Annotated in this window: 52 protein-coding genes and 2 pseudogenes (2 of these 54 only partly in view); 24 read left to right on the forward strand and 30 right to left on the reverse strand. The window is 70.7% G+C overall.

Annotation, left to right across the window (positions count from 1 at the left end; translation table 11 throughout):
- Positions 1 to 361: the end of a methionine synthase II (cobalamin-independent)-like protein gene (locus ACGFZQ_RS14230; protein ID WP_393840589.1), read on the forward strand. Its footprint begins 644 nt before the window's first position; only the last 361 of its 1005 coding nucleotides appear in the window; the start codon falls outside the window, past its left edge; the stop codon is at positions 359 to 361.
- A 125-nt stretch (positions 362 to 486) separates the two neighbouring features.
- Here the strand turns inward: ACGFZQ_RS14230 and ACGFZQ_RS14235 are convergent, their stop codons facing one another.
- Entirely contained in the window at positions 487 to 774 is a 288-nt protein-coding gene (locus ACGFZQ_RS14235; RefSeq protein ID WP_351736947.1) for a putative quinol monooxygenase, read from the reverse strand.
- 180 nt (positions 775 to 954) lie between these two features.
- Between ACGFZQ_RS14235 and ACGFZQ_RS14240 the strand changes: the two genes are divergently transcribed.
- From ACGFZQ_RS14240 to ACGFZQ_RS14260, 5 genes are all read left to right on the forward strand, one after another.
- Positions 955 to 2397: an aldehyde dehydrogenase family protein gene (locus ACGFZQ_RS14240; protein WP_393840590.1), complete on the forward strand. Its 1443-nt coding sequence runs from the start codon at positions 955 to 957 to the stop codon at positions 2395 to 2397.
- A 26-nt stretch (positions 2398 to 2423) separates the two neighbouring features.
- A complete protein-coding gene (gene lhgO, locus ACGFZQ_RS14245) occupies positions 2424 to 3623 on the forward strand; it encodes an L-2-hydroxyglutarate oxidase (RefSeq protein ID WP_393840591.1) in 1200 nt (399 codons plus the stop codon).
- A gap of 151 nt (positions 3624 to 3774) precedes the next feature.
- Positions 3775 to 4635, forward strand: a complete 861-nt coding sequence (locus ACGFZQ_RS14250; protein WP_351736941.1) for an amidohydrolase family protein — start codon at positions 3775 to 3777, stop codon at positions 4633 to 4635.
- 13 nt (positions 4636 to 4648) lie between these two features.
- Positions 4649 to 6349: a thiamine pyrophosphate-dependent enzyme gene (locus ACGFZQ_RS14255; protein WP_393840592.1), complete on the forward strand. Its 1701-nt coding sequence runs from the start codon at positions 4649 to 4651 to the stop codon at positions 6347 to 6349.
- A gap of 132 nt (positions 6350 to 6481) precedes the next feature.
- Positions 6482 to 7525, forward strand: a complete 1044-nt coding sequence (locus tag ACGFZQ_RS14260) for an Ldh family oxidoreductase (RefSeq protein ID WP_393840593.1) — start codon at positions 6482 to 6484, stop codon at positions 7523 to 7525.
- A gap of 39 nt (positions 7526 to 7564) precedes the next feature.
- Here the strand turns inward: ACGFZQ_RS14260 and ACGFZQ_RS14265 are convergent, their stop codons facing one another.
- The gene (locus ACGFZQ_RS14265) at positions 7565 to 8524 is read right to left on the reverse strand and encodes an alpha/beta hydrolase fold domain-containing protein (RefSeq protein ID WP_393840594.1); all 960 of its coding nucleotides are present in this window, start codon (positions 8522 to 8524) and stop codon (positions 7565 to 7567) included.
- Positions 8525 to 8615: 91 nt separating this feature from the next.
- Between ACGFZQ_RS14265 and ACGFZQ_RS14270 the strand changes: the two genes are divergently transcribed.
- The 4 genes from ACGFZQ_RS14270 to ACGFZQ_RS14285 all read left to right on the forward strand — a co-directional run bounded on the left by ACGFZQ_RS14270 (position 8616) and on the right by ACGFZQ_RS14285 (position 12493).
- On the forward strand, positions 8616 to 9137 hold the full coding sequence (locus ACGFZQ_RS14270) for a MarR family winged helix-turn-helix transcriptional regulator (RefSeq protein ID WP_393840595.1): 522 nt from the start codon (positions 8616 to 8618) through the stop codon (positions 9135 to 9137).
- 83 nt (positions 9138 to 9220) lie between these two features.
- Positions 9221 to 9610: a DoxX family protein gene (locus ACGFZQ_RS14275; protein WP_393840596.1), complete on the forward strand. Its 390-nt coding sequence runs from the start codon at positions 9221 to 9223 to the stop codon at positions 9608 to 9610.
- Entirely contained in the window at positions 9611 to 10078 is a 468-nt protein-coding gene (locus ACGFZQ_RS14280; protein ID WP_393840597.1) for a peroxiredoxin, read from the forward strand.
- 54 nt (positions 10079 to 10132) lie between these two features.
- Positions 10133 to 12493, forward strand: coding sequence for a SpoIIE family protein phosphatase (locus ACGFZQ_RS14285; protein ID WP_393840598.1), 2361 nt, complete (start codon positions 10133 to 10135; stop codon positions 12491 to 12493).
- Positions 12494 to 12506: 13 nt separating this feature from the next.
- On the opposite strand, the gene ACGFZQ_RS14290 is transcribed toward ACGFZQ_RS14285, so the two are convergent.
- The 3 genes from ACGFZQ_RS14290 to ACGFZQ_RS14300 form a co-directional block, all read right to left on the reverse strand.
- Positions 12507 to 12941, reverse strand: a complete 435-nt coding sequence (locus tag ACGFZQ_RS14290) for a cupin domain-containing protein (RefSeq protein ID WP_393840599.1) — start codon at positions 12939 to 12941, stop codon at positions 12507 to 12509.
- A gap of 227 nt (positions 12942 to 13168) precedes the next feature.
- Entirely contained in the window at positions 13169 to 13777 is a 609-nt protein-coding gene (locus ACGFZQ_RS14295; RefSeq protein WP_393840600.1) for a DNA polymerase ligase N-terminal domain-containing protein, read from the reverse strand.
- 206 nt (positions 13778 to 13983) lie between these two features.
- Positions 13984 to 14814, reverse strand: a complete 831-nt coding sequence (locus ACGFZQ_RS14300) for an aldo/keto reductase (protein WP_393840601.1) — start codon at positions 14812 to 14814, stop codon at positions 13984 to 13986.
- A gap of 309 nt (positions 14815 to 15123) precedes the next feature.
- Between ACGFZQ_RS14300 and ACGFZQ_RS14305 the strand changes: the two genes are divergently transcribed.
- Positions 15124 to 15747 carry a lasso peptide biosynthesis B2 protein gene (locus ACGFZQ_RS14305; RefSeq protein WP_393840602.1) on the forward strand — a complete coding sequence of 208 codons (624 nt, stop codon included), beginning with the start codon at positions 15124 to 15126 and terminating at the stop codon, positions 15745 to 15747.
- Position 15748: 1 nt separating this feature from the next.
- A complete protein-coding gene (locus ACGFZQ_RS14310; RefSeq protein WP_393840603.1) occupies positions 15749 to 17569 on the forward strand; it encodes an asparagine synthase-related protein in 1821 nt (606 codons plus the stop codon).
- Here the strand turns inward: ACGFZQ_RS14310 and ACGFZQ_RS14315 are convergent.
- The 4 genes from ACGFZQ_RS14315 to ACGFZQ_RS14330 form a co-directional block, all read right to left on the reverse strand.
- Complete coding sequence (locus ACGFZQ_RS14315) at positions 17553 to 18839, reverse strand: tripartite tricarboxylate transporter TctB family protein (protein WP_393840604.1); 1287 nt, start codon at positions 18837 to 18839, stop codon at positions 17553 to 17555. The genes ACGFZQ_RS14310 and ACGFZQ_RS14315 overlap by 17 nt on opposite strands.
- Positions 18836 to 19021: a hypothetical protein gene (locus tag ACGFZQ_RS14320; protein ID WP_393840605.1), complete on the reverse strand. Its 186-nt coding sequence runs from the start codon at positions 19019 to 19021 to the stop codon at positions 18836 to 18838. The genes ACGFZQ_RS14315 and ACGFZQ_RS14320 overlap by 4 nt, the downstream gene beginning before the upstream one ends.
- 192 nt (positions 19022 to 19213) lie before the next feature.
- A complete protein-coding gene (locus tag ACGFZQ_RS14325; protein ID WP_393840606.1) occupies positions 19214 to 20101 on the reverse strand; it encodes a recombinase family protein in 888 nt (295 codons plus the stop codon).
- Positions 20102 to 20226: 125 nt separating this feature from the next.
- Positions 20227 to 21432: an MFS transporter gene (locus tag ACGFZQ_RS14330; protein ID WP_393840607.1), complete on the reverse strand. Its 1206-nt coding sequence runs from the start codon at positions 21430 to 21432 to the stop codon at positions 20227 to 20229.
- A 75-nt stretch (positions 21433 to 21507) separates the two neighbouring features.
- Between ACGFZQ_RS14330 and ACGFZQ_RS14335 the strand changes: the two genes are divergently transcribed.
- The 3 genes from ACGFZQ_RS14335 (at position 21508) to ACGFZQ_RS14345 (ending at position 24282) form a co-directional block, all read left to right on the forward strand.
- Positions 21508 to 21897 carry a MerR family transcriptional regulator gene (locus tag ACGFZQ_RS14335; RefSeq protein WP_393840608.1) on the forward strand — a complete coding sequence of 130 codons (390 nt, stop codon included), beginning with the start codon at positions 21508 to 21510 and terminating at the stop codon, positions 21895 to 21897.
- Between the two features lie 196 nt (positions 21898 to 22093).
- Entirely contained in the window at positions 22094 to 22972 is an 879-nt protein-coding gene (locus tag ACGFZQ_RS14340) for an aldo/keto reductase (protein ID WP_393840609.1), read from the forward strand.
- A 479-nt stretch (positions 22973 to 23451) separates the two neighbouring features.
- Positions 23452 to 24282: an enoyl-CoA hydratase/isomerase family protein gene (locus ACGFZQ_RS14345; protein ID WP_393840610.1), complete on the forward strand. Its 831-nt coding sequence runs from the start codon at positions 23452 to 23454 to the stop codon at positions 24280 to 24282.
- A gap of 278 nt (positions 24283 to 24560) precedes the next feature.
- On the opposite strand, the gene ACGFZQ_RS14350 is transcribed toward ACGFZQ_RS14345, so the two are convergent.
- The 5 genes and pseudogenes from ACGFZQ_RS14350 to ACGFZQ_RS14370 form a co-directional block, all read right to left on the reverse strand.
- Positions 24561 to 24725 (reverse strand): hypothetical protein, encoded by a 165-nt coding sequence (locus tag ACGFZQ_RS14350; protein ID WP_393840611.1) that lies wholly within the window; start codon positions 24723 to 24725, stop codon positions 24561 to 24563.
- Between the two features lie 12 nt (positions 24726 to 24737).
- Positions 24738 to 26011: pseudogene (locus tag ACGFZQ_RS14355) on the reverse strand (transposase).
- Positions 26012 to 26356: 345 nt separating this feature from the next.
- Positions 26357 to 26788: a hypothetical protein gene (locus ACGFZQ_RS14360; protein ID WP_393840612.1), complete on the reverse strand. Its 432-nt coding sequence runs from the start codon at positions 26786 to 26788 to the stop codon at positions 26357 to 26359.
- 14 nt (positions 26789 to 26802) lie between these two features.
- The gene (locus ACGFZQ_RS14365) at positions 26803 to 27531 is read right to left on the reverse strand and encodes a DUF4158 domain-containing protein (RefSeq protein ID WP_393840613.1); all 729 of its coding nucleotides are present in this window, start codon (positions 27529 to 27531) and stop codon (positions 26803 to 26805) included.
- Positions 27486 to 27697, reverse strand: a pseudogene (locus ACGFZQ_RS14370) (hypothetical protein); the annotation flags it as partial. The pseudogene ACGFZQ_RS14370 and the gene ACGFZQ_RS14365, both read right to left, overlap by 46 nt.
- 318 nt (positions 27698 to 28015) lie before the next feature.
- Between ACGFZQ_RS14370 and ACGFZQ_RS14375 the strand changes: the two are divergent.
- From ACGFZQ_RS14375 to ACGFZQ_RS14385, 3 genes are all read left to right on the forward strand, one after another.
- On the forward strand, positions 28016 to 30535 hold the full coding sequence (locus ACGFZQ_RS14375; RefSeq protein ID WP_393840614.1) for a PAS domain S-box protein: 2520 nt from the start codon (positions 28016 to 28018) through the stop codon (positions 30533 to 30535).
- A gap of 140 nt (positions 30536 to 30675) precedes the next feature.
- Positions 30676 to 31848 carry an ISAs1 family transposase gene (locus ACGFZQ_RS14380; RefSeq protein ID WP_393840615.1) on the forward strand — a complete coding sequence of 391 codons (1173 nt, stop codon included), beginning with the start codon at positions 30676 to 30678 and terminating at the stop codon, positions 31846 to 31848.
- Between the two features lie 121 nt (positions 31849 to 31969).
- On the forward strand, positions 31970 to 32929 hold the full coding sequence (locus ACGFZQ_RS14385) for a TauD/TfdA dioxygenase family protein (protein WP_393840616.1): 960 nt from the start codon (positions 31970 to 31972) through the stop codon (positions 32927 to 32929).
- Position 32930: 1 nt separating this feature from the next.
- Here ACGFZQ_RS14385 and ACGFZQ_RS14390 read toward each other — a convergent pair whose 3' ends face one another.
- The 4 genes from ACGFZQ_RS14390 to ACGFZQ_RS14405 form a co-directional block, all read right to left on the reverse strand.
- Positions 32931 to 33962, reverse strand: coding sequence for an LLM class flavin-dependent oxidoreductase (locus ACGFZQ_RS14390; protein WP_393840617.1), 1032 nt, complete (start codon positions 33960 to 33962; stop codon positions 32931 to 32933).
- A gap of 77 nt (positions 33963 to 34039) precedes the next feature.
- Positions 34040 to 35542, reverse strand: coding sequence for a metallophosphoesterase family protein (locus ACGFZQ_RS14395; RefSeq protein WP_393840618.1), 1503 nt, complete (start codon positions 35540 to 35542; stop codon positions 34040 to 34042).
- Between the two features lie 63 nt (positions 35543 to 35605).
- Complete coding sequence (locus ACGFZQ_RS14400; protein ID WP_393840619.1) at positions 35606 to 36604, reverse strand: MHYT domain-containing protein; 999 nt, start codon at positions 36602 to 36604, stop codon at positions 35606 to 35608.
- Between the two features lie 158 nt (positions 36605 to 36762).
- Entirely contained in the window at positions 36763 to 37413 is a 651-nt protein-coding gene (locus ACGFZQ_RS14405) for an NAD(P)-binding domain-containing protein (protein ID WP_351736911.1), read from the reverse strand.
- Positions 37414 to 37585: 172 nt separating this feature from the next.
- Here ACGFZQ_RS14405 and ACGFZQ_RS14410 point away from each other — a divergent pair, with 172 nt between their 5' ends.
- Both ACGFZQ_RS14410 and ACGFZQ_RS14415 read left to right on the forward strand, forming a co-directional pair.
- Positions 37586 to 38029, forward strand: a complete 444-nt coding sequence (locus ACGFZQ_RS14410) for a GNAT family N-acetyltransferase (RefSeq protein ID WP_393840620.1) — start codon at positions 37586 to 37588, stop codon at positions 38027 to 38029.
- 258 nt (positions 38030 to 38287) lie between these two features.
- Positions 38288 to 40690, forward strand: coding sequence for a M4 family metallopeptidase (locus ACGFZQ_RS14415; protein ID WP_393840621.1), 2403 nt, complete (start codon positions 38288 to 38290; stop codon positions 40688 to 40690).
- A gap of 58 nt (positions 40691 to 40748) precedes the next feature.
- On the opposite strand, the gene ACGFZQ_RS14420 is transcribed toward ACGFZQ_RS14415, so the two are convergent.
- From ACGFZQ_RS14420 to ACGFZQ_RS14430, 3 genes are all read right to left on the reverse strand, one after another.
- Entirely contained in the window at positions 40749 to 41948 is a 1200-nt protein-coding gene (locus tag ACGFZQ_RS14420) for a glycoside hydrolase family 64 protein (RefSeq protein WP_393840622.1), read from the reverse strand.
- Positions 41949 to 42106: 158 nt separating this feature from the next.
- Positions 42107 to 42862, reverse strand: coding sequence for a dienelactone hydrolase family protein (locus tag ACGFZQ_RS14425; protein WP_393840623.1), 756 nt, complete (start codon positions 42860 to 42862; stop codon positions 42107 to 42109).
- 112 nt (positions 42863 to 42974) lie between these two features.
- Complete coding sequence (locus tag ACGFZQ_RS14430; protein WP_393840624.1) at positions 42975 to 43595, reverse strand: L-threonylcarbamoyladenylate synthase; 621 nt, start codon at positions 43593 to 43595, stop codon at positions 42975 to 42977.
- A gap of 379 nt (positions 43596 to 43974) precedes the next feature.
- Here ACGFZQ_RS14430 and ACGFZQ_RS14435 point away from each other — a divergent pair, with 379 nt between their 5' ends.
- Positions 43975 to 45489 carry a helix-turn-helix domain-containing protein gene (locus ACGFZQ_RS14435; protein ID WP_393840625.1) on the forward strand — a complete coding sequence of 505 codons (1515 nt, stop codon included), beginning with the start codon at positions 43975 to 43977 and terminating at the stop codon, positions 45487 to 45489.
- 159 nt (positions 45490 to 45648) lie between these two features.
- On the opposite strand, the gene ACGFZQ_RS14440 is transcribed toward ACGFZQ_RS14435, so the two are convergent.
- The 7 genes from ACGFZQ_RS14440 to ACGFZQ_RS14470 form a co-directional block, all read right to left on the reverse strand.
- A complete protein-coding gene (locus ACGFZQ_RS14440; RefSeq protein ID WP_393840626.1) occupies positions 45649 to 46881 on the reverse strand; it encodes a cytochrome P450 in 1233 nt (410 codons plus the stop codon).
- Positions 46878 to 48104 (reverse strand): cytochrome P450, encoded by a 1227-nt coding sequence (locus ACGFZQ_RS14445; protein WP_351736897.1) that lies wholly within the window; start codon positions 48102 to 48104, stop codon positions 46878 to 46880. The genes ACGFZQ_RS14440 and ACGFZQ_RS14445 overlap by 4 nt, the downstream gene beginning before the upstream one ends.
- Positions 48101 to 48724, reverse strand: coding sequence for an ATP/GTP-binding protein (locus tag ACGFZQ_RS14450; RefSeq protein ID WP_393840627.1), 624 nt, complete (start codon positions 48722 to 48724; stop codon positions 48101 to 48103). The genes ACGFZQ_RS14445 and ACGFZQ_RS14450 overlap by 4 nt, the downstream gene beginning before the upstream one ends.
- Positions 48696 to 49058 carry a DUF742 domain-containing protein gene (locus tag ACGFZQ_RS14455; RefSeq protein ID WP_393840628.1) on the reverse strand — a complete coding sequence of 121 codons (363 nt, stop codon included), beginning with the start codon at positions 49056 to 49058 and terminating at the stop codon, positions 48696 to 48698. The genes ACGFZQ_RS14450 and ACGFZQ_RS14455 overlap by 29 nt, the downstream gene beginning before the upstream one ends.
- Positions 49055 to 49477, reverse strand: coding sequence for a roadblock/LC7 domain-containing protein (locus ACGFZQ_RS14460; RefSeq protein ID WP_351711146.1), 423 nt, complete (start codon positions 49475 to 49477; stop codon positions 49055 to 49057). The genes ACGFZQ_RS14455 and ACGFZQ_RS14460 overlap by 4 nt, the downstream gene beginning before the upstream one ends.
- Positions 49474 to 50940 carry an ATP-binding protein gene (locus ACGFZQ_RS14465; protein WP_393840629.1) on the reverse strand — a complete coding sequence of 489 codons (1467 nt, stop codon included), beginning with the start codon at positions 50938 to 50940 and terminating at the stop codon, positions 49474 to 49476. The genes ACGFZQ_RS14460 and ACGFZQ_RS14465 overlap by 4 nt, the downstream gene beginning before the upstream one ends.
- A 217-nt stretch (positions 50941 to 51157) precedes the next feature.
- On the reverse strand, positions 51158 to 52405 hold the full coding sequence (locus ACGFZQ_RS14470; protein ID WP_393840630.1) for a serine hydrolase domain-containing protein: 1248 nt from the start codon (positions 52403 to 52405) through the stop codon (positions 51158 to 51160).
- Between the two features lie 222 nt (positions 52406 to 52627).
- On the opposite strand from ACGFZQ_RS14470, the gene ACGFZQ_RS14475 reads away from it, so the two are divergent.
- Positions 52628 to 52801: a hypothetical protein gene (locus tag ACGFZQ_RS14475; protein WP_351736887.1), complete on the forward strand. Its 174-nt coding sequence runs from the start codon at positions 52628 to 52630 to the stop codon at positions 52799 to 52801.
- A gap of 5 nt (positions 52802 to 52806) precedes the next feature.
- Here ACGFZQ_RS14475 and ACGFZQ_RS14480 read toward each other — a convergent pair whose 3' ends face one another.
- Positions 52807 to 53274 carry a hypothetical protein gene (locus tag ACGFZQ_RS14480; protein ID WP_351711138.1) on the reverse strand — a complete coding sequence of 156 codons (468 nt, stop codon included), beginning with the start codon at positions 53272 to 53274 and terminating at the stop codon, positions 52807 to 52809.
- A gap of 334 nt (positions 53275 to 53608) precedes the next feature.
- On the opposite strand from ACGFZQ_RS14480, the gene ACGFZQ_RS14485 reads away from it, so the two are divergent.
- Both ACGFZQ_RS14485 and ACGFZQ_RS14490 read left to right on the forward strand, forming a co-directional pair.
- Entirely contained in the window at positions 53609 to 54958 is a 1350-nt protein-coding gene (locus ACGFZQ_RS14485; RefSeq protein ID WP_393840631.1) for a transaminase, read from the forward strand.
- Positions 54959 to 54997: 39 nt separating this feature from the next.
- Positions 54998 to 55438: an Lrp/AsnC family transcriptional regulator gene (locus ACGFZQ_RS14490; RefSeq protein WP_351736883.1), complete on the forward strand. Its 441-nt coding sequence runs from the start codon at positions 54998 to 55000 to the stop codon at positions 55436 to 55438.
- 21 nt (positions 55439 to 55459) lie between these two features.
- On the opposite strand, the gene ACGFZQ_RS14495 is transcribed toward ACGFZQ_RS14490, so the two are convergent.
- On the reverse strand, positions 55460 to 56151 hold the 3' portion of the coding sequence (locus tag ACGFZQ_RS14495) for a PP2C family protein-serine/threonine phosphatase (RefSeq protein ID WP_393840632.1). 406 nt of this gene lie beyond the right edge of the window; only the last 692 of its 1098 coding nucleotides appear in the window; its start codon lies beyond the right edge, outside the window; its stop codon occupies positions 55460 to 55462.

The following is a 56151-nucleotide window of genomic DNA, read 5'->3' on the forward strand; positions in this document are numbered from 1 at the left end:
GGCCGAGGTGGACCGGGCCCGCGCCGAGCGGCTGTACGCCGGCATCGCCGCCGACCGCTGGATCCTCCCGTTCGACCAGGGCACACAGGCCGAACTCGACCTCGTCAAGGCACTGCCCGACGACCGCGACTTCTGCCTGGGCGTGGCCGACGCGACGACCGCCGAACTGGAGGACATCGACACCGTGATGTCCCGCATCGACGCGGTCGGCGAGTTCAAGGACCTGGAGGACGGGGCGGTATCTCCGTCGCGGGGCTTCGCGGACGTGGCGTCCAGGCCGCTGCTGAGCGTGGAGGAGCAACGCCGCAAGCTGGTACTGGTCGAGACCATCGCCCGGTACTGCTGGGGCAACGAGTTCTGAGCGCGCAGTTCCCCGCGCCCCTGAAGGGGCGCTCGTGCAGCGCCCCTTTCTTTTAGGGGCGCGGGGAACTGCGCGACCAGCCACAGCGAACCCGCACCCCTGATCCCACACCAGCCCCGCAGACGCTAAAGCACCTCCGCGAAAGTCACCGTGCGCTCCACGAGCAACGGCCACACCACCCCCACAACGACCTCCTTGAAGTGCTCGGCCGCCTTGTGCGCCTCGAACCCCTCCCGGTCCACATACCGCTCGTACAGCAGGAACCCACCCGGCTCGCCCTCCACCACGTGCACCTCGTACATCAGGTTCGCGGGCTCCGTGCGGGTGGCCTCCCGCGCCTTCAACAGCGCGGCCCGCACCGTCGCCTCGTCGGCGGGCGCGCAGCGGTAGTGGGCGACGACTGTGTATGCCATGCGGTTCCTCCAAGGGACGTGTCCGGTCCGCCGATTCCAGCATGGATCATGCACCCGCCGACCCGCGCACGGCGCAATCAATGCCTGCCCCCACGGGGCTGGTGGACCCCCTCCCACATGGTGTGTTGTCACATCCGGCCCGCATCGGCGGAGCCGCGGACGACGAAGGAAGTGATCTCCATGCGCACCCTGGAAACCCTCTCCGGCGGAGAGTGGACGAGGACCGGCGAATGGATCGACGTCCACGACCCCGCCGACGTCCGTACCCCGCTCGCCCGGGTCCCGGCCCTGTCCGCCAAGGACGTCACCCGCGCCTACGACCACGCCGAGCGCGGCTTCGCCGCCTGGAAGCGCACCAGCCCCTTCGAACGGGCCCGGGTCTTCACCGAGGCCGCCCGGCTGATCCGGGAGCGCGTCGAGGAGATCGCCGCCGACGTCACCGCCGAGAACGGCAAGACCCTGGCCGAGGCGACCGGCGAGACCCTCAAGGCCGCCGACTTCCTGGAGTACTACGCCGGGCTGGCCCGCCAGGGCTACGGCACCCTCCTGCACGACGTGCGCCCACACCACCGTACGCACACCCAGCGCGAGCCGATCGGTGTGATCCTGGTGATCAGCCCCTGGAACGACCCGCTGATCACCCCGGCCCGCAAGCTCGCCCCGCTGCTGGCCACCGGCAACGCGGCCGTGTTCAAGCCGGCCACCGAGACACCGTTGTCGGGCCTGCACTTCGCCCGCGCCCTGCACGACGCGGGCCTGCCCGCCGGGGTCCTCAACGTCGTCACCGGCCGGACCGCCGAGATCGAGGAGGCGCTCCTCGACGACCCCCGGATCGCCGGCATCACCTTCACCGGCTCCAACGCCGTCGGCAACCGCATCCGGCGCCGCCTGGCCGACCGCAACGTCCGCTTCCAGGGCGAACTCGGCGGCAAGAACGCCTCGGTGGTGCTGCGCGACGCCGCCCTGCCGGCCGCGGCGAAGGCCGTCGTGGCCGCTTCCTTCGGCCAGGCGGGGCAGCGCTGCACCGCCACCAGCCGGGTGATCGTCGAGCGGCCGGTGTACGACGAGTTCGTCGCCCTGCTGGTCGCGGAGGTGGCGGCGCTGACGGTCGGTCCGGGCAGCGACCCGGCGACCACCCTGTGCCCGCTGTCGAGCCCGAAGCAGCGCGACAGCGTCCTCGCCGATCTGGGCAGGGCGGTCGAACAGGGAGCGACCGTCCTCACCGGCGGCCGGGCGGACACCGAACGGCCCCACGGCTGCTACGTCCAGCCCACCGTCCTCGCGGGTGTCACCCCCGAGATGGCCGTCTGGCGCGAGGAGGTCTTCGGGCCGGTCCTCGCCGTCCGCGCGGTCGACGACTTCGACGCGGCCGTCGACGCGGTCAACGACTCCGCCTTCGGGCTCGCCGCCGCCGTGTTCACCCGCGACCTCACCGCGGCGTACCGCTTCGCCGACGAGGCCGAGTGCGGGCAGGTCGCCGTCAACACGACGACCACCGGCTGGGACGTCCACCTGCCGTTCGGCGGATTCCACGACTCCGGCACGGGCTACAAGGAGCAGGGCGAGGAAGTCCTGAGGTTCTCCACGCGCGTCAAGACGGTGGCCGTCCACTTCGGCGCGTGAGCACCGTACGAGAGAGGAGGACGCCGATGGCTGACGAGACGATCGGCGTGGTCGGCGCCGGCATCGTGGGCCTCGCCACGGCCCGTGAGATCGCCCTGCGCCGCCCCGGCACCCGGGTCGTGGTGTTCGAGAAGGAGCGGGAGGTCTCCCGGCACCAGACCGGCCACAACTCCGGTGTGGTGCACGCGGGCATCTACTACACACCGGGCAGCCTCAAGGCCGACCTGTGTGTGCGGGGCGTGGCGCTGCTGCGCGAGTACTGCCAGGACCGGGAGCTGCCGTACCGGGAGATCGGCAAGCTGGTGGTGGCCGTCCGCGAGGACGAGCTGGGCCGGATGGCGAACCTGTACCAGCGGGCCAGGAACAACCATGTGCCGGAGCTGCGGAGGATCTCCCGCGAGGAGATCAAGGAGCTGGAGCCGCACGCCGGCGGCATCGCGGCCCTGCACTCCCCGCGCACCGCGATCACCGACTACCCGGCGGTCGCCAGGGCCTTCGCGAAGGACATCGCCGACTCCGGCGGTGAGGTGCGGCTGGCCTTCCCGGTCACCTCGATCACCACTGTGCCCGGCGGCATCGAGGTGGCCTCCGGGCAGGACCGCGTCCGCGTGGACCGGCTGATCCTCTGCGCCGGCCTGCAGTCCGACTCCGTCGCCCGGCTGGCGCAGGACAGTCAGGAGCCCCGGATCATCCCGTTCCGCGGCGAGTACATGCTGCTGAAGCCGGACCGGACGGATCTGGTGCGAGGCCTCATCTACCCGGTGCCCGACCCCCGTTACCCCTTCCTCGGCGTGCACTTCACCCCGCGCGTCGACGGCTCCGTGGAGGTCGGCCCCAACGCCGTCCTCGCCCTGGCCAAGGAGGGATACCGGCGCAGCAGGGTCTCGCCCCGGGACCTTCTGGGGCTCGCCGCCTACCCGGGGGTCTGGCGGATGGCCGCCCAGCACTGGCGTACCGGCGTCAAGGAGTACCGCGGCTCCTTCTCCGCCGCCGCCTTCATGAAGGACGCCCGGCGGTACGTCCCGGAGGTCGGCGTCCGTGACGTGGTGCGCGGCGGAGCGGGCGTACGCGCCCAGGCCCTGGACCGCGACGGCACGCTCGTCGACGACTTCCGCATCCATCGGGTCGGCCGGATCACGGCCGTACGCAACGCCCCCTCGCCGGCCGCCACGGCCTCCATGGCGATCGCCGAACACATCACCGCGGCCGTGTTCGGCGACTCCTGAACGATCTGTTCCGGCACCTGAACATGCGCCGCGAACAGCACACTTCCGCGCAACAACAGCTTGCGCTCCGGGATCTCCGCAAGAGCTCACGGGCCGCCTAGCGTTCCTTCCACAGCACCTCAAGCTCCCTCCGAGAGAAAGAGTTCGCGCCATGTTCGTCGTCGACACGCAGATCCACATCTGGAAGGAAGAGACCCCGGACCGCCCCTGGGTGCCCGGCGCCCGCGAGCGGATCCGGCTCAACGGCCACCGCGAGGACCCCTTCTCCTACGAGGAGGCCCTGGAGCTGATGGACGAGGCCGGGGTGAACCGGGCGCTGATCCTGCCGCCGTCCTGGGAGGGCGACCGCATCGACTACGCCCTGGAGGCCTGCGAGGCACACCCGGACCGGTTCGGCATCATGGCCCGCATCCCGCAGAACAAGCCCGAAGAGGGCAAGGCGATGCTCAAGGACTTCGCCCAGAACCCGCACGTCAAGGGCACCAGGCTGACCTTCCACCGGCCGCAGGACCGCAACTGGATGATCGACGGCACCAACGACTGGTACTGGCCGGTCGCCGAGGAGCTGCGCATCCCGACCATGGTGCACGCCCCGATCTGGAAGCGTGAGCTCGGCGAGATCGCCGCCAAGCACCCCGAGCTGAAGATCATCATCGACCACATGGGCATCATGGCCCGCTGTGTCGACGACGCGATCGGCTACTGGGTCCAGGAGACCGCCGACCTGCACGTCCACCCGAACATCTACGTCAAGGTGTCGGCGCTGCCGGGCTACTCCACCCAGCCCTTCCCGAACAACAACATCCAGAAGTACGTGCGCGAGATGGTCGACAGGATGGGCCCGCAGCGCTGCTTCTACGGCACCGACATCACCCGGCTGCTCGGCCACGGCATCACCTACACCGACACGATCGAGCAGTTCACCAAGCACTGGGACTTCACGCCCGAGGAGCTCGAATGGATCCTGGGCCGCGGTATCTCCGAGGTCCTGAACTGGCCGATCGAGGGCTGAGGGAACACCGGCGATGACCAACACTCCAGGAACCGACGGCGGTGACGCCCTCGTCGCCGCCTTCAACGCCGCCGGCGCCGACTACCTCTTCTGCTCCTCGGGGTCCGAGTGGGCCCCGGTGTGGGAGGCGCTGGCCCGCCGCCACCGCGACGGAGAACCCGCGCCGGAGTACCTCGACCTCACGCACGAGACCGTGGCCGCCGGCATGGCCACCGGCTACGGGCTGATCAGGCGCCGTCCGCAGGGCGTGCTGCTGCATGCGGCGCCGGGCCTTCTGCAGGGCTCGATGGCCGTGCACGGGGCGCTGCTGGCCGGCGTGCCCATGGTCGTCGCCTCCTCGGAGTCGACGACCTACGGCGACGCTCCCGGGCACGACCCGGGCGGCCAGTGGTACCGCAACCTCTCGATCGTGGGCGGCCCGCACGGCATCGCCCAGCCGTTCACCAAGTGGTCGACCGAGGCGGCGAGTGTGCACACGCTGCCGACCATGATCACCCGGGCGGCCGAGCTGGCCTGGCGGGCACCGGCCGGACCGGCGTACCTGAACATCCCGCTGGAGATCCTCCTCGAGGAGTGGGACGGCCGCGAGGCCAAGCCACTCGTCGCACCGGGCTCCACGCACAGCTCGCCCGAAGAGGTCGACCCCGTCGCCCAGCTGATCCGCGAGGCGGCCAACCCGGTGATCGTCACGGAGACGGCGGGGCGCGAGGCGGGCGGTTTCGAGGCCCTGGTCGCCTTCGCCGAGGCCTGGAACATCCCGGTCGTCGAGCCGGACTCCGCGGTGTGCGGCAACTTCCCGCGCACCCATCCGCTGCACGCCGGCAGTGACATCGGGCCGTGGATGGACGAGGCCGACCTCATCCTCCTGGTCAACTGCCGGGCCCCCTTCTACCCGCCGTCCCGCCGCCCCGCCAAGGCGCAGGTCGTCGTCATCGACGAGGTCCCGCAGCGCCCGCACGTGGTCTACCAAGTGCTGTTCGCCGACAGGTACCTGGAAGGCAACGTCGCCAACACGCTGCGGCAGCTGGCCAAGCGGGCGAAGGATCTCGACGAGCGTGCGGTCGACGTGCGCCGGGCCGCGCAGGAGGAACGGCACGCCGCCGAGCAGTCGGCGATCGCCGCGGCCGAGGCCAGGGCCGAGGGGACCGACGGCGTCGACCCGGTGCTGGTCGCCGCCACCCTGCGCAGGCTGCTGCACGGGCAGGACGCGATCGTCGTGGACGAGACGATCACCCACAGCCGGGTGGTCAAACGCCACCTCCAAATCACTGGTCCCGACTCCTACTTCTACGTCCAGGGCGGACTCGGCCAGGGCATCGCCGTCGCACTCGGCGTCAAACTCGCCGCGAGGGAAAGGCCGGTGGTCCTCACGGTCGGCGACGGCGCCTTCACCTACAACCCGGTGATCCCGTCGTACGACGCCTCGAAGTCGTACGAACTGCCCTTGCTGATCGTGGTGTTCAACAACCGCGTGTACAAGTCGATGAACCTCAACCATCGCCGCTTCTACCCCGAAGGGGCGGCCGCCGACACCGGCGAGTGGCTGGGCACCGACCTGCACCGGCTGCCCCGGCTCGCCGCGTTCGCCGAGCCGTTCGGCATGCACACCGAGACCGTGGACACGACTCAGGCGCTCGCGCCCGCGCTGGAGCGCGCGCTGAAGGCCGTGGCCGAGGGGACGACCGCCGTGGTCGACGTTCTCGTCACCCGATGAGCGCTCCGCGGTAAGCGCCGTTCGACATCCGCCGGCCGTCCGTGGCCGGTCGCGCCCGCGCGGCGGTAGCCGCGGATCGATGCAGTCCCGCGCCCCCGACGGGGCGCTGTAGCCCAGGAGGCTTTCGCCGCCATGCCCGACACACCCCCCAAGATCCTGGTGCCCGCCGAGGACCTGCGCACCTTCTCCGCCGCCCTGCTGGAGAAGGGCGGTCTGAGCGCCGAGCACGCCCGTACCACCGCCGACGTGTTCGTCTGGGCCGCGCAGCGCGGCGTCGACTCGCACGGCACCGCGCGCGTCCCCGCCTACCTGGACCTGCTCGCCAAGGGCGTCGCCAACGCCGACCCGAGGCTCACCGTCGAGTCCACGGCACCGGCCGCCGCCGTCCTCGACGCCGACCGTGCCCCCGGTCCGGTCGCCCTGACCGCCGCCGCCGACGAGGCGGTTCGGCGGGCCCGCGAGACCGGCATCGCCTCGGTGGGAGTCCGCCGCACGGTCCACACCGGCGCCATCGGCTACTACGTGTCCCGGATCGCCGACCAGGGCCTGGTCGGGCTCGGGTTCGTGGCCGGCATGCCCAACATGGGCTACACCGGCGTCAAGGGCGCGGCCGTCGCCACCAGCCCCCTCGCCATCGCCGTACCGGCCCGCGAACACGCCCCGCTGCTGCTGGACATGGCCACCGCCACCATCGCCCTCGGCAAGATCCGCCAGGCCAGGGCGAGCGGCACGCCGCTGCCCGAGGGCGCGGCCGCCACGGCGGACGGTACCCCTACGACCGACCCGGAACAGGCGGTCATGCCGCTGCCGCTGGGCGGCGCGAAGGGCTCCGGCATGTCCCTGGCCTTCGAACTCCTGACCAGCGTGCTGGTCGGCGCCCCGATCTTCGCGACCTTCCACGCGGGCGACCGCAAGCACCGTCAGAACGCCCTGCTCATCGCCCTGGACCCGGCCGCTTTCGGCGACCCGGAGGCCTTCGCCGGCGCGGTGGACGACACGCTCGGCACCCTGAAGGGCCTGCCGGCGGCCGACGGTGCCGACGGGGTGTTCTACCCGGGGGAGCGCAGCGCGGCCGTCGCGGAGGAGCGGGGACGGAAGGGCGTCCCGGTGGTCCCCAAGGTCTGGCGGGAGCTGACCGAGCACGCCGAGAGGCTGGGCGTGGCGCTGCCCGTCTGACGCTCTTCGGCCGGCGCCGAGCACCTGCCGGGCCGGCGCTCAGCGCGCCGGCGGCCCCGCGGGGTCCTCACCCCGGGTCGCGGCCCGCACCTGGCGCGCGATGAGCGCGTAGACCTCTCGCGCCTTCGCGTCGTCCTTGCCGTCGTACCCGTGGTCCGCCCCCGCCACCTCGTGGTACCCGGCCAGCGCCCCCGCCGCCCGCAACCGCTCCGCGTACCGTTCGCCCTCCGCTCTGAGCAGGTCGTACTCGGCGGTGATCACCAGCGCCGGGGCGATCCCGGTCAGGTCGGCGGTGTCGGACGGGTGGGCGGGGGAGACCAGCGGGTCGCTGCGCCGCTTCGGGTCCGGGACGTAGGACGTGTCGAAGACCTCCGCCATCCAGGGCCGCAGCATCGGTCTGGTGATCGAGGCGCGCTTGTCCGCCGCGTTCGTCGCCAGGTCCAGTGGCGGATAGTGGAGCACCTGGAGCGCGATCGAGGGGCCGCCCGCCACCAGCGCCTGCCGGGCCACCGCCGCGGCGAGCCCGCCGCCGGCGCTCTGTCCGCCGACGGTCAGCCGGGCGCCGTCCCAGCCCTGCTCGGCCGCGTGCTCGGCGACCCAGCGGACCACCTCGTAGGCCTGGCGGGGCGGGGCCGGGAAGGGATGCTGCGGGGCGACGACGTAGTCCACGTTCACCACGGCCACCCCGGCCTCGGCCGCGAGGAACCGGCACAGCGGGTCGTCGAGTTCGGTGAGCGACATGACGTAGCCGCCGCCGTGGAAGTTGACGTGCACCGGGGGCGACGGGTCCCTGGACGGCGGCAGATACACCGTGGCGCGGGCCGGGGCGACGGCCGTCGGGACGGTCAGCTCCCCTGTCCTACGCGGGAACTCGGGAAGCCGGGCGTGCGAGGCGGCGTCGGAGCCGGGACCGCTCGGGCGCCTGCTCGCCAGGAGGGTGAGCCGCTGCATGGTCTTCGCGCCGAGGGCGGCGACCGAAGGGCGGGCCAGGAGGGACATACGGCTCCGATCGTGGACTCTGTGCAGCAGTGTGCGTAAACCTGCGCAGTAACTTACTTGAGTTACGCAACGATATGGTAAACTGGCTGGTATGTCCACAGAACCGCTGCCAGCCGTGCCCGCCGCCTCCCCGGAGGTCGTCGAGATCGAGCGCGCCCTGACGCGCATCACCTATTTGAGCACCCGGGCCCGCCAGCACGAACGGCTGATGGCCCTCGCCGGCGTCCCACTGGACCGGGCCGCGGTGGCCCTGCTCCGCCAGGTCGCCGACTCCGAGCCGCAACGCCCGGGGGAGCTGGCGCAGCGGCTCGGCGTGGAGGCCTCGCACGTGACGCGCACGGTCCAGCAGCTCCAGAGGTCGGGGTACGTCACCCGCGTCCCCGACCCCGACGACCGCCGCGCCCAGCGGATCGAGCTCACCGACGCGGGCCGGGACGCCGTCCACCGGGTCCGGGACGCCGGAGCGCGCGGCATGCAGCTGGCCCTGGACGACTGGACGCCCGAGGAACTGCGGCAACTGGCCACGCTCTTCCACCGCATGGTCGACGACTTCCTCACGTACGCGGTCGAGGACGAGGCCGGCGAGTCGGTGCCCTCGGCCGGCACCGTGTGAGGCGCCGGTGTGCGCACGCCCCGGCGGGGAGCGGGCCGGTACCACCCGGTAATATCCGGCGGCAGGTCGTCAGAGGAGGCGTCGTGGCCCGGTCCGAACGTTCAGCCCTGCTGCTGGCGGGGCTGCTGGCAGCCGCCGGAGTGACTCACTTCGCGGCGCCGAAGTCGTACGACGCCACGATCCCCAGGGCGCTGCCGGGCTCACCGAGGGCCTGGACGTACGGGAGCGGGGCCGTGGAACTGGCGCTGGCGGCCGGGATCGCCCTGCCACGCACCCGCAAGGCGGCGGCCCGGGCTGCCGCCGCCTTCTTCGTCGGCGTGTTCCCGGCCAACGTGCAGATGGCCGTCGACTGGCAGCAGCGGCCCCAGCCGCTCAGGACCGCGGCCCTCGCCCGCCTGCCGCTCCAGATTCCCCTGGTGCTGTGGGCGTGCGGTGTCGCACGCAACGTCGCGCACAACGAGGAGGGCCGATAAATGGCGGGAACCGTAGAGGTCGGAAGCAAGGTCGAGGACTTCGCGCTGCCGGACGAGACCGGTACCACGCGGACGCTCACGGAACTGCTGGCCGACGGGCCGGTCGTCCTCTTCTTCTATCCGGCCGCCCTGTCGCCGGGCTGCACCACCGAGGCCTGCCACTTCCGGGACCTGGCGGCCGAGTTCGCCGCCGCCGGCGCCCGGCCGGTCGGGATCAGCGGGGACAGCGTCGAGCGGCAGCAGGAGTTCTCCGGGAAGCACACGCTAGGCATGCCGCTGCTCTCCGACACCGACGGCACGGTCCGCGAGCGGTTCGGCGTCAAGCGCGGCATCGCACTCGCCCCCACCAAGCGGGCCACCTTCGTCATCGCCCAGGACCGCACCGTCCTGGAGATCGTCCGCAGTGAACTGCGCATGAACACCCACGCCGACCGGGCGCTCGCCGCACTGCGCGGTCAGCAGGGCTGAGACAGCCCGTCCCCGCGCTTGATGCGGTGGGGCATAGGTCCCATCCTGGGGCATATGGAGCGTGTCGCGGCCACGGCGATCATTGACGCCCTGGGCAGGGTGACGGGGTGGAGCGAAGGCGCGCGGGTGCTCACCGGACGCCCGGCGGAGCAGGTCGTGGGCCGGCCCGCCGCCGACCTGCTCGCCGAGGCGGTCCCCGCGGCGGCGCTCGCCGCCCGCTCCGGGACCGTCACCCTGCGCCACGCCGACGGACACCGGACGGAGGTCGCCCTGACCGCCTGCCCGGTCCTCGGCCCCGACGGCGAGACCACCGGATACGTCCTCACCGCCGACCCTCCCCCGAGGATCGGGCCCACCCTGGCCGAACAGGCCTTCCAGCAGGCCTCCATGTCCATGTCGGTCTTCGACGTCCGCCAGCGCTACCTCCGTGTCAACGACGAGGTCTGCCAGGTCATGGGCGTCTCCGAGGACGCCCTGCGCGGCCGCTTCTTCCTGGACACCGTCGAGAACGTCCCGCACAGCCAGGGCTTCCTGCGCCATCTGCGCCAGGTCGTCGAGACCGGCCGGCCCACCCGCTACGAGAGCTTCACCGCCGCCCCGGCCCTGAGCCGCGAGCACGCCTGGAGCATCGAGATGTGGCCCCTGCACGACCCCAACGGCGAGCTGACCGCCGTCGCCCTCGCGGCCTTCGACAGCACCGAGCAGTACCTGGCCCGGCTGCGGCTCGCCCTGCTCAACGAGGCGGCCACCTCCATCGGCACCACCCTGGACGTGGTGCGCACCGCCGAGGAGGTCGTCGAACTCATCGTCCCGCGCTACGCCGACTTCGCCAGCGTCGACCTGCTCGACTGGGTCCTCTCCGCCGAGGAACTGCCCACCATCCCGGAGGGGGACATCGCGCTGCGGCGCGTCGCCCACGGCTCGGCGAACGAGGGCACCCCCGAGGCGGCCGTACGGCTGGGCGAGACGGAGGTGCATCTGGCGTCGTCACCGCCGGCCCGGGCGCTGCGGGAGGGGCGCGCGGTCGTCAGCCAGGCCGGCGAGCCGGAGTTCCGCCGCTGGGTCGCGGAGCGCAACGCCCGCGCGCCCCAGGGCCGCAAGTACCGTCAGGGCGTCCACTCCATGATCGCCGTACCCCTGCGGGCCCGGGGCGTCCTGCTCGGCGTCGCCGTGGGCGTGCGCATGCGCCACCCCGACGACTACGCCAGCGACGACACCGTGTTCGCCGAGGAACTCGGCAGCCGCGCCGCCGTCTGCATCGACAACGCCCGCCGCTTCGCCCGCGAGCGCTCCACCGCCCTCGCCCTCCAGCACAGCCTGCTGCCCAGCGGCCTGCCCGGCCAGGCCGCCGTCGAGGTGGCGCACCGCTATCTGCCCTGCGGTTCACTGGCCGGCATCGGCGGCGACTGGTTCGACGTGATCCCGCTCTCCGGCAGCCGGGTCGGCCTGGTCGTCGGCGACGTCGTCGGCCACGGCATCCGGTCCTCCGCCACCATGGGCCGGCTGCGGACGGCCGTACGCACCCTCGCGGACGTCGACCTGCCCCCCGACGAGCTCCTCACCCACCTCGACGACCTGGTCACCCACCTGGCCGCCGACGGCAACGGCGCGGAGGTCGCCGAACTGGGCGCCACCTGCCTGTACGCCGTCTACGACCCGGTCTCGCGCCACCTCGCCCTCGCCGCCGCGGGACATCCGGCGCCCGCCCTGGTGCTGCCCGGCGGCGAGGCCGAGCTGGTCCCGATGACCGCGGGACCGCCGCTCGGTGTCGGCGGTCTGCCCTTCGAGGCGGTGGAGCTGGACCTGCCCGAGGGCGCCGTCGTCGCCCTCTACACGGACGGCCTGATCGAGGACCGGGACCGGGACGTGGACCGCGCCACCGAGGAGATGTGCCGGGCGCTGAGCGCGTCGGCCGACTCGCTGGAGGACCTCAGCGACAGCGTGCTCAAGGCCGTCCTGCCGGAGCAGCCCTCCGACGACGTCGCCCTGCTGCTGGTCCGCACCCGCGCCCTCGGCACCGACCGGGTGGCCACCTGGGACGTCCCGCCCGACCCCGCCGAGGTCGCGCACTTCCGGCAGGCGGCCACCGAACGCCTCACCGCCTGGGGACTGGACGAGGCCGCCTTCGTCACCGAACTCGTCGTCAGCGAACTCGTGACCAACGCCATCCGCTACGGCGAACCGCCCATCCAGCTCCGCCTCATCCGCGACCGCGCGCTCATCTGCGAGGTCTCCGACGGCAGTTCGACCTCACCGCATCTGCGTCGCGCGCACGCCTACGACGAGGGCGGCCGCGGCCTGCTCCTCGTCGCCCAGCTCACCCAGCGCTGGGGCAGCCGCCAGACCGACAGTGGCAAGACCATCTGGGCCGAACAGCCGCTGCCCGACGGGCCGTTGCCGGTCACCGAGGCCTGACGGCACAGCCCGTCTACTCGAAGTCGCAGCCCGGGTTCGGCACCGACTCGGAGTACGGCGAGCCGTGCGGGAGGATGTACAGCACGTCCAGGACGAGGTCGGTGTCGCCCAGGTTCGCGCCCAGATGCACATCGCCCGGGCCGCCCTGCTCGTACACCGTGCCGCCGGTCTTGTACACGCCGTCCGCCTTGCAGTCCGAGTGGAAGTGGCTCAGCGTGCCCTTCTGGACGTATCCGTAGACCGGGCCGTCGTGGAAGTGCCAGCCGGTGGTCTGGCCGGGCGGGACGGTGATCTCCCGCAGGACGTAGTCCGTGCCGCCGACGGTGGTCTGGCTGATCAGCCGGCCGGTCACACCGGGCCCGGCGGGGGTGGCGTAGGCAGTGCCACAGGTCAGCAGGGTGCCGGCGGCGACCGCCCCTGCGAGGGCGGTGCGGAGCGCGGTGCGCATGTGAGGTGCCTCCTGAGCGGAAGATCGAGTGCCGTCGCGAACATAGACTGCCGCGAGGCGAGTTGGGCCGGAACGGCCGAATCCATGCGTAGTCTGCACCGCCAGGACGCGCCTTGATCAACTCACCGTCCGGTCCCGGACCACCTGTCCGGGAATCCCTGCCCTTTCGTACCGGCCGACCGAACGACGTGCCGCCCCGGCTTGGTGCGCCGATCCGTCCCCGCTCGTCAGTCGTCCTCGCCGGCGGCCGCCGCGACCTGGCCGAGGGTACGGCCGGAGCGCACCGAACGGGCCCGCCGGGGATCGGGCGTACCGTGCCCGCCCGATCGCGCGGTCCCCTTCCGCACCAGCAGCCAGGCGTCCTCGCCGGCGCTGCCCCGAAAGCGGGTCAGGGCGTAGTCGCCGCGCAGCTTGGCGCCGTGCAGCCGGAAGGTCGCGTGCCCGCGCTCCAGTGACTCCTCGAAGCCGACCGGCCGGCCCCTGCGGTCGTGGCTGAGAGGCTCGTACCAGCCGCGGTCCCAGACGATCACGGTGCCGCCGCCGTACTCGCCCTTCGGGATCACGCCCTCGAAGTCCTCGTACTCCAGCGGATGGTCCTCGGTGGGCACGGCCAGCCGCTTGTCCCCCGGGTCGGTCGACGGGCCCTTCGGGACCGACCAGGACTTCAGGACATCGCCGACCTGCAACCGGAAGTCGAAGTGCATACGGCGTGCGTCATGGATCTGGACCACGAACCGGGGCCCGTCCCCGGTCCCGTCCGACCGCCCCGACGGCTCCCGGGTCCGCTCGAAGTCGCGCCTGGCACGGTAGGTCTGCAACCGCTCGCCGTCACCCACCTGCGGCCCTCCTGTACGACGGTCCTGCGGCCCCGACCAACAGCCTGCGGTCCGCCGCCCGACCCCGTCCAGTCCAGTCCGGTGATCGGGGAGGATTCCACCGCGGCGGGCGTGACCATCCTGCGTGCCCCCACGCCGGACCGGACAGCGACGACCGTGTGCGCGGCCTGTGGGGGTTCACCGGGAGCGCATGGAGGAGCAGCCGCTCAGAACTCCTCGTGGCTGTCCGGGTCGCCGCCGAGGCGCTGGTGGGGCCGCTCGGAGACCGCCGCCAGCTGCGCGGCACTCAGCCGGAAGCCGAAGACGTCCAGGTTCGCCCGCTGCCGCACGGCGTCCGACGACTTCGGGATGGCCACGGCACCGAGCTGGACGTGCCAGCGCAGGATCACCTGCGCGGGCGTCACCCGCAGGGCCTCCGCCACGCCGACGACGGCCGGGTCCCGGAGCAGCCGGCCGTCCTGGCCGAGCGGGCTCCAGCTCTCGGTGACGATGCCCTTCCCGGCGTGGAACGCGAGCAGCTCCTCCTGCGGGAACAGCGGATGCAGCTCCACCTGGTTCACCGACGGCAGCACCCCGGTCTCCTTCTCCAGCCGCAGGAGGTGCTCCTCGGTGAAGTTGGATACGCCGATCGAGCGTACGAGACCCTCCTCGCGGAGCTTGATCATCGCCTTCCACGCGTCGACGTACTTGCCGACCCGGGGGTTGGGCCAGTGGATCAGATACAGGTCCACGTACTCCACGCCCAGCCGCTGCCGGGACTCCTCGAAGGAGGCGAGGGTCTCCTCGTAACCGTGGTGGCGGCCCGGCAGCTTCGTCGTCACCACCACCTCCTCACGTGGGACGCCGCTGCTCGCGACACCCCGGCCGACCCCGATCTCGTTGCGGTAGTTCACCGCCGTGTCCACGAGCCGGTAACCCGCTTCGAGCGCGTGGTGAACGGCCTGCTCGGCCTGCATGTCGTCCATCGGCCAGGTGCCCAGGCCGACGGCCGGAAGCGTCGTACCGTCGTTGAGCGTGTACGCCGGAATGCTTGTCACGATGGGACCTTCCCTCGGCTGTGTCGTCCCTCCACCCTCAGGGACGGAGTGCGCGGTGATCAAGCGCACGGTGGGGCGCCGGCCGGCTCCACGGTTGCGTGAGGTAGGGGGCGGAGTAGCCTGGACATGATCGTTGCCACCCAGCTCTGGAGGTAGGCGATGTTGATCCGATTCCTGCGACGCCGTATGCCGCACGGCCTTGTTCTTCTCGGGAACGGCCGTCTGATCCGGGGGTTCAGCGGCGGCGACTACGACGGTCACGGATACCAGTCCTGACGCGCCTGCACCCGTGAAATGGGAGGAGGCGCGGTGGCTCAGGACACCGATGCCCTCGTGGCCATGACGCGAATCCTTTCACCGCACTGCCGTGTCACCAGATTGTCCGGCGGGGCACTCATCGCGGATTGGAAGCGGACGCGTTTTCTGGGAATGACGACGGCTGACGTCCAGAAGTTCGCCGGCGTGACGTCTGAGGAACGTGCGGAACTCGTCACCGGTCTCGTCCGAGCCGGATGCGCGACGGCCCGCCGAAAAGCGTACGTGGACGCCGAGATCGGGCTCTGGCTCCGCAGCGTGCACCTTCTGATCCGCACTCTGGGTTTCGGACGCGTCCTTCGGCTGCTGCCGCTGGCCGCCCCCGGCTACGCCCGCGCGGACACGCCTTCTCCGCAGGACGTCGCGCGATTGAAACGAGCGGTCCAAGCACACGGCCGCAGAAGCTGGTTCGTCGACGACGACTGCAAGTCCGAGGCCGTGACGGCATTCGTCCTTCTGCGACGGCGCGGCTTCAAGGCCACGCTGCATGTCGGTGTGCGTGAGCACCCGTTCGCCCTGCACGCGTGGACGGCGGCGGCCGGACTGTGCATTCCGGCCGCCGCTCCGCGAGGGCACGCCTTCACGCCGGTTCTCTCGATCGGCAGCGGAAGCGGGTGACATGGAAGCGCTCCGGCTCGACTGGTCCGGGGGCATGGCGAAGCTCTGGACCACCGAGGCCATGGTCCGACAGGGACTCGTGACGACGGTCACCTCTCAGGTCGGCACCGCGGCGGTCGTCGGGTGGGCCGGCTCGGTCCATGACCGCCGGACAGGCGCACGCGCTCTCCTCGACGCCTTCGGCCGCCCCGGAGCCGAACCGCCACTGCCGACCGGTGACTTCGCGGCAGTTCTGGTGTACCGCGACCGTGTGTTGCTGATCCGGGACGAGCAGGCACGCATCCCGCTGTTCTTCAGAGAGTCCGACGGCCGCGTGAGCGCTGCGAGCACCTCGGCGCGCAGCCTGGGCGACGCCGCGGAGCTGGAACGCCGTTACTTCTGCCGTTACCTGACCGGCAACCTGGCCCAACAGCACTCGGAGTTGAGCCCGTTCACGGGGGTACACCGTGTTCTCGGCGGCGAGGTGGTGGAGCTTTCGGCCGCCGGGCGGATGCGGGGCCGGGCCGCGCTTCGCACCTGTCGGGTCGACGAGCCAACGGCTCCGGCCCCGGACGGGCTCGGCCTCAGCGGGGCCGGGCAGGACCTGCGCCGCGCCCTGGAGCATGCCGTCGGGCGCCGCCTGGGCAGGACGACCGCATGCCACGTCTCCGGAGGCACCGACTCCACCAGCGTCGCATTGCTCGCGGCGCGCCTGCTCGCGGAGACAGCGGGCACTTCCGCCGACCTGGTCCTGCTCGCCGGGCGCTTCGGCAGGGGAGAACTGGCCGGCGAGCGGCCGTACCTCGACGAGGCGATCGAGGCGGTCCGCCGGCACGCACCAGCGGCCCATCCGGTGATCGTCGAGGCCGACGACGTGGCCGACTTCGATGATTTCCAGCGCCATGCGGGAGACCCGGACGAGCCTCATCCCCACGCCTTCCGCGCCCCGTTCTGGAGCAGGCTGCATGCCGACGTGGCAGAGCTCGGCTGCGACATCCTGCTGACAGGCTGCGGAGCCGAGCCGGTCGTGGACACCAACCCGCTTCACCTGCACCGGCTGGCCCGCTCCGGGCGGCTCCGGGAGCTGACGAGGCAGGCACGTGCCCGTGCCGCCGCCGGTGAACGAGGGGTGCGGGAGATCGTCCGTACCCATGTGGTGCAGCCGACGCTTCCGCTGATGGCCGAACGGGTCACCAGGCTGGTCCATCGCGGAACGGTACTCGGGGGGCTTGGCAACTTCACCCGCCCACCCTGGCTGCGACCCGGATTCGCGCGGGCTCACGGCTACCGCGCGGCCAGCATCGCCGAGAGCCGTTTCGTGTTCGGGAGCAGGCCGGAACAGTCGCTCTACGACGCGGCCAACTACCTCGCTGCTCCCGACCCGTTGTCCTGGCGCTACGCACAGCAGCACGGGTTCTTCCTCTCGCACCCCTTCCTCGACCCGGAGGTGATCGCGACGATGCGGCACCTCCCCACCGACACCACGTCGCAAGGAGGCCGTTCGAAGGCGGTGCTGCGCGCAGCCATGGCGGATCTGCTCCCGCCCGGGATCCATGGCCGCACGGCCAAGATCCCCTTCAACGACCTCTACGTCCGTGGTCTGCGGGCACATGGCGACGAACTCATCGACCTCTGCCGCGCCGCACGGCATCCGCTCATAGCGGAGATGTTCGACATCGACACCCTGTGCCGGGCGGTGAGGGAGGCTCAGCTGGGGATGGGCGACTCGTACTCCTGGGACCGTATGAACGGCTCGCTGGCCTTGGTGGTGTGGCTGGAGCGACTGCTGGATCAGCGTTCACCGGCACCCGGTGCGGCCGTGCCGGTCATTGCCGGCCCTTGATGTCCCAGAGGGTCCGCTCGACCGGGCCTGTCTCGATGATCCGGATGCCGTACCGGTTCTCGCCCTCTTCACTTGACTCGGCCTTGCCGTGTTTGATGGTGATAGTCTCCAGAATGTTTGCGCCGTGCGTGCCGAACTGCCAAAAGACATCAATGTACCGAGGGTCTCTAGTTTCCCTGTCGATCGCGTTGTTCTCATGAATCCTGCTCTCGTACATGATGGAGTCGAAAGCCTTTTTGCCCTTCACCCATTGGGGCACTTGGTTGCCGCTCCAGCTGTAACCCTTGGACCTGAGGCGATCCAGGGACACACGATCCTTGCGCGTGAGGTGCGCGCTGGCGTAGAACGCGACCTGATCGTACGGTGTGTTCATAGGTAGTTGTACAACGACCCGGGCGGTGACGATATCGTTCGCACCGATCGGATCTCCGTACCGCATCCACGGTTGGGCCTCCACCAACTGGCCCGGCTGATGAACCTCTCTGCGTGACAGCGGATTCGTTCGCTCGAATGATTTCCAATTCTCGGCGTCGATTCGCCATTGCCGACGGAGTCGGTCCTGCGGGCTCAGCGACACCTTTTGCGCCATGGCGTGCAATTCGGTGCCGAGCACGTCGAAACTCACATCGCTGTGGTTCTCAAGGGTGATGTTGACCGGAACGGAGAAAGCCTTGCCGTCCTTGCTCGGCACAGGATCGTCCATGGTCAGCTTGATGATGGGCCTGACCTCGCGCTGGGACGGCAGGTAGAGGTTCTGGTAGCCGAAGTTTGCCAGCGCGATGACGGTGGTGGCGAGCAGCGCTGTTGCTACTCGCTTCGGTGTGGGAATCACCTTCAATGTCCGTCCCACGGCAAATACCGCCCATGCTGAACCTGCCGTGAGGGCGCCGAACAATACCTTGTATCTGATCGCGTCGGCGTTCCTCAGCAACTCGACGAAGAGAAGCGAGTTGGCAAGGAAAGCCACGAAAGCTGCAAATAGGGCGATAATTCCAGAGCTGTCGCAGGTGCGCCGCAGCCAGTGATCCGCGAGTGCGCCGGCGCCCACCAGTGAGGTGAGGGCGACCGCGATGAGTACGGCACCGGTGAGGCGACCGGGAAAGGTAAGAGCGCTGAGCAGGTCCCTGGCACCGAAATTGCCCAGCGTCGCGCTCGTCAGTAGCAGGACCACCGTGATCACGATCAAGGACACGCGTGATTGTTTTTTGCGCTCCAGCGCTCGTTGCGCCCGCTGACGCGACGCGTCGCGCGAGTTGTTGCGAAGGCTCATGCGGCCACCCGCTGACGCGGCAGGCTGTGCAGCCCCATGCCGACGGCAAGCGGCCTCACCGGTCGGCGTCGACCTGTGTCGACCGTTTTCACGGGCGCCTCCTTTTCGGACCACAGCAGACCGAGGGGCCTGCCTTCCGGGATTTCGTGATCATCGTCTCCGGTGATCCGTTCGATCGCCATTCGCGTGCCTCCGGATGCAGGGTCATTGCATGATTGAGATCTGTCCGGGTTCGTCACGTGAGGCCGAGGGTTCGTAGGGGCCGGAGGTAGTCGCGGCCGGTGTGGCGGAGGGCGGCGGCGATGTTGGTCTGGCCGTCCTGGGGTCCCAGTAGTTCTCGCCGAAAAAACAAGGCTAAGCGGCTGCGGTCCAGCTCAGAGCGCGGATCTGAGTGTTGTGGCCTCGTCGTGCTTGCGCAGCATGCGCATGACGGTCGCGGGAGCTGGGTGCTGACCACGCTTCCTGCCGGTGCGGATCACCAGCCGGGAAGCGATCTCGCGCAGTGACAGGCGTTCCTGGTCGCGCAGCCGGAGGGCGGTGGCGAGCATGTCTTCGTCGGAGACCTTGACGCCGCCGATCGCCTTGCCGTTCTTGCGGGCGGTTTCCTGGCCTTCGAGTGTCTTGTCGCGGATGTAGTCGCGTTCGGACTCGGCCATGGCGGCGAAGAAGGCGAACAGCGCGGCGCCGTGGCCGGCCGGGTCGTGCTTCCCTGCGAGGGGGCCGGTGAGGAACTCCAGCTCGATCTCGGCGTCGCGCAGTTCCTCGGCAACCTTCAGCAGTTCCAGGGCGCCGCGGCCCAGGCGTTTCATCTCGTGCACCACGAGCGTGACCTTCGCCCCCAGCGAGCGGTACTCGCGGGCCGCCGCCAGGGCCGCCTTCATCTCGGGGCGCTCGCGGACCCTGGTGCTGATCTGTTCCTGGAACAGCCGGTGCACGCCGGACGCTTCGAGGGAGTCGACCTGGGACTGGATCTCCTGCGTGCGGGTCGAGACCCGGGCGTACGCGAGCCGGACTTCTATCGACACGGCCGGCGCCGCAAGCTTCTGCACCAGCAGGGTCTGCCAGGCGGAGCCGGGGTGCCGGACAGCGGGGGTGGCGACGTGCAGTTCGGAGCGGAGCGCGGGGACGAGCTGGAAGCGGGCGGTGTGGTACTTGAGTGCGACCTTGCCGGAGGTGGTGCGGCAGGGCGAGCCCGCCGGGGCCCGGCAGGTGGACATCGGGCAGACGTGCGACTCGACTAGCCGGTACGGATCGGTGATCACGATGGGATCGTTTCAGGAGTGCGTTTCACGGGTCAAGAGGAAGGAAACGACCTGTGAAACATATCGACCTGCGGCAACGCAGGCGACGCCCCGTGTTGAAACGGGGACCACCTATGAAACACGGATCACTCTCGGTGAGCGGGAAAGGCGTGCCGACGTCCAGCGATGACGATGATGAGCGCGGCGACGAGGAGCGCGAGGCTTCCCCATGCCAGTGACAGGGCGCCGAACCCGCCGAGCAGCAGCCCGCCCAGGATCCCTCCGCCGGCGATTCCCAGGTTCCAGCCGGTCACCGCGACCGACTGGACGGTGTCCACGGCGTCTTTGGCCGCGTTGGAGACGGCCGTCTGCAGCAGGCTGGCCGCTCCGCCGAATGCGAGCCCCCACAGGGCTGCGCTGGTGAACACCGCTGCGGGCAGGTCGGCCAGAAGACCGAGCGCGAGAACTGCCAGCGCGAAGAGCGCGGTGCTGGTGATCATGAGGCGCCGCAGGTGCCGGTCGATGTGGATACCCGTGATCCAGATGCTGACCAGGGACGCGGCACCGAAGACGAGCAGTACGGCGCTGACACTACCGCCCATGCCCTCCGGCGCGAGGAAGGACGCGATGTAGGTGTAGAGCACGTTGTGTGCCATGACGTAGAGCAGGATGACGGCGACGCCCGGGAGCACCCCGGGGATGGTGAAGACCCGTCCGAGGGACGTGCGCTCGCCCTTGGCCTGTCCCGGGTGATTCGGTACGGCCGCGAGGACCCAGCCGATCACCAGGGCGGCGAGCAGGGCCATGACGCCGAACGTGCCCCGCCAGCCGATCAGGCCGGCGAGCAGTGTTCCCGCGGGTGTGCCGATCGCGAGGGCGACAGGGGTGCCCGAGAGTGCGATGGTCACGGCCTTGCCGTACTGGTGCGGCTGCACCATGCGGCGGGCGTATCCGGCGGTCAGGCCCCACAGTGCCCCCGCGAACACCCCCGCGACGAATCGGGCGGCCAGCGTCAGTGCGAAGCTGCTGGACAGGCCGGTGGTGATGCTGGTGACGACGTATCCGGCAAGGGCGAGGAGCAGGAGGCGTCGGCGTGGCCACTGCATCGTCGCGCTGATCAGCGGGATGGCGCCCGCGATGGATCCGATCGCGAACACGGTCACGGTCTGGCCGGCTGACGCCTGCGAAACCCCGAGACCGCGGCTGATCGCCGGCAGAATCCCCGCCGGCATCGTTTCGAGCATGATCGTGACGAAGCCGCCGGCCGCGAGGGCGAGCAGCCCGGCGAGGGGGAGACGGTCCGACCGGACGCTCCGGCCGGCCGGAGCGTCTGTGTGCTGTACTTGGGTCATAAACCCTACGGTGCATGGTTGACATTAGTGTCAGGGTCAAACCGGGAACGGTAGGCGGGAAGTGAGGACGGACACATGCGCATCGGAGAGCTGGAGAAGCTGACGGATACACCGGCGCGATCGCTGCGGTACTACGAAGCCCAGGGGCTGATCGAACCGCGGCGGCTGGCCAACGGGTACCGCGAATACGACGAGTACCTGGTCGACCGCGTGATCCAGATCCGCGGACTGATCGACAGCGGAATCCCCACCCGGATCATCAAGCAGATGATGCCGTGCCTCGGCAAGCCCCGCGAGATCGTTGTCGAGGACGCCGACCCGGAACTGCTGACCCTTCTCGCACGCGAACGCGACCGGATGACGGCCCGCATCGACTGCCTCATCCTCAACAGGGACGCCATCGACGGCTACATGGAAGCCGTCAGCCGGGCGAAGGCCGGGCGAGTCTCCCTCGGCGCCGCGTAGGCGCGCCGCTGTCCGGACCAGGGCCGCGTCTTGTCCGGCCCGGGCCACTGTCTTGGCTGAGCGGATCGGTCGGATTTGACCTTGACACTAATGTCAGGCATGCATGGTAGGGCTCAGTAGGGGCGGGAGCTCGTGCCCCAGTCATGAGCGGCACCGGCTCCCGTCCGGATGATCAGCCCGAAGGGATACGCCCCGCATGACCATCTCAGCCCACGCCGCCCGCCCCGCAGAGGCTTCTGGCACCTTCCGCCTCGGCGGCGACCTTGCGATCAACCGTCTCGGCTACGGCACGATGCAGCTGACCGGCAAGGGCGTCTGGGGCGAGCCGAAGGACCGCGACGAAGCCGTCCGTGTGCTGAGGCGCGCCGTCGAGCTCGGCGTGAACTTCTTCGACACCGCCGACGCCTACGGCCCCGAAGTCACCGACAACCTCCTGCGCGAGGCCCTGCACCCCTACGGTGACGACATCGCCATCGCGACGAAGGTCGGCCAGACCCGCCAGGGCCCCAACCTCTGGACGCCCCTCGGACGCCCCGATTACCTCCGCCAGCAGGCCGAGCTGAGCCTGCGCCGTCTCGGTGTGGAGCGTATCGACCTGTTCCAGCTCCACCGCATCGACCCCGACACCCCGTTCGAGGACCAGATCGGCGAGCTGAAGAAGCTCCAGGACGAGGGCAAGATCCGCCACATCGGCCTCAGCGAGGTCACCATAGCGGAGGTCAAGGCGGCGCAGGAGATAGCGCCGATCGTCTCCGTGCAGAACCTCTACAACCTCGCCGACCGCTCCTCGGAAGAACTGCTCGACTGGTCGACCGAGCAGGGCATCGGCTTCATCCCCTGGTTCCCGCTCGCCACCGGACAGCTCACCGGCGAGGGCAGCCCGCTCTCCGAACTCGCCAAGCAGCACGACTCCTCACCGTCGCAGCTCGCCCTCGCCTGGCTCCTCAAGCGCTCCCCCGTGATGCTCCCGATCCCGGGGACGTCGAGCGTCGCGCACCTCGAGGACAACCTGGCCGGCGCGATCATCCAGCTCACCGACGATGAGTTCGACGCACTGTCAGAGGCCGGTGCATAGTCACCGCACCAGCACACACACCCTGCCCCGGGCACCGCGCCCGGGCCGACGTGGCCGGCCATCACCGCGAAGAAGGGCCAACACCCCTCCCCCGCGACCGTCATGCGGATGCCGCGCGAGCACAACGAGGAAGCCGCGCGGTGACGCGGACGCGGTGCCTTCGACGGGCGAAAGGCGGCCGGCCCGGCCCGCCAGGCGCCCGGCGCCGAGGCATCCGCGGCCGTCCGGGGAATCCGTGCCCGCAGGTGTGAGGACATTCCCCGAGGCGTCGGGCATCACGTATATCGCCGACCACGCTCCGGGATGACCGCCCATTTGACATTGACATTAGTGTCAATGTTTAACCATGGGGTCACGAGGCGCGAAACGAGACCGTGTCGAGCGGCTGTTCCGCTGTTCTTCGTGACACCTTCGAGTATGCGGTCGATGACTGAAACAAGGTGTCCGCCCGCAATGGCCCTCTGAACGGAGTGCACATCATGACCGTCACCAATCGCCTGAATGTCATCCGTCAATCGCCCGCCTATTGGCGCGTCGTCATCCACAATCCCCCGTTGAACCTCTTCGACCCGGAAATGTTCGCGGAACTGAACGTGCTAATGGACGAGATCGAGGGCGACGCCGATCTCAGGATCGTCGTTTTCGAGAGCGGGGACGAGGACTTCTTCGTCAACCACCACGATCTTGCGAGCCATGGCGTGGTGCCGGATCAGCAGGGCGCCGCGTCCTTCGACCACTGGCCGAGCTTCGTGACCCGGCTCGCGCAGTCTTCCGTACTCAGCGTGGCAAAGGTCCGCGGCCGCGCCCGGGCGCAGGGGTTCGAATTCGCCCTTGCCTGCGACATCCGCTTCGCATCGAAGGAACGGGCGGTGTTCTCACTGATCGAGGTCGCCGGTGCCACGGTGCCGGGCGGCGGCGGCATCGAATGGCTCTCCGCCCTCGTGGGACGCTCGCGATCCCTCGAAATCATCCTGGGCGCGGACGACTTCGACGCGGACATCGCCGAACGATACGGCTGGGTCAACCGATCCGTTCCCGACAGTGAACTCGACGCATTCGTCGATGCCTTCGCCCAACGCGTGAGCCGTTTCGAGAAGCGCGCGCTGGAGGTCAGCAAGAAGCTGGTCAATGCGCGCGCCGGCGTTCCCTCGGAAGGAGACCTCTGGGTCTCCAACCATGTGCTCGCCGGAGTAGACGCCTGGCCCGAAGCGTCGGCGATGCTCACGAAGCTGAACGCCGCCGGATTCGGTCAGAGCCGTGATTTCGAGTTGAACCTTGCCGAGAACCTTGGCAGCCTTTCATCCGAATGACCGCACTGTCGATGCGATTCGGCACAAGCCACGATGGATTGCCGGTCGCGGTTCAGCTCGCCGCCCCCTGGCACTCTGAGTCCACTGCCTTGTACCTCGCATCGCTGCCGGATTCCATCAGCGCCGTGCGCGACCTGCACCCCAGGGTGTGAACGGTCGACGGGCCGACGTCTCTTGACGGCGGCCCGTCGACCGTCCACTGCCCTGTGCCGAAGCGCCCCTGGGCACGCGAGCAGCAACACCGTGCGCCCGTGGGGCGCCGCCGAGGCCGAGTGCCGCTACAGCCCGGCTCCGGACTCGTCCGTCCCAGCGGTCCGCAGCGGCCGGTGCCCCTTCTCGTCGAGCTGGGCCAGTTCGTGCTCGTAGTCGATGGTGATGGAGCCGTAGTAGTTGACCACCGAGCTGCGGGCCGGGGAGATGTGCGCCAGAACCTCGGTGTCCACCTCGCGGCCCGCTTAGCGCAGTTCACCGACGGCCAGGCCCATGTACTCGGTATGCCAGCAGACGGCCGCGTTCGTCACCACCGTCAGGCACCACGCCTGCTCGTTCTGCTGCTCGGGCTGACGACGGGTGATCTTGCCCTCGCGGGCGTAATGGAGCTGGCGCCGCAGCGCGTGCAGCGACTCGCCCTTGTTCAGCTGACGGGCGATCTTGCGCCTATAGCCCTCGTACGACAGGTACTTCACCGCGTAGATCGTGCGCCGAATAGCCCCGTACTCCTTCAGCGCGGCGGCCAGCGCGTTCTGCCGGAAGGACGCGGAGAGGTTGCCGACGATCAGGGAGGCGGTGGCGTGCCCGTACTTCAATGATCCGGCCAGGCGGAGCGGGTCGTCCCAGTGGTCGGCGACCAGGTCGAGGCTGGCCTTCTTCGTCAGCAGCGGCCCCGCCTTCGGGAACCGCTCCTCGTAGTCGGCCTTCGCGCCCATCCGATACAGGGTGATCTTGCCCAGGTCCCGGATGCGCGGCGAGAGCTGCTTGCCGACCAGGTCAAACAGGCCGAAGTTAACCAGGGTGACGCCATGCGTGTCCGTGGCGTGCTCGGTGATCGGCAGGTCCGTGGCGTTGCCCAGGATCTGGTCCAGCACATAGTGGGCCTCGCGGTGCGTGGCCACGATGACCTTCGTGCCGAACGTGGAGTGCTGGTCGGAGACATGGGTGTAGGTGGAAATGCCCTCGGACACGAAGTACTTGTTCAGGTGCCGGGCAGTGATCGACTTGCCCCTCGTGGGAAACGCTGCCCGTCCGAGGACGACAGCGTGCCGGAGCCGAACATCGCCGTCACCGGCAGCTTGTGGTGGTAGTTGACCAGGCAGATGTTCGCGTCGCGCAGCGTCTCCTCGCGGATGTACCACTCCGCCGTCCACGCGAGCACGTCGTACGGGATGCCACAGGACGCGGCCATCCCGTGCAATCCGAGGTTCGTGGAGAGCCCGATCACGCAGGCGATCAGATTCCTTTTGAGCTGCGGGGAACGGGCCTGCTTGCCGCCGGCGTGGACGAAGCAGTCCAGGAAACCGGTGTGCCGGTCCATCTCCACCAGCAGCGAGGCGATCGGCACGTTCGGCAGCATCCGCTCCAGCTCGGCGTGTAGATCCTCGGCTTCGGTGGGGATGTCCTCCGCGGTGAGCGGCGAGATGACCAGCTCCCCGGCGTCGTTCAGCCGGACCGGCCCGTCGCCGCGCCCCAGGACCTCCTCCAGGTCACCCAGAGCCTCATCCAGTTCGTCCATCACCAGCGGCAGCGCCTGTGAGGCGTCGGGGCTCTTGTGCTCTTGCCGACCAGGCGGCAGAACTCCCTACGGTGCATCTCCCACTGGGCGGGCTTGAAAAGGTAGGCAGCCGGGTTGTCGTAGCGGCGCGAGCCGGCACGAACACATCCCCCGACCGCAGGCCGTCGCGCAGTGCGAGCAGCGTGCACAGCTCCCAGTAGTGCCGGTACGCGGTCGCGTCTTTCTTGGCCGCGGCCTCGTCGAGGTAGCCCTGCCACCGGGTCGGTACGAACAGCGTCGGCGCCTTGTCGGGGACGTTGCGGGCGCCGGTCGCGTTCAGCTCCCGCAGAATCTCCAGGGCCTCGATCAGCGGCTTCGCCTCGGTGCCGCCTTGAACCGCACCGCCTCCAGCACCTTCGGCGCGAACTGGCGGATGTAGGTGTGGGAGCCTTCCAGGAGCGCCAGGTGCCCGTGGTCCTTCGGCAGCCGCACGGTGGCCCCGGCGTTGGCGGTGATCAGCCGGGACATACCGATCTTCCCGCGCAGCAGCGTCCCCACCGCCTCGTCCGGGATACCGGCATCAGCCAGCACCGGCAGGATCTCGTCCAACAGGGCGAGCCGGTCCTCCGAAAGCTTGGCCCGCTCGGCAAGCACCTCACGCAGCTTGATCCGGGCGCGGGACTCCGAGCCGGACAGAGTCTGGTCGAAGAGCTGGACGACGGAGTCAAGGACGTCGACGGAAGACTGCGCGAGCAGCGTCAGCAGGATCGGATGGCGCCGGTTGGGCTCGCGCCGCACCAGGGCCTGCGCGGTCAGCCGGCGCCCGATCTGGGCCAGGTAGCGGCGCCCGCTCGGCGGGCAGGGACGACATGTCCAGGGCGTCCGCGCCACGTCCCCGCAGGAACCTCAGCTTCTCGACCTCGACGCCCACGCTCGTCGGCGACGCCTGCACCGGCCCGGCCACCAGCCAGATCGACGACCAGCAGCCCGTCCAGGCCCTGAGCCCACTCGGGGTACAGCAGGTGCGCCACACGGGCGTGGGTCTCCCGCTCGGCGGCCTCGCGGGCGGTGGCGACCTTCTCCAGCAGCGAGACCACCCCCGGCCGAATCACCTTCGCCGAGCGCAGGTACTCACAGCCCAGCCTAAACAGCAGACTCGGGGAGTCGTGCTCCATCGCGCGGGCCAGCAGGAACTCATCCAGTTCCTTGTGCTCGATGGTCTTCGCGGGCTTCCACCCCAGGTACCCGGCGATCTCCTTCAGATGATCGGTACGGGTCTGCTCACGCTCTCCGTAGCCCGCCAGATCGGCGACAGCGAGGCCGAGCTGGCGGGCCAGGCGGCCGGCCGCCGTGGGCGGAGCGGCTGGCACCTCGACAGGGACGAAGCCAAGCCAGGGCAGCGTAGACAGCTGCACGGCGGCACCGAGCACGTTCTGGGCACGGCGGAACTTCCGCAAGAACGCCTCGTCGGCTGGAGGGAGGGTGAAGTAGCGGATCAGCTCGTCTTTGCCGATCGTCGGGAAGGACCGTAAGCCCTCCATCGCCCGGTCCGGATCACCCAGGAGATCAGCAGGCCGTCGGTGCCGTCATCACCCCATTCAGCGGTCCGGGCGGCGCATCCTCCACCTCGTCCGGGGGCCGTGGGATCGACGTGATCTCGGTAAGGTGCCGGTCTCCGACCTCGACGCCGCCCAGTGCGCTCCGCCGTCCTCGGCTCGGCACCGCTCACGGACGTCTTGCCACGCCGAGAGTCAGTTCGCCGCGCTCGGGGTGGAGCGGTGGTAGGAACGGGCGGAACTCCGCTCGGCGGGCGAAAGCCACCAACCGTCAAAGCCGCAGCGAGTACGCCCTGTTCACACCTCAGGAACTACAGATCGTCCAGCTCGCAGCGGAAGACCCCACGCGGCTTGGGATCACCTCCCACAGCGAATCACATATGAAACATTCTGGACATTAGCGAACAAGATTGCTATTACTTAGCGAGTTGCGCCACCAGAGTGAGTCACTCATAAAGGTGATGTTTTAGTGAAACGCAGAGAGTCGGCCGAGGAACTGCGGGGACTGCCGTTCCATGAGTTCGCCGTGGCCGCGGCTCGCGCCGTGGCTCAGGGCGCGGCCCTGATGGCGGCCGTATTCGGCGCGGCGGGTCTGTCTGGCTGGATCCTCGGCAACGGCGTCCTGAAGAGCGTGGTGCCCGGCGTTGCCGCGTCCATGAAGCCGGACACCGCCGTGGCTCTGCTGGTGCTGGGCCTCTCCGTGTTCATGGTGGCTCGCAGACCCGTGGCCTCGCGGGCGATCGCCGTGTCCCGGGCGGCCGCGCTCCTGGCCGCCTTGATCGGTGGGCTTGTCCTTGTGGAGTACATGACCGGGGCGAGCCTGGGCATCGATGAGTTTCTCTTCAGGGACGACACCGCGCGAGTGGCGACAGGGGTGCCGGGACGGATGGCACCGGACACGGCTGTGGCACTGGCGCTGGGGGGTGCGGCGTCCCTGTGCGCGAGCACATCCCGACTGCCCGCCTGGACGAGTCAGATCCCAGGCTTGGCCGTCCTCAGTCTGGGCATGCTGCGACTCTACGGGTTCGCCTACGCCGTGCCTGAGCTGGAACGGTTCGGTGACCACACGGGCATGGCTCTGCACACCGCGCTCGCCCTGGTGCTGCTGGGCCTCGCGGCCTTTGTGGCCCGACCGGAGGAAGGCCCTGCGGGCCTGCTGCTGAACGCGGGCACCACAGGCGCGCTGGGCCGCCGGCTGTTCGCCACCACCCTGGTGGCGCCGCTGCTGCTGGGCCGGGGCGTCCTGGCCGGTGAAGACGCGGGGCTGTACGGGACGCGTCTGGGCATCGCGCTGCTGGTGTGCGGTCACGTGGCCGTGTTCATCGTGGTCATCTTCGCCGCCTTGGTCGTGGGCCGCCGCATCGAGATGGCGCACGCGCGTGCCGAAGGGCAGGTGCGGCAGAACGAACTGCTGCAGGCATTCATGGACCACACGCCCGCGGTGATGTTCGTCAAGGACCTGGATGGTCGCTTCCTGGCGGTCAACACGAGGTTCGAGGAGAGCACGGGCCTGTCCCGCTCACGGGTACTGGGCTGCCGGGAACGGGACGTCATGCCGCCGGACATCGCGCATCAGGCGCGGCTGGCCGACCTCGACATGCTGGCACGGCGCACCCCCGTACAGCGGCAGGAGAGTTTCGACCTGCCAGGAGGTCAACGGGACTTCCTCACCACCTTGTTCCCACTCAACGATCCGTGTGGCTCGCCCTACGCCGTGGCCGGCGTGCTCGCCGACATCACCGAACGAGTAGCGGCCCAGCGCGAGGTTCAGCGGGCCAACCGGCGCTTCCTCGCGCTGCTGGAATCCGCACCCGACGCCACCCTGATCACGGACGGCGACGGCATCATCGTCATGGCCAACGCACAGGTGGAGTCACTGTTCGGCCATGCGCCGGCTGACATCGTCGGCGCCAAGGTCGAGGACCTGGTGCCCGGCCCGCGGCGTCCGTTGCACAGCACGCTGCTGCGCCGGTATCTGCGGCTGGCCGACCCGAAGCCGGCAGTCCTGGACCGGGGCATGTACGGGCTGCACAGCGACGGCGGTGTGTTCCCCGTCGAGGTGAGCGTCAGCACCTTCCAGGCCGAACAGGACACGCTGGTGTTCCTGACCGTGCGGGACATCACCGAGCGCAGACAGGCCGAGGCCGAACACACCGAGCGCTACGAGCAGCAACGACACATCGCCTACACCCTGCAGCACAGCCTCATGGGCGAGCCGCCCCGCCTGCCGCACCTGCCCAGCGCCCACCGGTACCTGGCGTCCGTCCAGGACCCTGGGCTCGGCGGTGACTGGTTCGACATCATTCCCCTGGACAGGAACCGCACCGGCATCGTCATCGGCGACGTGATGGGCCGGGGCCTGGACGCGGCGGCCGTCATGGGCCAGCTGCGCGCCGCCGCCCACGCCCTGGCCCGTACGGGCATACCCCCCTGCCAGGTCATGACCGGTCTTGACGCGTTCGTCAGCGACCTGGCGGACCAGCTGGTCACCTGCTGCTACCTGGCGATCGACCACGACGCCCGGGAGGTCACCCTGTGCTCGGCCGGACACCTCCCGGTTATCGCAGTGCCCCCCGGAGGAGCTGCCCACCGGCTGCGGGCACCGATCAGTGTGCCGCTGGGCGTCAACGATTCGTGCGGCGTCGGGCTGTCGTTCCAGGAGACGACTCATCGGCTGCCGCCGGGCAGCACTCTCGCGCTCTTCACCGACGGACTGGTCGAGAGACCCGGCACGGACATCGACTCCCAGATCGACGTCCTCGCGCGCACCCTCGACATCGCGCTGAAGGACGCTCCCGCCGGCCCGGAGATCCTCGATGAGGCCACGGCCCGGCTGATCGGGGCCCTCATTCCGGACCCGGTCGCCCATGACGACGACGTGACGCTGCTCCTGATCGCCATGCCCGAGCCGGAGGACGCCGCCGCGGGTCCGACCGCCCGGTCAGGGGCATTGCGTGATTGGGATTGGTCCGGTTCGCCGGTCTCGTGAATGACGTGGCGTCATGTCCGTTGTGCGACAAGGGGTCCCGGAGAGCAGAGCACGCACGGTGCTGGTGATCATGTGGTTGTCGAGACCCATGAGAACCGAGCGAGACCGTGCCTGCCCGAACATCATCGCCGATCCCTTCCATGCTGGAGCAACTGGGCTCCCCGACTGATTCCCTCACCTCAAGCGATGTCGCTGACCTGCGGCGTTACCTGACCCTGGTCGCCGATCCCCGCAATGTGCGGGGACTGCGCTATCCAGCGGTCGCGTTGCTGTGCGCGGCCGTCTCGGCGGTGCTGGCCGGGGCCCGCTCACTCATCGCGATCAGCGAGTGGATCGCGGATGCCCCGCAGTATGCGCTGGGTGTCCTTGGCTTCGCGGCCGATCCGCTCACCGGTCTGCGACCGGTACCGCACGCCGCAACGGTGCGCCGCCTGCTGCAGCATGTGGACGGTGATGCCCTGGACGCGGCAATCGGCGCGTTTCTGCAGGCCAGAACTCCACATCCGGCCGAGTCGGAGGCGAAGAAGGGACCGGTGCGGCGGGTGATCGCGGTCGACGGCAAGGTGGTACGCGGTTCGCGGACCAAGACCGCCACGGCGATCCAGCTACTGGCCGCGATGGACCACCACGGCGTGGTCCTGGCCCAGCGCCAGGTCGCCTCCAAGAGCAACGAGATCCCCGCCTTCGCACCCCTTGTGCGTGGCCTGGATCTGCAGAACGCGGTGGTGACCGCCGACGCGCTGCACACCCAGCATGATCACGGGGCCTATCTGATCGGCCGCGGCGCTCACTACGTGGCTGTCGTGAAGAAGAACCATCCGGGCCTGTACGCCCAGGTCAGGAAGCTGCCCTGGCGGGACATCCCGCTCGGGCACCGCACCCGCGACCACGCCCACCATCGCGACGAGATCCGCCGGCTCAAAGTCGCCGCGTTCAGCCACCTGGACTACCCCGGCGCCCGGCAGGCCATCCAAGTGGTGCGATGGCGACACGACTTGAGCACCGGAAAGCTGGCCATCGAGCGCGTCTACCTGATCACCAGCCTGAGCATCTTCGACGCCACCTGCACTGAACTCGCCACCTGGATCAGAGGCCACTGGGGCATCGAGAACCTCCTGCACCACGTCCGGGACCGCACGTTCCGCGAGGACGACTCCAAGGTCCGCACAGGCACCCTGCCCCGCGCCATGGCTTCCCTGCGCAACCTTGCGATCAGCGTCTTCCGCCAGGACGGCCAGACCAACATCGCCGCCGCCCTCCGCCACACCGGCCGCGACTACCTCCGGCCCCTACGAACCCTCGGCCTCACGTGACGAACCCGGACAGATCTCGATCATGCAATGACCCTGCCTCCGGATGGGAGCCCCGTGCGTCACCGCGTCTCTCGCCGGGGTACTTCTGTAGAGGCCGATACCGACGACCAGCGGAGCACGCATGACGACGGGAAGCAGCACGGGGAACCAGGCGGCCGAGGTGAAACCCGTCGCCGGGCACATCGGCGCCGAGATCACCGGGGTGGACCTCACCCAACACCTCGACGACGGCATGGTCGCGCTGATCCGGGAGGCGGTGCTGCGCTGGAAGGTCGTCTTCTTCCGGGGGCAGCGGCTGGACCACGCCGGCCATGTCGCCTTCGCCCGCCGCTTCGGCGAACCGGTCGTCCTGGGGCGGCGGGGCAGCGCCTCACCCGCCGGCTTCCCCGAGGTGGAGACCACCGCCGACCGGCTGGAGCTGGGCGGACGGTTCGGCATGGAGCACGAGGAGTGGCTCCAGCGGCGCCGGCACACCCTGCTGCGCGGCTGGCACTGCGACCACGGCGCCCGGATCGACCCGCCCGCCGCGACCATCCTGCGCGCCGAGACCGTTCCGCCGTACGGCGGCGACACCACCTGGGCCAACCTGGCCGCCGCCTATGCCGGGCTCTCCGCACCCGTGCGCGCCTTCGTCGACGGACTGCGCGCCGAGCACCGCCTGGGCGTCGGCTACCAGCCCCGGCCCGGCGACGACTCCTACCTCCGCCACCTCCTCGACCATCAGGTCGCCTCGGTGCACCCGCTGGTGCGCGTCCATCCGGAGACCGGCGAGCGGGTGCTGTACGTCAACGGCTACTACGTCGAGCAGATCACCGACGTCTCCCGCCCGGAGAGCGCCGCGCTCCTGGAGATGCTGCTCGAACAGGCGGTACGGCCCGAGTACACGGTCCGCTTCCGCTGGGAGCCCGGCAGCGTCGCCTTCTGGGACAACCGGGCCACCATCCATCTCGCGCCCGGCGACAACGCCCACCTCGGCTTCCCCCGGGTCATGCACCGGGTGATGCTGCACGGCGAGGTGCCGGTCGGCGTGGACGGCAGGCCGTCGGAGCCGGTGACCGGCACGGCGGCGGGCCGCTGGTGACTCAGGCGCCCGGCTGCGGCCGGCCCAGTGCCGGGCCCAGCCTGGTCGCCATGTCGGTCAGGATCTGCACGTAGTCCTCGTGCTCGAACGTGAACGGCAGCGCGAACGCCACCTCGTCGACCTCGCGGAACGCGGCGTGCGCGTGCAGTTGTTCGGCGATCTCGGCCGAGGTGCCCACCAGGTCCGGTGCGAACAGCAGCCGCCCCGGACCCTGCGGGGCCGTGGTGCGGGGCAGCCGCTTGGCCGCGTACGCCTCGTACTTGGCGCGCTGCTCGGGCGTGGCGGAGTCGGTGGGGATGACGACCAGGCCCTGCGAGACCCGGGCCGCGTCACCGTCCGGGTGGTGGGCGCGGAACTCGCGGATGTGCGAGAGCTGGATCTCCCCGAAGTCGTACGCGTCCTTCGGGTCCCCGGCCCGCACGACACTGCTGGTCAGGAAGTTCATACCGTGCTCGCCCGCCCAACGCGCCGAGCTCAGGCTGCCGCCGCCGTACCAGAGCCGGTGCCCGAGACCGGGGGAGTGCGGCTGGACCACATCCGAGAACACCTCGAAGCCCTCCACCCCGCTGAAGTCGGTGGCAGGCTTGCCCCGGACGTGGTCCAGCAGCCGCTGTACCCGCTCGTAGCTGAAGTCCTCGGCGTCGGCCGTGTCCGGGTAGAGGGCTTCCCTGACCTGGTCGTAGTGCATGGGCGGGCCCACGCTCACACCGGGGTTGAGGCGGCCGCCGGACAGGATGTCGACGGTCGCCAGGTCCTCGGCGAGCCGCAGCGGGTTCTCCCAGCCCAGCGGGATCACCGCGGTGCCCAGTTCGATACGGCTGGTGCGCTGCGAGGCCGCCGCGAGGACGGCCACCGGGGACGAGATGCCGTACTGGAGGTGCCGGTGCCGCACCCAGGCGCTGTCGAAGCCCAGCCGCTCGCCCAGCTCGATGATCTCCAGCGTGGACTCGTGCCCCTTGCCCGGATCCGCCCCGTCGAACAGGCCGATGGTGAGGAAGCCCAGTCTGCGCAGGGGGCGGGGGGTGGACGGCACGGGTCCTCCAGCGGTCGTACGTCAGTTCTGCCCCGATTGTGACACCCGAACATTGCGGGAGTGTGATCAGCTACGGATCAGGTCAGGGGGATGGTGATCTCGTCCTCGACCGGTGGATCCAGCTCCTGCGTACGGTTCCCGGTCGCGGCGAAGCAGCGCAGCCGTACCGCCTCCGGGCTCACGTCGAGGCGCAGGAAGCACTTGAAGAAGGGCGGGGTGTAGGTGGCCGAGCCCGGGGAGAACAGCTGGGTGTAGATCTTCTTCACCGGCAGCCGGAAGCGGGAGGTGCGGTCCGGGCGGCCGCCGGCGCCGAGCAGGCTCGCCACCAGCCGGGTGCGGCGGGTGACCCGGGTGTCCGGGCCGGGCGCGCGGGCGGGCCTGATGCCGAGGCGCTCGGCGATCACGGCCGTCGCCTCCGCCGCGGTGAGCGTGAAGAACCGGGGTAGGCGCAGCCGGCGGCCGTACAGCCGGCTGTAGAAGGCCAGCGAGTCGCCACGCAGCGGGTAGCAGCGGAAGTCGTCCTCGGTGACGTTCGCTATGGAGACCCGCGGGATGGTGTGGGTGGCGTGCATGAAGGCACCGCCGCCGCCCGCCACCACGTACTGGATGGTGCGCCCGGCCACGTCGACCGGGTAGCGCTGGTAGTTGTGGATGTCACCGCCGATCGCCGCCACATAGTGGTGGGCGGGGTCGCGGACGATGTCGTCGACCGTGCCGCCGCCCGCGATCGGACAGGGATGGTGCTCGCCGTCCACGTACAGCGGGGAGCCGGTGACCAGGATCTTCGGGCGCGGCCCCTGCGACACCTGCCGCAGCCAGGCGCCCTGTTCGGCGTCGACCGTGCCGAGCAGACCGGTGTCGATGCCGACGATCCGGACCGGGCCGGCGTCGATGGCCCAGTAGGGGCCGGGCTGTACGGCGTGCTGCTCCGGCGTCGGGCGCAACTTCCGGGCCTGCGCCAGGAGTTGTTCGTCGGCCGGGCTCGGCCGGTGCCACAGCAGGGTGCGCCACCAGGCGCGGGAGAGGGGGCGCGGCTTCGGCTCGGGCGGGAGCGGCGGGGCGTCCTCGCAGAAGACGCGCATGAACGCGCCGAGGTCCTCGTACCAGTCGTGGTTGCCGGGTATCGCGTATATCGGCGCCGGATAGTCCTGGTACGGGCGGAAGAACTTGGTGCCGTAGTCGTCGGTGGTACCGACCGGATAGATCACGTCGCTCGCGATCACCGCGAAGTCGGTGTCCTGACTCGCCTTCAGGAAGCCGGGCACGACGGCGTACTGGGAGTCGTCGCCCTCACCGGTGTCGCCGATCACCATGAACGAGAACCGGTCCGCCTCGGCACGCCGGATCACCTTGTCGGCGGCTGCCCCGGCGGCCGCCCGCTGCGCCACCCAGCGGCTGCGGGTACGGCCGGTCGGGTCGCCGAACCAGGACGCCAGCACGCCGTTGCGGGCGGCCCACATGGTCCTGGGATTGAACCAGAAGAGCTTCTCGACATGGCCGGGCATCAGCCGGCGATAGGCACCGCGCTCGGCCTCGCCCCAGCCGGCGCCTTCTGCTGTTTCGCGTGAGGAGTCAGACACGCGGGCACCGTAGCAATGATCAACGAACCGGTGCGGCGGAGGGGTTGGTGTCCTGCGGGGCCGTCACCATTCGTAGGGGTTCGAGGGGGCGCGGTACGGGTCCTCGGGTCGGGCGGGGGTGCCGTACCGGTCCGGGGCGGCCGGTGCGGTGCGCGACGCCGTGCCCGGCTTGGCCGTGCCGCCGCCCAGTGCCGGGCGGGCGGGGCGGCCGTGCCGCCTCCCGGGTGTGCGTCCGCCGCCCGGTCCCGGTGGCCGTGACCGGGCCGCCCGGGGCGGGGTCACCGGCCTGTCCTTCCCGGCCGCCGCCTGCCGGTTCCAGTCGCCTTCGCCCAGGACCAGCAGCGGGTCGAACATCACCACCACCCCGGCCAGCAGCAGGAAGACGGCCGGGCCCAGCAGCATGGGCAGCAGCAGCGAGGTCGGTGACGCGCTCGACCAGGAGGTGGCGGACGCCGGGTGCACCTCGACGCTCACGGCCGCCATGGCGGTGAAGTGCATGCCGAACACCGCCAGGCCCATCACCAGGCTGGCGCCCAGACTCGCCAGGAAGCCCCGGACCGACACCGCGGCCCACAGGGCGGCCGTCGCCGCCGCGATCGCGATCAGGACCGAGAGGGCGACCGTGACCAGGTCGTAGTGAATCGTTCCGTCAAGGCGGAGCGCGGCCATGCCCAGGTAGTGCATGGCCGCCACGCCGAGGCCGGTGATGACGCCCGCCGTCGAGAGCGTTCCGGCGGTCGCGCCCCGGTAGCCGACCGCGAAGACGCCGATGCCGACCACCAGGATCGCCACCACCAGACTGAGCAGGGTCAGGGCCACGTCGTAGCGGATCGCGGTCTCCTGGACATGGAAGCCGATCATCGCGATGAAGTGCATCGTCCAGATGCCGCAGCCGATGGAGGCCGCGCCCAGCGCGAGCCAGCCGGGCTTCCACGACTGCCCGTTGTGGTACAGCGACCGGACGATGCAGCGCAGCCCCAGGGCTCCGCCCAGACAGGCCATCAGGTAGGCCGCCACCGGAGTGACCGCGCCGTAGTGGAACCCGCTTGTCGTGCCGTGCATAAATGCAACTCCCCCCAGAGTCACGGCTGTTGTGGGGGAAGGTACTACGCGCCGGGGGCGTGCGCCGTGGCGTTCACCGGGACTTCAGCCGCCGCTCGGGCACCACGGGTCGGCACGGCTTCTCCGCAAGCCGTTCTCGGTCCGCGCACAGCCGCGGCTCAGGGTGCGACGATCTTGATCGCGCTCATCCAGCCGTGCCCCTCGGGGCGCGTCTGCAGGGCCATGTGCAGCAACTGGATACCCTCCAGTTCGCGGGCGTGGCGCAGTCCGCCGACGACCACCGGGTTGAGCCCGCCGGAGGCGACCAGCTCGGCCACCTGGTCGCGGGCCGCCGCGTCGTCACCCGCGATGAACACGTCCAGCGGCAGCCCGCCGACCTCGCCCGCGACCAGCGCGCCCGCGAACGTGGTGTTGAAGGCCTTCACCACCCGGGTGCCCGGCGCGGCGGCCTCCGCGATCTGCTGGGCGCCGGAGCTGTCCGGAGGCACGGTGAGCCTGTCGAAGGTGGCGAAGTCCACCGGGTTGGAGATGTCGACGACCGTCTTCCCGGCGAGGTGGTCCCCGTACTCGGCCACCACCTGCCTGGCCACGTCGAACGGCACGGCCAGCACCACCACGTCGGCCGATCCGACCGCGTCCGGCACGGCGGGGGCCACGTCGGCGCCGGGCGTCCGCTCGCCCAGGGCGGCGGCGAGGTTGGCGGCCTTCGCCGGATCGGTGCCGACCAGCCGGACCATGTGCCCGCCCGCCAGGGCCCGGGTGGCGATACCGCCCGCCATGTTGCCTGTGCCGACGATGAAGACCCGCATGGGTGAGCCCTTTCCGTGGGGTGGGAGGTGAATCAGGATAAACAGGATGAATCGGCAAACCCGTCGCGACTCGGGCTGGGCGCGAGGTGTTTCGCCGTCACCCCGTGGGGCGCGCTCCGTACCTGCGGGGTGCCGAGGAGGAACGCCCGACCGCTGGGTAGCCTGGCCCGTCATGGGGGACTGGGAGATGCGGCCGGCGTCGCCGGCGGACGTCGAGGCGGTGGCCGAGCTGCGCGCCGTCGTGCTGCGCGACGATCTGGAGCGGCTCGGTCGGTACGACCCGCGGCGCGTCCGGCAGCGGCTGCGGGACGGGTTCGGTGCGGCCCACACCTGGGTGATCGAGGCGGGCGGCGCCTTCGCCGGCTGTGTCGCGCTGCGGCCGGCCGCCGACGCCCACTGGCTGGAACACTTCTATCTGGCCCCGGACGTCCAGGGCGCCGGCATCGGTTCGGGCGTGCTGCGCGAGCTGCTGGAGCGGTGCGACCGCGACGGCGTGTGCGTCCGGCTGAACGTCCTGCGGGGCAGCGCGGCCAGGCGGCTGTACGAGCGGCACGGGTTCACCGTCGAGACCGAGGATCCGGTGGACGTGTTCATGGTGCGCACGCCGGCCATGTGAGCCCCGCTCGCCCCAACCGCCTCTCCCGGCATAGGGAAAACCCTTGATTGACCTCGACGTGGCTGACATGAGCGGGTCAAGACTGGAATCCTCGCTCAGCACACGCTTTCTCCATGGCGTGCCCACGGATCACGGACCCCGTATCCCGGTCCCCCCGATCCCGGTCCCCGCACAGCTCAGCTCGTCCCGGACAGCACACCCCCGTCTGCCCGGTCTGTCACCGGCCGCGACCCGGCGGCCGCAGCAGGAGGAGTACGAGTGAGACGTCTTCCCCACAGACGCGCCACGGTAGGAGCCGCCCTGGTCTCCACCGTGGCGTTTCTCGCCGTCGGCATCCAGTCGGTTCCGGCGAACGCCAAGCCCGCCGCCCCCCACCCCAGCCCCCTTCGCGCCGGCGGCCTGGAGGCCAAGCTCAGCCCCGCCCAGCACACGGCGCTGATCAAGAGCGCCCAGCAGCAGACCGCCGCGACCGCCCGCACCATCGGCCTCGGCGCCAAGGAGAAACTGGTCGTCAAGGACGTCGTCAAGGACAACGACGGCACCCTGCACACCCGTTACGAGCGCACCTACGCCGGCCTGCCGGTCCTCGGCGGCGACCTGGTCGTGCACACCCCGCCCGCCTCCCTCGCGGCCGGCACGGTCAGCACCACCTTCAACAACAAGCGCACCGTCAAGGTCGCCTCCACCACCGCGACCTTCACCAAGACCGCCGCCGCGACCAAGGCGCTCAGGACCGCCAAGGCCCTCGACGCCAAGAAGCCCGCCACCGACAGCGCCCGCAAGGTGATCTGGGCCGGCAACGGCACCCCGAAGCTCGCCTGGGAGACCGTGGTCGGCGGCTTCCAGGACGACGGCACCCCCAGCCAGCTGCACGTCATCACGGACGCCACCACCGGCAAGGAGCTGTACCGCTACCAGGCGGTCAAGTCCGGCACCGGCAACACCCAGTACAGCGGCACGGTGACGCTGAACACGACCCTGTCGGGTTCGACGTACCAGCTGTACGACACCACGCGCGGCGGCCACAAGACGTACAGCCTCAACAACGCGACGTCGGGCACCGGCACCCTGATGACCGACGCCGACGACGTCTGGGGCACCGGATCCGGCTCCAACACCCAGACAGCCGGCGCCGACGCGGCCTACGGCGCCCAGACGACCTGGGACTTCTACAAGAACACCTTCGGGCGCAGCGGCATCAAGAACGACGGCGTCGCCGCCTACTCCCGCGTCCACTACAGCACGGCGTACGTCAACGCCTTCTGGGACGACTCCTGCTTCTGCATGACCTACGGCGACGGCACGAGCAGCACCCACGCCCTCACCTCGCTCGACGTGGCCGGCCACGAGATGAGCCACGGCGTCACCTCCAACACCGCGGGCCTCGACTACACCGGTGAGTCCGGCGGGTTGAACGAGGCGACCTCGGACATCTTCGGCACCGGCGTGGAGTTCTACGCCAACAACTCCTCCGACGTCGGTGACTACCTCATCGGCGAGAAGATCGACATCAACGGCGACGGCACCCCGCTGCGCTACATGGACGAGCCCGACAAGGACGGCGGCTCCGCGGACAGCTGGTACTCCGGCGTCGGCAACCTCGACGTGCACTACTCCTCGGGCCCCGCGAACCACATGTTCTACCTGCTCTCCGAGGGCAGCGGCACCAAGACCATCAACGGCGTCACCTACAACAGCCCGACCTCCGACGGCGTCGCCGTCGCCGGCATCGGCCGGGCCGCGGCCCTGCAGATCTGGTACAAGGCGCTGACGACGTACATGACGTCCAGCACCAACTACGCGGCAGCCCGGACCGCCGCGCTCAACGCCGCGACGGCTCTGTACGGCGCGAGCTCCACCCAGTACGCGGGTGTGGCCAACGCCTTCGCGGGCATCAACGTCGGCAGCCACGTCACCCCGCCGACCTCGGGGGTGACGGTCACCAACCCGGGCAGCCAGTCCTCGACCGTGGGCACCGCGGTCAGCCTGCAGGTCTCGGCGAGCAGCACCAACAGCGGCTCGCTGACCTACGCGGCGACCGGACTGCCGACCGGCCTGTCGATCAGCAGCTCCACCGGCGCCATCACCGGCACTCCGACGACGGCGGGCACCTACAGCACGACCGTCACGGTGACCGACTCGACGGGCGCCACCGGTACGGCCTCCTTCACCTGGACCGTCAGTTCCAGCGGAGGCGGCGGCAGTTGCACCGCCACCCAGCTCCTCGGCAACGCGGGCTTCGAGTCCGGCAACACCACCTGGACCGCCACCAGCGGGGTCATCACCAACGACACCGACCAGGCGGCACACGCGGGCTCGTACAAGGCCTGGCTGGACGGCTACGGCTCGACCCACACCGACACGCTCTCCCAGTCGGTGACGATCCCGAGCGGCTGCACCAGCACCACGTTCACGTTCTACCTGCACATCGACACCGCCGAGACCACCACCAGCACCCAGTACGACAAGCTGACGGTCGCCGCCGGTTCCACCACCCTGGCCACGTACTCCAACCTCAACGCGGCCTCCGGGTACGTGCAGAAGTCCTTCAGCCTCGGTTCCTTCGCGGGCAGCACCGTGACCCTGAAGTTCACCGGTGTCGAGGACTCCTCGCTCCAGACCAGCTTCGTCGTCGACGACACCGCCGTGACGACCGGCTGACGTACGGGAAAGGTGAGCGTCCCGCACCCGGACTCCGGGTGCGGGACGCTCGGCCGTGTCAGCTCAGCGGGTCCAGCGTGAGGTACGCCTGCTGCGGACTGCCGTCGTTGACCAGCGACTCCTGGTTGCCGACGTCGTCGAAGGCGAAGGCGTACGCCTTGCCGTCGGCCATCTGGGCGTGGATCTTGCGCGCGTAGTGGTTGGTGACCGTGTCCAGGTAGAAGTCGGCCGGGTTGTTGTCCGGCTGGTTCGCACTGGTCAGCAGCGTCGAACGGTTGAAGCCCGCGCAGAGTGTGCGCGAAATCGGTCCGCGCACCTGGTCGTTGGGCGCGTCGAGCAGGTTGTGGCAGCCGAAGATGCTGTTCGCGTCCGGCTTCTGGAAGCTCGTCACCACCGCTCCTGCGGAGTTGCTGAAGTTCATGACATTCCCCGAGACCCGGCCGTAGTACTTGGTGTTCGGCTGGTCGGCGAACGGCGTGACGGTCAGGGTCGACGTCGCGTACTTCGACCAGACCCGGTTGACGTAGTCGTCCATGACGGTCGACGGCAGCGCCCCGGTCTCCACGCCGTACAGCGGGGAGAGCGCCCGGAGGACCGTGCCGTCGGACCGGGTCTGGATCAGGTTCGCCCAGCCGCCGGGCTGCCCGCGCAGGGCGCTGAAGAACCCGTTGTAGCCGCCCGACTTGAGGTGCCCGGTGCTGGCCGTGCTGCCGTCGGAGCGCTGTACTCCGACCGCGTAGGGCACCGAGAACATGTCCACCTGGGTGCTGTTGATCCACAGACCCGAGTCGTTGAGCGTGTACTCGGACCAGTTGAAGAGGATGTTGCGGTTGGGGTCGCTCGGGTTCTGCACGGCGGGCTGCACCAGACCGCCGGTGGTCAGTCTGAAGTCGAGCTTCTGGCCGTAGGAGAAGTAGATCCGGCCGGAGAACTTCGGGATCCGGATCGTCGTGGACTGTCCTGCCGCCGGGCCCGTGATCGAGGCGTCCGGCGCGGGGGTCGGCGGGGTGCCGCCGGCCGGCCAGGCGTGGAAGGTGCCGTTCGCGTCCGCCCAGCCCTGCCGACCGGTGGAGAGCTGGGTGCCGAGGTCGTAGACGTACACCTGATCGCCGCGGCCGGAGTTGTTGGTGATCTTGAGCGGGATCGTGTCCGGCACCGCCGCGTCGGCCGGGTGCGGGGTGCCCAGGGTGAGCACTCCGCCGATCAGCGCCGCAGCGGCCGCCAGGGGCAGCGTCCGGCGTGCGAGTCCTGTGCGCACTCTCCACCTCCGTGTGGGGTCGGGGTCGTACGGACATTGGTCCGTACCAGCTTGAGAGCGCTCTCAGCGTGGCGGCGAGGCGGGTGCATGTCAATGAGTTGGGACGGAATCGGGGGCCCGTCGGCCGACGGGCCCCCGATTCCCGGGACGCGTCGGGATCAGAAGGTGCGCTTCAGCAGACCGAACAGCGCGTCCCAGTGGCGCTCGGCCGCCTCGGCGGAGTACGACGGGGTGTCGGCCTGGGTGTAGCCGTGCTCGGCGCCCCGGTAGATCTCGCAGGTGTTGCGGACCCCGGCGGCGGTGAGCGCCTCCTCGAAGGTGCGGATCTGCTCCTCGGTCATCGACTGGTCCTGGTCGGCGAAGCCGAAGTACACCTCCGCCCTGATCCCGGGGGCCAGCAGGTGCGGGCTGTCCGCCTCCTCGGTGACCAGCCGGCCACCGTGGAAGCCGCCCACCGCGGCGACCCGGTCCGGGAACGCGGCAGCGGTCCGCACGGCCAGCCGGGCGCCCATGCAGTAGCCGGTGATCGCGACCGGCCCCTCGGCCACCAGCGGGCTCTGGGCGAACCAGTCCAGGTAGGCGGCCGAGTCCCGGTCACTGAACTCGGGCGTCAGCGACATCATGATCGGCATGATCCGCTGCCAGATCGTCGGGTCCGCCGAGGGGTCGATGAACTCGGGGAGGTCGATGACCGGCGTGCGGCCGGAGCGGTAGAAGACGTTGGGGACCAGAACCGTGTAGCCCGCGCCGGCGAGCCGGTCCGCCATCGACTTCAGGTGCGGGCGGATTCCGTAGGCGTCCTGGTAGAAGAGCACGCCGGGGTGCGGGAGTCCGTCGGCGGGGTGGGCCAGGTAGGCGTCGGCGACGCCGTCCTCGGTGGTGATGTCCACGTCGGTTCCCTGTACGGCGGTCATGGCGCAGTGCCTCTCTGTGGAGTCGGCGTCGGGTCGGGGGAGGCCCGGCGCGGCATGTCACGATCATCGTGGCACGCGGAGGTGAGAGGACCCTCGCGCGGGGACCCCGATGTCACTCGAAGCGCGAGGTGTCTCCCGCGCCCTGGCGGACGATCACCGCCTCGCCGTCGGAGAAGTCGATGACCGTGGTCGGCTCGGTGCCGCAGTCCCCGGAGTCGACCACCGCGTCCACCTGGTGGTCGAGCCGGTCCTTGATCTCCCAGCCCTGGGTCAGCGGCTCCTTCTCGTCCGGCAGCAGCAGGGTGCTGGACAGCAGCGGCTCGCCCAGCTCCGCCAGCAGCGCCTGGGTGACCACGTGGTCGGGGATCCGCACCCCGACGGTCTTCTTCTTCGGGTGCAGCAGCTTGCGCGGCACCTCCCGGGTCGCCGGCAGGATGAAGGTGTAGCTGCCGGGGGTCGAGGCCTTCACGGCCCGGAACACGTCGTTGTCGATGCGCACGAACTGGCCGAGCTGGGCGAAGTCGCGGCACATCAGGGTGAAGTGGTGCCGGTCGTCCAGGTGCCGGATGCCGCGGATCCGGTCGATGCCGTCGCGGCTGCCGAGCTGGCAGCCCAGCGCGTAGCAGGAGTCGGTCGGGTATGCGATGAGTGACCCCGAGCGCACCGCGTCGGCGATCTGGGAGATGCTGCGCGGCTGCGGGTTGTCGGGGTGCACGTCGAAGTACTTCGCCATTCGACGAGCTTATGCCGTACGGGCCCGAACGGCCGCGCTGACCCGGCGGGACGGGTGCGGCCGGGGGCGGAGCGATGCCCGAGCTCCGGCCGGGGGAGGCGTTTCCCGGCGCCGAGTGGTGTCTTTCCCGGAGCCCGACGGCGCCGGCCCGGCCCGGCCCGGGTCTTCGGAATTCGTGTGCATACCCGCGGGATTTCCGGGCACCCGCTCCATCAGCCGCCCGAGGGCCCTCCCCCCGGCCCCGGGTGAGGCGTTCTCCGCCGGCGGCCCTTCCCCCGAGGGCCGCCGGCGGAGGTGTACCCGGCGGTCGGGACCGGCCCAGGTTCATCGGGTAACGTCCGGAGACCGAGGCGGACACCAGGGACGAGGAGCAGGGCGAATGGCAGGCCGGGAAGGCGAGGGCCCGCACCCCCCGATACCCCACGGCGACACCTGGGCCGTGCAGCTCCTCGACCATCTGCGCCCCGGCGCCCGCGACCCGCGCCGCGTGGTCGCCTGGCTCGCCCGCGCGGTGCAGGCGACGGTCTGCCTCCAGGACGCCGACGGCACCCTGCTCGCCGGGGAGCGGCTGTCCCTCGACGACGGCCTCGTCGCCGGAGTGGCCACCGGCCGGATCTCCGCCGCCGCCGTCCAGGACGGCGACCGGCATCTCCGGCTGGTCTCCGTCCACGCCCCCGACCCGCGCCCGGCGGCCATCTCCCTGCTCGCCGTGGCCCGCGCCACCCCCTTCGACCGGCGCGCCGCCGAGATCGTCACCCACACCGCCGGCATCGTCGAACTCCTGCTGCGCGACCGCGAGTCGACGGCCGCCGGGCGCCGGCTCCGACGGGCCACCGCCGATCTGCGCCTGGCCATCCTGCAACTGCTGATGGTGGAGGACACCGTCTCCGCCCGGCGGGTCGCCGCCGGTCTGTGGCCCGGTCTCCTCGACACCGACAGCGCCTGCGTGTACGTCGTCGAGGGGCACCCGGCGGAGCGCGACGGGCTCGCCGAGGACTGCCTCGACATCACCCGCGGCCAGGCCCTGGTCGTGCGCTGTCCCGCGGTCGACGGCCATGTCATCGTCGTCAGCCCCGCGCCCACGGCGGGCCAGTGGCTGCGCTCGCTGGTCGACGGCCGCCCCGGCACCTTCCTCGGCGGCAGCGTCCGGCAGAGCCTCGCCCGCACCGCCACCGCCTACGGCCAGGCCATCAGCGCCCTGGCCGTCGCCCACTTCCGCTCCGACCAGGCCGCCGTCTACGCCGAACGCACCCACCCGGAACGGCTGATGGACCCCGCCGCATTGCACGCCTGGTCCACGGCGGTGCTCCGGCCGCTGGACACCCTGCCCCACCACACCCGCGCGGAACTCCTCGCCACCACCCGTCTCGGCCTGGAGTTCACCGCCGTCAGCGCGGCCAAGGTCCTCGGCGTCAGCCGCAACACCGTCCGCGCCCGCATGGACCGCGTCGAGGCCCTCCTGGGCGCCGATTTCTCCGACCTCGCCGTGCGCGCCACCGCTCATCTGGCGCTGAACACCCAGGCGGCCCGGACGGAGGACCTCAGCGGTACGGCACCGCAGGCGTCCGGCGCGCGGCTCGGGGACCTGCTGGCCGGGCCCGGGCTGCGCGCCTGGGCGCACGAGCTGCTGGACCGGCTGACCCGGGACGGCCGTGACCTGCGCGGTACCCTGCGGGCCTGGATCGCCGCCGACGGCAACGCCGAACGCGCCGCCCAGGACCTGGGGATGCACGCCCAGACCGTCCGCGAACACGTCCGGGGCGCCGAACCCGTCCTGGAGCGTCAGCTGCTGGCCGCCGGCACCGATCTGTACGAGGTCGTCCTGGCCCACCTCGCCCTCGGGGACCTCACCGCACCCGCCCTGCTCCGGGCGAATCCGGGCCAACCGGACTGACCTGTGCACGGGTGAGTCCTTCAGGTGCCCGATCGGGCATCGCTGCGATACCCAACGGCCGGATCCGCACGTAAGTTCACGTTCCGCGGGGGCACGACCGGAACGGGGGACCGGTCGCCGCCCCCGCGACCCTGACTCAGGTCCCCGCGACCGCCGGGCTCACACCCCCAGCCGTACCGGGATCTCCTGCCAGCCGAAGGCGATGAACGACGGCACCTGCCGCAGCTCCTCCGCCCCGACCGCCAGCCGCAGTCCCCGGAAGCGGTCGAACAGGGCGGGCAACGCGGCGAGCGCCTCCGCCCGGGCCAGCGGCGCGCCGATGCAGCGGTGCACCCCGAGCCCGAACGAGAGATGGTCGTCGGCCCCGCGCGCCGCGTCGAACACGGCCGCGTCCGGCCCGTAGCGCTCCGGGTCCAGCCCCGCCGCCGCGTACGTCGTGATGATCGCGTCCCCGGCCGGGACGGTGACGTCCCCGACCTTCAGGTCGGTCACCGCGAACCGCAGCGGCAGCGAGGCGATCGACGGATGAACCCGCAGGGTCTCGTCGATCACCGCGTCCCAGCCGACCGTCCCGGCGCGCACCGCCGCGAGCTGCACCGGATGCGTCAGCAGCGCCACCGTCGCGTTGCCGATCAGGTTGACCGTGGTCTCGAATCCGGCGCCGATCACCAGCAGCAGCGTGTACAGCAGTTCCTCGTCGCTGAGCCGGTCACCGTCTTCGTCGCGGACCCGGATCAGCTCCGTGGTCATGTCGTCGCCCGGGTGCGTGGCCTTGTACGCGATCAGCCCGCCGAGGACCGTGCCGATGCGCTCCTGCACGAACACGGCGTGCGCCGGGGTCGGGTCGGAGGTGTCCATGATGGCCGCGATCAGCTCACCGGTGTCCGCCCGCATCTCCTCGGGCACCCCGAACAGTTCGCAGATCATCCGCATGGGCAGCGGATGCGCCAGCTCGGCACGGAGGTCCACCACCGAGCCGTCGGCGCCCGCGGCCGCCACCGCGTCGAGCAGCTCCTCGGCGATGGCGGCGACGCGCGGCAGCATGGCCTCGGTGCGCCGGTGCGTGAAGCTCGGCGCCACCAGCTTGCGCAGCCGCGTGTGGTCGGGGCCGTAGGCGGAGAGCATGTTGACCACGCCGATCCAGCTGACGACCCAGCCCCAGGAGGGGTGTTCGCCGATCTCCGGCCACAACCGCCAGTGCTTGCGCGGGTCCTTGCTGACCCGGGGGTCGAGGATCAGTTCCTTGAGGACGTCGTAGCCGGTGGGCGCCCAGGCGGGTATGCCGCCGGGCAGTTCTACCGGAACGACGGGGCCGAGGGCGCGTAACCGTGCGCTCTCCGCCGCGATGTCGGAGCCGAACGGGTCGAGAGCGATACGGTCGGTGACGGTCACGACGACTCTCCAGGCTGGTCGGGGGAGCGGGGGCTGAACCGGACGGGCAGGGATGTCAGCGAGCGGTGGAACGGGCCGGGCCGCCAGCTGAGCCGCTCGCGGGGCAGGACCGGGTCGAGGTCGGGCAGCCACAGGGTGAGCCGCTCGATCGCCTCGGTCGCGATGAGCAGCGCGTGGTGCCGCACCGGGCAGGCGTGCGGGCCCGCGCCCCACGACAGGTGCGAGGCGTCCCCGGCCCCCCGTCCGGTGGTGACCTCCCGCTCGGCGAACAGCCCCACGGCACCGAAGGAGACGACCACCGGGATCGCCGGCCTGACCCACGCCCCGTGGAGGGAGACGGGCCGGCGGGCGTAGTAGATCCCGTAGTTGGCCAGCGGGGTCTCGTGGTGCAGCACCTCGACCACCGCGTCCATGACCGGGCGGGCGCCGCTGGTCAGCGTGGAGTAGTAGAGGGAGTTGCCGAGGATCCGGGACAGCGCGTTGGACACCAGGTTCGTGGTCGGCTCGTACCCGGCGCCGAGGGTGAGGAAGACCTGCCAGGTGACCTCCTCCTGGGTCAGCCCGGCCGGATGGTCCAGGAGCATGCTCGGCAGGTCCTCGCCGCGCTCGGCGACCTTGGCGGCGACCAGCCGCAGCACGTAGTCGGCGAACTCCGCCTCGCCCTCGGCCGCCTGCGCGCCGCCCTCCATCATCTTCAGAAGGCCCTCGTTGAGCCGGTCGCCCTGGCTGTCCGGCAGCCCGAACAGGTTGTTGAACACCAGCGCCATCAGCGGCCGGGTGAAGTCGGCGACGAGATCCGCCTCGCCGCGCGGCCCGAAACGGTCCACCAGCACCCGTACCGCGCGGTGCACCAGCGCGCGCAGATCGTGCGGCTCGATCAGGTCGAACACGTCGATGAGGCTGGTGCGGTAGCGGATGTGGGCGTCGGCGTCGGAGAACAGGGCGTTGGGCCGCCAGCGCATCATGCCGAGCAGCGGGGAGTCCTCGGGGACGGTGGCCTCCCAGCCCCGCGGGTCGTGCGAGAAGGTCTCCACGTCCCGCAGCACGTCGAGGGCGGCGCGCCGTTCGGTGATCACGTACGCGGGTGTGCCCGGCGCCAGCTCCGCCCAGCCGACCGGGCCCTGGGCCCGCAGCGCCGCGTAGTAGCCGTGCGGGTTCCGGGCGAAGCCGTCCTCCCACAGGCGCACCGGTCCGGAGACGGTGAAGGACTGCTGCACGGTCATCGGGCCTCCGCCGGGCGGTCGTCGATCAGATGCTGTACGAGGGCGAGCAGCGCGTCGATCGAGGAGTGCGGGTCCCGGGCGTCACAGGTCACCATCGGGGTGCCCGGCTCCAGGTCCAGGGCGGCCCGCAACTGTTCGCTCGTGTGGTGACTGGGCGCGTCGGGAAACGCGTTGAAGGCGACCGCGTACGGCAGCCCCGCCTCCTCCACCAGGCCCAGCACGTCGAAGGAAGCGTCTATCCGCCGGCTGTCCACCAGGACCAGGGCGCCGAGCGCCCCGTAGGAGATGTCGTCCCACAGCGTCCGGAACCGCTGTTGCCCCGGCGTCCCGAACAGATAGAGCACGATGCCGCCGGCCAGGCTGATCCGTCCGAAGTCGATCGCGACGGTCGTCGTCTCCTTCTCCCGTACCCCGTCGAGCTCGTCGACCTGGGCGGAGGCCTCGGTGAGGTGCTCCTCGGTGTGCAGCGGGCGGATCTCCGACACCGCGTCGATCAGGGTCGTCTTGCCCACCCCGAACGGCCCGGTGACCAGGATCTTCACCAAGTCGCGGGCGCTGTCGGGGAGATGGGTGCCGCCCGTGCGGGGCAGCTCACTGGTGCTTGAGGGCGCGGAGGCCATCGGCCACTCTCTTCAGCAGGTCGGGGTCGAACCGTTCGGCGGGCGGGATCGGCGCGCGGGCCTGGATCAGGTCCCGGTCGACGAGGTCGGCGGCCAGCACCCGGACGGCGGAGACCGGCAGCCGCAGCAGCGCGGCCGCCTCCACCAGCGTCAGCGCGCCACCGGACAGCAGCTCCAGCAGGGCCTGTTCGGCCGCGGGCAGACCGGCGGGCAGGGGGGTGCCGTCGCGGGTGAGCACGGTCAACCGTTCCAGATGCGGACGGCAGGGCCGGGCCACCCCGCCGGTCGACAGATACGCGGGGACGAGGGGACGGCCGCCACGGCGGCCGGTCATGCCGGCGCGCCGCCGTCGGAGCCTCTGGGCGCCGCCGCCATCGCCTTCTCGCCCAGCCGGGCCACCTGCGAGTGGACGCGGTGCGCCAGCAGGTCCAGCCGCACCTCCGGGTCGCCGTAGGCCGCCACGCAGGTGCCGTGGTCGGTCGGCACGATCAGCACGTACCCGTGGTCCGACTCGATGACCACCTGCCGCACCTCGGCCCGGTCCCGGTCCGCGAACGCGGCGGCCGCGGCCCGGCAGGCGCCCTGCACGGTACTGGTGATCGCGGCCACCCGCTCGGCGGTCGCCTGGGACAGGGCGTCGGTGTACCCCGTCGCGAGGCCGTCCCGGGTGAGCAGGACGGCGGCCAGTACATGCGGTACCTGCAGGATCGGATCCAGCACCCATGCCGTCTCGCCCGCATCGCGGCTGGTCATCTGGCCGCTCCTCCTTCGTCGTCGGTCCGTTGGGGATCGGGCGCGCCGGCCCGCTTGGGGGTCCGCGCCGCGGCGGTGCCGTACTGCAGGGCCGCGAGCGCGGCGGCCGCCTCCTCGGGGCGCCGGGCGGCCGGCTGCCGCTGCGGTACGCCGGGGGTGTCGGGACGGGTTCGGCGCCGTCGCTGCGGCAGGCCGCCCAGGTCACCGGGCTCCTGATGGCCGGGGGCGCGTTCGTGCTCGGCCGCGGCGGGTGCCGGAGCCGCGGGTGCGGGTGCGGGGGCCGGGGGCGCCGGGGGCTCGGCCGACGGCGTCCCGTCCGCGGCGGGCCGGCCCGACGGCGTTTCGTGCAGGATCGGCTCGCGGGCCGGCTCCCGGCGCACCGCCGTGCGCTCGCGCGTCGAGCGCGGCGCGCTGGCCGACGGCGGCCGTTCGTCCGGGTCGATCCGGCCGAGTAGATGGCTGTCGACCCGCAGTACCGCGCGCACTCCGCCGTAGGGCGAGGGGGAGGAGACGTCGACGCTCAGGTCGAACTGGCGGGTGAGCTGGCCGACCGCGGCCAGGCCCATGCGCGGCGGATCGCCGAGGTCGGTCAGCAGGATCGGGTCGCTGCCCGCCACCAGCCGCTGGCCGCGGGCCCGTTCGTCCTGCGTCATGCCGAGGCCGGCGTCGTCCACGGTGACGCACACCCCGTGGTGGACGTGCTCCAGGTTGACCACGACGTCGGTGTCCGGTGCCGAGTGGCGCAGCGCGTTGTCGAGGAGTTCGGCGACGATGATGGCGACCGGTTCGACCGCGTGGGACACCAGGGCGGTGCCCGGCTCCAGATGGTTGTGGACCGTGACCCGGTGGTATCCGGCGAGCCGGGCCTGGCCGCCGGTCACGGCGTCCACCACGTGGGACTCCTCGCGGGCCAGCCCCACCCAGGCCCCGCACACCACCGCCGCCACCTGCGCCCGCCGCAGCGACTGCTCGTTCTCGTGGTCCAGCGCGAACAGGGTCTGCGCCAACTCCGGGTCGTCGTAGTGCTGCTGGAGTCCGCGCAGGGCGTCCTGCAGGCGGTACAGGGCGGCCTGGATCTCCCGGGTGGCGCCCCGCATACCGGCCTGCGCGGCCGCGTCGATCCGGATGCGCTGTGCGGTCAACTCCTCGCGCAGCGCGGTGAGTACGTACTCCAGCGCGATCCCCGTGGGGGTCCCGGGCGTGTTCTGCCCGGCCGGACCCGGCACCTTGAGGTGCGGGTGCGTGAGCTGCGCGGCGGCCGCGGGCATCCGGCGGGCGGCCAGATGCTCGACCTCGGAGATGAACGTGCCCTCGGCGCCCGCCAGTTGGGCACGCAACTCCTGCACCTCGGCCCGCAGTGCCGCCTTCTGGCGCCGGGCCCGCAGCAGGCTGCCGCCGAGGGCGAGCGCGGAGAGCGTTCCGGCGGCGAGACCACCGGCCACCAGTTCCGGCAATTCGATCATGGAATCGGTTTCCAGGGGGAGTAGGGCAGCAGTGGTCACGGGGAGCCCAGGGCCCTCCCATGTGGCGCTCGCAGCACAGTACACACCGTCATCGACCGGCCCCGCACGGTGAATCGTTACATCACTTCGAATCTGCTCGGTGAGTGTTCGCTTCTGTGTCAACTGTCGGAAATGCCTTGCGCAGAAGGCGAGTTGGAGCCGTGTGCGGTTCGTGCCGTCAGCGCGTGGCGGCGGCCGGCGCCGGCAGGTCGAAGACGTGGGCGGGCGAGATGATCCGGGTGATCGCCTGGCCGAAGAGGGTGCTGGGCTCGATGTTCCCCCGGTAGCTGATGTCGGTGTTCAGCAGGACGACCACGGTCGTCCGCGCCGACGGCAGATAGACGGTCAGGGCCTCGTAGCCCGGCAGCGAGCCGTTGTGCCCGATCCAGCCCTGGACGTCGAAGATGCCGAGGCCGTACCCGGCGCCCGCGATTCCCGTCGGCGGGGTCGTCAGCCGCTGCTTCTGGACGGCCGGGCCGACCATGGCCGTGCCGTCGGGGAAGACCCCGGTGGCCGCCGTGCGCGCCCAGGTGTGCAGATCGTCCAGGTCGGAGATCATCGCACCGGCCGCCCAGGCCCAGGAGGGGTCCCAGCCGGCGGTCTCCTCGACCTTTCCGGTCGCCGTCTGGTCGGTGTAGCCCTGTGCGTGCGGGGTGGGGAACTCGTTCCCGGCCGGGAACACCGTGTGGCTCATGCCCGCCGGAGCGAGGACGTGCTCCCGGAGGTAGTCGCCGAGCCGCTGTCCGCTCTCCTTCTCGACGAGCAGGCCGAGCAGGATCAGGTTGGTGTTGGAGTAGGAGAACTTCTGCCCCGGCTGGAACATCACCGGGTGGCTGAAGGAGTAGGCGAGCAACTGCCGCGGGGAGAAGTGGCGTTGCGGAACCGAGGTCAGCGCCTTGAAGAAGCTGTTGTCCTCGGAGTAGTTGAACAGCCCGCTGCGCATCCCGGCCAGGTCCCGCAGGGTGATCCGGTCACCGTTCGGCACCCCGTCGAGGTACCTGCCGACGGGGTCGTCCAGGCCCACCTTGCCCTGGTCGACCAGTTGCAGCACGGCGGTCACGGTGAACATCTTGGTCTCGCTGCCGATCCGCATGTACAGGTCGGACGACATCCTCTGGCCGGTGTCCTTGTTCGCGACCCCGAACGAGCGAACGTAGTCGGGCCGGCCGGGTGTCCAGACCCCGACGGTCACCCCGGGCACGTCGGCCTCGCGCATGACCTTCCGCACGGCGGCGTCGAGTTGGCGGGCCACGGCCGGGGTCATGTCCCGGACGTCCGGGCTGCCGGACGGTGACGGGGTGGCCGAGGCCGTGGCGAACGCGGCCGGTACGGAGGCGGACGCCCCGCCGACGGGCGGCACCGTCAGTGTCCCCAGCGCGACGGCGATCGCGGCTCCGCCGCGCAGCATGGCGGACGTGTGCGACATGGGCTGACTCCAAGCACGCGAGAGGGACGTGCGGTGGGGTCGGACGTCAGAACCCTGACTTCACAGGGTACGAGCGCGTGTCCGGCGGCGCCTGTCGACCGGAGGATCCCGGGATGCTTGTAGGACAGGTGGCCGGGTCCGATCGGGGGGCTGTGCTCACCCGACCCGGTGAGCGCGCGGGACGGCGCGTACCACCGGCGCGTTCCCGGGCGTTGCTCCGGCATGGACGGATCCTCACCCACGCCCTGGCGCCCGGCCCGGGAGCCGCGCGCCCTCCGCTCCAGCGAGCCGATCTACGCCCAGCTCCGGCAGGAGTGGCGGGACCAGGGCCGTACCGTGCCGGCCGAACCCGAGGGCCGGCGCGCCATCGTGTTCGTCCCGCCGCCCCGCCGCTGACCTCGCTACTCCCCGCACATCGGGGCCAGCACCGACAGCGTCCCGTTGGCCTCCCGCAGGGCCAGTTCCAGCGTGCCCGGCGCATGCAGCGCACCACTGCCGTCCGGCGGCACCAGCCACTCCAGATACCGCGCCGGCCGGTACGGCGGCGGTACGGCGACCCAGGCACCCTTGGTCGCACAGCGCAATCCGGAGCCGATCCAGCCGCCGGACGGATCGGGCGGCAGGAAGAAGCCGACCCGGCCCGCCGCGCTGTCCACCAGGGTCGGCCCGGGCACCGGCAGCGGCGGCCGCCACAGCAGGTCCAGTGTGAGCAGACCGAGCCGTTCCGGGACGCTCAGCACATCCCAGTAGCGGCCCGCCTCCAGCAGGGCGACGCCCTCCCCGTGGTCCCACTCCCGCTTGCACGCCCGGGGGTCCGCCGAGGCCGCCGCGAGCCATTCCACACCCTGCATCCACATCGCGTTCGTCATGCACTGCTCCGGGGGATCACCGCTCACCTGTTTCGGACGCAGGGAACGACCGACGCCGGGCACTCGGTGCGTTCGCACGCCAACCCGGCATATGCATGCTGGTAGATATTTCTATGTGGCGGAAGGGGTGGCGAACCCTGGCGTTTTGGGGCGAATGTTCGAACACTGCACATGGGTGCGCTTGTTGATCAGTGCAAGGGCCGGCTCTCGGGCGCGGCGGCGCACGAATCCGTCGTCATGGCAGATGATTCGAGTGTTAGATCTTGAAGTAGCGACGGTATCGGTCGTACGCTCCCGGTATTCCGTCGCCGCCGCTCCCGACCAGGGGTACTCCATGGACCGCACCCGACTGCACGCCCTGCTGGCCCGGGAGAGCGCCGAGGCCGAGCGGCGCAATCCCCGCTCCCGAGCGGCATATGCCGACGCCGGCCATCTCTTCGGCCGGGTCCCGATGACCTGGATGAACAAGACCGCCGGTGCCTTCCCCCGCTACCTGGCGACCGCGCGCGGCGCCCGGGTCACCGACATCGACGGGCACACGTACATCGACTTCTGCCTCGGCGACACCGGCGCGATGGCCGGTCACTCGCCGGTCGTCGTGACGGAGGCGGTGCACCGCAGGTTCGCCGAGCTGGGCGGGGCCACCGCGATGCTGCCGACGGAGGACGCGGAGTGGGTGGGCGCGGAGCTGACCCGCCGCTTCGGGCTCGCCCGCTGGAGCTTCTCGCTCACGGCGACGGACGCCAACCGGTGGGCGATCCGCCTCGCCCGGGCCGTCACCGGCCGCCCGAAGATCCTGGTGAACAGCTACAGCTACCACGGCAGCGTCGACGAGTCCCTCATCGTCGTGGGCCCCGACGGCAAGGGCGCACCCCGCCCCGGAAACGTCGGCGCGCCCTGTGACGTCACCCTGACCAGCCGGGTCGCCGAGTTCAACGACCTGGCGCAGTTGGAGCGCGAACTCGCCCACGGTGACGTGGCCGCCGTCCTCATGGAACCCGCGCTCACCAACATCGGCATCGTCCTGCCGGAACCCGGCTACCTGGCCGGCGTGCGCGCCCTGACCAGGCAGTACGGCACGCTGCTGATCAACGACGAGACGCACACCTTCTCCGCAGGCCCCGGCGGCTGCACCGCCGCCTGGGACCTGGAGCCGGACCTGCTGACCATCGGCAAGGCCATCGGCGGCGGCATCCCGGCCGGCGCCTACGGCCTCTCCGCCGACCTCGCCGAGCGCCTGCTGTCCCGCGCCGACCTGGACCTGGTCGACATGGGCGGGGTCGGCGGCACCCTCGCCGGCAACGCGCTCTCGGTCGCGGCCACCCGGGCCACCCTGGAGCACGTCCTCACCGACGAGGCGTTCGCCCGCATGGCACGCCTCTCCGAACGCTTCGAGACCGGCGTCCGGCAGGCTGTGGAGGCGCACGCCCTGCCCTGGTCGGTCAGCCGGCTCGGGGCCCGCACCGAGTACCGCTTCGCCGCCCCGGCCCCGCGCACCGGGACCGAGTCCGCGGCCGCCGCCGACACCGGGCTGGAGGACTTCCTGCACCTCTACCTCGCCAACCGGGGCATCCTCCTGACCCCGTTCCACAACATGGCCCTGATGTGCCCCGACACCACCGAGCAGGACGTCGACACCCACACCGCGGTGTTCGGCGCCGCCCTGCTCGAACTCGTCGGCTGAGGACGGGAAAGAGGACGGGAAAGGGGAGTCAGGACGCACATGGACGACATCGACCGGGCCATCCTGCGCGAGCTGCAGAACGACGGCCGGATCGCCTACGCCGACCTCGGACCCCGGGTCGGCCTGTCCGCCTCCGCGGCCAGGCAGCGACTGCAGCGACTGCTGGACTCCCGGGCCGTGCAGGTCGTCGGCGTCACCGACCCGATGGCCATGGGCGGCCAGGCGATGGCGCTGCTCGGCATCGGCGTGGACGGCGACCCCCGCGCCGTCGCCGACGCCCTCGCCGTACACCCCGAAGTGGTCTACTCGGTGTTCACCTCGGGCGGCTTCGATCTGTTCGCGGAGGTGGTCACCCCCGGCCCGAAGGACCTGCTCGACTTCGTCAACGACATGGTCCGGCCGGTCGAGGGCGTGCGCGAGGTCCGGTCGTTCCCGTACTTCGGCATCCACACCCACCGCTTCCTGTGGGACGTGGGCTGAGCCGGGACGTGGGCCGGGACCTCAGGTGATGCCGGGCGCCAGGACGAGCATGGTGGCGTCGTCCCGCACCTCACAGCGCCGGGACAGGTCGGCCCACACCAGTTCGGTGAGCTGGGCCGCCTCCGCGCCGGCGAACCCGGCCAGCCGCTCCGGGAGCGGATAGAAGCGCCCGGCCTGGTCACGCGCCTCCCAGACCCCGTCCGAGGCGATGAACAGCCGGTCGCCGGGCCCCAGCTCGACCGTGACCTCCTTCGGCGGTTCCACCCCCACCAGACCTAGCCCCACCGGTGCCCCCGGCGCGACGGCCAGTTCCTGGGCAAGGCCGTCGCGCAGCAGCACCGGTGCCGGATGACCGCAGGCCACCAGCCGCACGGACCGCAGGTCGGCGGAGAACTCCACCAGCAGGGCCGTCGCGAACAGCTCCGCGTGCGGTACGTCGGCCGAGTCCACCGTCAGCCGGCGGTCCATCCGCGCCGCCACCGACTCCAGGTCCGGCTGGTCGAGGACCGCCTCCCGGAACGCGCCGAGCAGCGACACCACCGTGGAGACGGCGGCCAGCCCGTGCCCGCGTACGTCCCCCATCACCGCCCGCACGCCGAAGGGCCCCTCCCGCACGTCGAAGAAGTCCCCGCCGACCAGCGTGCCGTGCTGTGCGGCCCGGTACAGCCCGACGCATTCCACCGCCCCCACCCGCTTCGGCAACGGCGGCAGCA

It is taken from the genome of Streptomyces sp. NPDC048254, from assembly GCF_043201895.1.
Taxonomy (GTDB): Bacteria; Actinomycetota; Actinomycetes; order Streptomycetales; family Streptomycetaceae; genus Streptomyces.

Bases quoted from the DNA above. Each gene is read 5' to 3' on its own strand.
- ACGFZQ_RS14235 (WP_351736947.1), bottom strand. From the start codon at position 774: ATGGCATACACAGTCGTCGCCCACTACCGCTGCGCGCCCGCCGACGAG.
- ACGFZQ_RS14240 (WP_393840590.1), top strand. From the start codon at position 955: ATGCGCACCCTGGAAACCCTCTCCGGCGGAGAGTGGACGAGGACCGGC.
- lhgO (WP_393840591.1), top strand. From the start codon at position 2,424: ATGGCTGACGAGACGATCGGCGTGGTCGGCGCCGGCATCGTGGGCCTC.
- ACGFZQ_RS14250 (WP_351736941.1), top strand. From the start codon at position 3,775: ATGTTCGTCGTCGACACGCAGATCCACATCTGGAAGGAAGAGACCCCG.
- ACGFZQ_RS14255 (WP_393840592.1), top strand. From the start codon at position 4,649: ATGACCAACACTCCAGGAACCGACGGCGGTGACGCCCTCGTCGCCGCC.
- ACGFZQ_RS14260 (WP_393840593.1), top strand. From the start codon at position 6,482: ATGCCCGACACACCCCCCAAGATCCTGGTGCCCGCCGAGGACCTGCGC.
- ACGFZQ_RS14265 (WP_393840594.1), bottom strand. From the start codon at position 8,524: ATGTCCCTCCTGGCCCGCCCTTCGGTCGCCGCCCTCGGCGCGAAGACC.
- ACGFZQ_RS14270 (WP_393840595.1), top strand. From the start codon at position 8,616: ATGTCCACAGAACCGCTGCCAGCCGTGCCCGCCGCCTCCCCGGAGGTC.
- ACGFZQ_RS14280 (WP_393840597.1), top strand. From the start codon at position 9,611: ATGGCGGGAACCGTAGAGGTCGGAAGCAAGGTCGAGGACTTCGCGCTG.
- ACGFZQ_RS14285 (WP_393840598.1), top strand. From the start codon at position 10,133: ATGGAGCGTGTCGCGGCCACGGCGATCATTGACGCCCTGGGCAGGGTG.
- ACGFZQ_RS14290 (WP_393840599.1), bottom strand. From the start codon at position 12,941: ATGCGCACCGCGCTCCGCACCGCCCTCGCAGGGGCGGTCGCCGCCGGC.
- ACGFZQ_RS14310 (WP_393840603.1), top strand. From the start codon at position 15,749: ATGGAAGCGCTCCGGCTCGACTGGTCCGGGGGCATGGCGAAGCTCTGG.
- ACGFZQ_RS14315 (WP_393840604.1), bottom strand. From the start codon at position 18,839: ATGAGCCTTCGCAACAACTCGCGCGACGCGTCGCGTCAGCGGGCGCAA.
- ACGFZQ_RS14320 (WP_393840605.1), bottom strand. From the start codon at position 19,021: ATGGCGATCGAACGGATCACCGGAGACGATGATCACGAAATCCCGGAA.
- ACGFZQ_RS14330 (WP_393840607.1), bottom strand. From the start codon at position 21,432: ATGACCCAAGTACAGCACACAGACGCTCCGGCCGGCCGGAGCGTCCGG.
- ACGFZQ_RS14335 (WP_393840608.1), top strand. From the start codon at position 21,508: ATGCGCATCGGAGAGCTGGAGAAGCTGACGGATACACCGGCGCGATCG.
- ACGFZQ_RS14340 (WP_393840609.1), top strand. From the start codon at position 22,094: ATGACCATCTCAGCCCACGCCGCCCGCCCCGCAGAGGCTTCTGGCACC.
- ACGFZQ_RS14345 (WP_393840610.1), top strand. From the start codon at position 23,452: ATGACCGTCACCAATCGCCTGAATGTCATCCGTCAATCGCCCGCCTAT.
- ACGFZQ_RS14365 (WP_393840613.1), bottom strand. From the start codon at position 27,531: ATGGAGGGCTTACGGTCCTTCCCGACGATCGGCAAAGACGAGCTGATC.
- ACGFZQ_RS14380 (WP_393840615.1), top strand. From the start codon at position 30,676: ATGCTGGAGCAACTGGGCTCCCCGACTGATTCCCTCACCTCAAGCGAT.
- ACGFZQ_RS14385 (WP_393840616.1), top strand. From the start codon at position 31,970: ATGACGACGGGAAGCAGCACGGGGAACCAGGCGGCCGAGGTGAAACCC.
- ACGFZQ_RS14400 (WP_393840619.1), bottom strand. From the start codon at position 36,604: ATGCACGGCACGACAAGCGGGTTCCACTACGGCGCGGTCACTCCGGTG.
- ACGFZQ_RS14405 (WP_351736911.1), bottom strand. From the start codon at position 37,413: ATGCGGGTCTTCATCGTCGGCACAGGCAACATGGCGGGCGGTATCGCC.
- ACGFZQ_RS14410 (WP_393840620.1), top strand. From the start codon at position 37,586: ATGGGGGACTGGGAGATGCGGCCGGCGTCGCCGGCGGACGTCGAGGCG.
- ACGFZQ_RS14425 (WP_393840623.1), bottom strand. From the start codon at position 42,862: ATGACCGCCGTACAGGGAACCGACGTGGACATCACCACCGAGGACGGC.
- ACGFZQ_RS14430 (WP_393840624.1), bottom strand. From the start codon at position 43,595: ATGGCGAAGTACTTCGACGTGCACCCCGACAACCCGCAGCCGCGCAGC.
- ACGFZQ_RS14435 (WP_393840625.1), top strand. From the start codon at position 43,975: ATGGCAGGCCGGGAAGGCGAGGGCCCGCACCCCCCGATACCCCACGGC.
- ACGFZQ_RS14445 (WP_351736897.1), bottom strand. From the start codon at position 48,104: ATGACCGTGCAGCAGTCCTTCACCGTCTCCGGACCGGTGCGCCTGTGG.
- ACGFZQ_RS14450 (WP_393840627.1), bottom strand. From the start codon at position 48,724: ATGGCCTCCGCGCCCTCAAGCACCAGTGAGCTGCCCCGCACGGGCGGC.
- ACGFZQ_RS14455 (WP_393840628.1), bottom strand. From the start codon at position 49,058: ATGACCGGCCGCCGTGGCGGCCGTCCCCTCGTCCCCGCGTATCTGTCG.
- ACGFZQ_RS14460 (WP_351711146.1), bottom strand. From the start codon at position 49,477: ATGACCAGCCGCGATGCGGGCGAGACGGCATGGGTGCTGGATCCGATC.
- ACGFZQ_RS14465 (WP_393840629.1), bottom strand. From the start codon at position 50,940: ATGATCGAATTGCCGGAACTGGTGGCCGGTGGTCTCGCCGCCGGAACG.
- ACGFZQ_RS14470 (WP_393840630.1), bottom strand. From the start codon at position 52,405: ATGTCGCACACGTCCGCCATGCTGCGCGGCGGAGCCGCGATCGCCGTC.
- ACGFZQ_RS14475 (WP_351736887.1), top strand. From the start codon at position 52,628: ATGGACGGATCCTCACCCACGCCCTGGCGCCCGGCCCGGGAGCCGCGC.
- ACGFZQ_RS14480 (WP_351711138.1), bottom strand. From the start codon at position 53,274: ATGACGAACGCGATGTGGATGCAGGGTGTGGAATGGCTCGCGGCGGCC.
- ACGFZQ_RS14485 (WP_393840631.1), top strand. From the start codon at position 53,609: ATGGACCGCACCCGACTGCACGCCCTGCTGGCCCGGGAGAGCGCCGAG.
- ACGFZQ_RS14490 (WP_351736883.1), top strand. From the start codon at position 54,998: ATGGACGACATCGACCGGGCCATCCTGCGCGAGCTGCAGAACGACGGC.